The sequence below is a fragment of the Modicisalibacter luteus DSM 23508 genome (genome assembly GCF_000378505.1).
In the GTDB taxonomy this organism is placed as follows: domain Bacteria; phylum Pseudomonadota; class Gammaproteobacteria; order Pseudomonadales; family Halomonadaceae; genus Modicisalibacter; species Modicisalibacter luteus.
In genome coordinates this window covers 228,191-285,861 of record NZ_KB899993.1, presented here as the reverse complement: position 1 = coordinate 285,861, position 57,671 = coordinate 228,191, and the positions used below count along the sequence as shown (strand labels likewise).

Here is a 57,671-nt window from a genome sequence, read left to right as displayed (position 1 = left end):
TGTATACCGAGAGATCAGTCCCCTTCGGCAGGTACTGCCGTAGTAGGCCGTTGGTATTCTCGTTGGAGCCGCGCTGCCACGGGCTGTGCGGGTCTGCAAAATAGATCGCAGTGCCGGTCCGCTGGGTAATTTCGGCGTGCTTCACCATCTCTCTGCCCTGATCGTAGGTCATGGAGAGACGCAGGGAACGCGGTACCTCATTCAGCTTGTCGCTGAACCCGGTAGCAGCGGCCGTGGCGGTAGTGCCGTCCAGCTTCGCCAGGAGCACCAACCGGGTGGTGCGCTCCACCAGCGTGCCGACGGCGGATCGGTTGTTGGCGCCCATGATCAGTTCCCCCTCCCAGTGGCCGGGCATCAGGCGGTGCTCGATCTCGGGCGGTCGCAGGTGGATGCTGACCAGATCAGGAATCTGGCCGCGTCGATCCTTGCCACGGCTGCGGGGTCGGCGCTTGCCATTGCCCTGCCTCAGGCAAGCGATAAGCGCTTTCTTGAGGCTGCCGCGGGGCATCACATAGAGCGCATTGTAGATGGCCTCGTGAGAGGCCTGGCGCTGAGTATCGTCAGGAAACATGCCCTTCAGTGTGCGGGCTATTTGCTGAGGAGACCAGTACTTGCGCAGCAGATAGGCCAGCAGCTCGAATAGCCCCCCGTCGGGATGTAACCTGGGGCGCCGACGAGGCCGATGACGTGCCAGCCGTGCCCGATAGCCCGCCAGGCTGGCATCATAGCCTGTGGCGAAACTGACAGTATGACGAGCGAGTTCTCGCGACACCGTGCTCGGCGCACGGCCCTATGACTGGCGATGGCCCGGATCGAATGGGTGGCTCGCATCATCATGATGACAGCTCGGTCTTCAGCGGTGAGGTGGCGGTAGTGAGTCATGGCAACACGGTACCTGATGGGTCAGGTGTTGCACTTGGTCATTGAGACTGTCCTTTTTTGATCTCGACTATATGAAAAATTTTAAATCTCGCCATCCAGTTGCGGATCTCCCACTAAGCGACGAGCACCGGCACATAATCGGGATCTAATCCTCTAGCCTCTTGCAAAAGCATTCATCGCAGGTTGTAGCGTACGGGCCCGAGCGCAGGCTTAATAGTCGCCTTACAGAGACACACGATTGTGAGTTGCGAACGTTGCATTATGGGTTGAGCCCAAGGTTGAAGGTGGCTGTTGTTGATTGACTCCCCATTGTCTAGCTGGCGCAAAGAAAAAATAATAAGCGAATCAGTAGGATAGCCTGAATAACTTGCGTTCCGTCAAATTTATTAGAATATTAATCATTTCCGCTGCGTAAAGTGTTGCAACGAATCATAAATATGTCTCACAATAGGGACACAACGAAGCACGAGTGTCGTCTCTTGGAGACAGCTTCTTAAAACCAAATGGCCCGAGGCCATAGATTACGCAAATGCAGAGAATGACAACATGCTGACTGATAGCCTCCTGAATGACATTCAGGACATTAATTTCTCGTATTTATTGCTAGTACAGCGTCTCATTAATGAGGATCGCGTCACCGCCATGTTCCGGCTCAAGATCAGCGAGCCTATGGCTGACATGCTGGCTTCGCTTTCCGTCAAGCAGCTGGGCCAGCTATCCCGGACCAATCAGTTGCTGTGCCGCCTGTGCTTTGATGCTCCCGAGCAGCTCTTGAGACTGACCACTGATCCTCGTGAGCAGGGGCTGGGTCAGACGCATGCCGCGTTACTCATGGCCTCAGTACCGACTCGCTCTCACGTTCAGGCAGGGTAAGCCGACATGGCCGAAAAGAGTCTGGTCAGTGAAATGCAGCAGGTCCAGATGGCCATCGAGTTGATTGAACTCGGTGCTAGGCTGCAGGTTCTTGAGACCGAAACCGATTTGAGCCGCGCACGCCTTATCAAGCTGTATAAGGAAGTCCGCGGCATGTCGCCCCCCAAGGGCATGCTGCCGTTCTCCACCGACTGGTTTGTCACCTGGCAGCCGAACATTCATTCCTCGCTGTTCTTCAATATCTATGAACGGCTGGTGGAAGATCACGGGTGTAACCGCATGGGCGCATTCGTCAGGGCGTTTCGACTCTATCTGGAGCAGTTGGCGCTTGAAGGCGCCGAACCGGTGCTTGGATTGACGCGTGCCTGGACCTTGGTACGTTTCTTCGAAAGCGGCATGCTCGAGCTCAACAAATGTATCAGTTGTAGCGGCCAGTTTGTGGCCCATGCGCACACGCCATCACACGACTTTGTCTGTGGCATCTGTCAGCCCCCGTCGCGTGCCGGAAAGACCCGCAGGCGCCGTGAGGCACTCGAAGCTGGGCGCATTGCTGGGGATGAGGAAGTGATGCTAATGTTGCAGGCTCGCCAGGCCTAAAAGAAGCCCTTTCCTGAGAAAAGGCTTCTTTAAACCCAGGCACGGGACGATCACTAGTCTTTTCTGGCTATCAGTACCCTTCAGCTATTTGCGTACCTTGGGCCCTTTGCGGCCCGTTTTTTTTGCCTGCCATACAGGAATCGGTTTCGATATTATTCCTCTCGATCCATGGCGGACGGTCACCAACGACCGCCATAACACTGGCATTCAGGGCCTCGCGGGTAGCGCCTCAGCGCCCCGTTTCTTAAATTATTGTCTATGTAGCAGTGTATATTGGAGGCCAGCCGTCGATATCAATGCCATACGAAACTTGAGATATGTGAGATACACGTGAAGATTGAAGCTAGCTTTCATGTGTTGATGGAAACGGATATGTTTATAGTGATTGCTGACCTCGATGGCGGTGGTCGTTCGGTCACAAATGACGCCGATAATGTGGTTCGACGCGTGAGCCATATACTGGGAGGCATTGGCCGGCGCCGCCTCTATTATCGGGACTCGTATGGTCGGTACGATGAGCTAAGGGTAGTCAACGAGCAGTTCTCTCGTTTCGCAGCCTGTAGCGAGAAGCAACAGCACGCGATTGCGGGTTGGGTCTCGCATTCACAACGCTCCGTGTGCCACCTCTCCTAGCCATCCAAGCATATTCCTGATCACTAAATGACGTTTATAATGCTCTGGTATGCGTGCCTCAGCGTCACTGCTTTCATCATGTTCTGGTGGGACAAAGGGGCGGCCAGACGTGGCGAATACCGCACGGCGGAGCGCAAGCTATTTACGGTTTCTTTACTCGGGGGCTGGCCTGGGAGCTACCTTGGTCGGCATGTGTTTAGACACAAGACGCGCAAGGCTGGTTTTGGGCAAAAACTGGCGTTTATCACGGTCACTATCCTGGCCACCCTGATCGTCCTTACCCTTTACCTATCGCGATATTTTCCACCTTGATGTCACATCGGAACATCACAAGTTTTCGCGACATAATTTTTTCAAAAATCCTGAGAATAAGTGGCGGGATAGTCGTACTTTCCTATACTGTTATTACATACAGTTTGCTGGGTATACCCGATGGATCACCAGTACAAATTGCTACATGACATCGAGGACGCCTTTGACCAGGTGGTTGATGCGTCTCGTGAGCTTGTTGAGATCTACCGAGCCCATCCTGGCGATGCTTGGGCCATGGGCTCCCCACATCCTGATGTCGCCTGGCTGGCCTCTGCCCTGCTCGATTTCTGGTATGAGGACGGTCAGGACGGCAGGGCTACTCGCCCGTATGTGGGCCTTGTCGCCGGGCTAGAACCGGTCATGCAGGCTGTAAGCCGTGTGAATGCGGCAAAAGAGGTCTTTGCTGACCGGATCGCTGCTATCAAGAGTGAAGACCAGCGGATGATCGCTAACCTCAAGGCTTCACTGCCGCTCCGCCACCCTTATCTGCACAAGCATCTGAAGGGGTCGGGCCTGGCTCGGCTGCACCTGAAGCAATGCTGGCGGCATATCCCGACGGCCGAACAGAGTGTGCAGCGAACCCGCCTGGCCTGGCCGGTCCATCCGGCGTGTCAGCGTGAGCGAAGCTGAGCAGATGCTTGTCGGTCTTGGCGCTGATCAGCCGCATATCCAAATACAGCTACGAGCCTTGGCTGGCCTGCCCTCCAGCGAAAAGCTGGTCCAGGTACAGCTCCAGGCGCCGCTCATGCGGGCCAACCTCTTTTATGAGGAACCTTTGCCTGACGGCCGGGTACGTCGGGCCATGAACCTCGCACTGCCCCTGTTCATTCCCAGCAAAGACGGCAAGCTTCCTCATTACAATCAGCCACCGCCGTTTCCGCCCAAAGGACGTACCCGCAAAGTGCGCAGCGATGAGCGCCTCAAGCACGATCCCTTCCTGCCGTCGTTACGCATCTATCGCTACAAGACGATAGCAGCTTGAGCTTTGTCGATTGCATGGCTCGTGGCTGCTATTCCGATGCCTGCTCACGCTTTGCCTTTTAACGCGCCCGCTCGGTGAGCTCGTTATCCACCGCTACTTTGATTAGTGCCAAACCCTCCGGAAGCCCTCGGCACATCCAGCGCAGCACCTTACGCCTGTCCGCTGCCACTAAATTCTCTACCTTGCCGGGGGCCGACCTTAATCCAAGCTCTTCAAGCAGCGCGTTTGAAGGGGCTGACGAAAAGGCATCTCTACCCGAGCGCAATTTGCGCAAAATCCTGAAACTTAGCCTGTCCCTTCAATGATTTTCGAATCAGCTGTTGCACCGGCTCCGATCGTTCACGGTGATGGGAAGCCAAAGGCAAGGGAATCAGGCTGCAACCACGCATTGACTGGAGCCAATCAGCGTACTCCCTTGCAGGGGCCAAATTGCCAGAAGCCCAATCGTTGAGCATGCGGCAGAACGCATCCGATCCTGCCTTAGCTGCGGCCGGCTGGGTCACGGGCACCTGCAGACTGATCTTTCTCTTCGTCACCTCGAACCCGGCCGCTTCCGCCACTTGCTCAAGCTCCAGGGGAAGATGGTCTGACGAAACATAGGCACGCGTTGCAGCGTTCCCCGCAGACGCATCCTTAGTTGGAAAGCCTTGGGCATTATGAGTGCAATTCGTTAACACTTGGATTCATAGAATAACCGCAGCACTTTGGACCACACGACAGAGGCAGGAGGGCCAGCGCCGGTACCCTTCTCGGCTCACCAATGGGATAGAGTCCGCCCCACCCCGCCCCACCTACATCGGCGCTATTGCGCCACACTGACAGGTGACGGGGCGGTAGCCCTATCCGATGCTGAGGAGCGCTTCCCATGAACATTACCCGGGTCGGTGTCGATATCGCAAAATCTGTCTTCCATGTGTATGGCGTAGACTGCCATGACCAGCCTCAGTGGCGTGGTAAATACTCACGGGACAAGTGGTTGCATGCCATCGTCAAGCGAGTCCCGGCGGGTGCTGAAATCGGCATGGAAGCCTGTGCCACCTCCCACTACTGGGCGCGTGAACTTCAGGTCCGTGGCTATCAGGTCAAGCTGATGGCGGCTCAGTTCGTGAAGCCCTACTGTTCTGGTCAAGTCAGCGTGGATACGTGCTCAAGCCGCAGTTGCCAGCTCGACTTCCCTCGCCCTCTGGTAGCTGTAAGAGGCCGGAAGATAGATTAAGGCCTTCGCTTCACACAGCAGGAGGCAGCACAGGGACGGAGAGCAATAAAAATACGAGTTGGCTGGCCCAACCCCGCCGGGTGCTTCTTGCCCATGACATCCTGGTAGCCATCGTTGTTAATCTGTACGTGTCAAGGCCCAACAGCAGGGCCCTTGAAACGGGAGCAGCCACGACAATGCTGGCTGCGGTGAACAGACTCACAGGCCACGGCTCGAGCGGCCCAATAGTGTTTGCGCAAACACTTCTCTCAGCACAGCCATGCAAGCTCCCCTCTGGCCGGAAAGATACGGCCATTCCTTGAAGCTAGGAATGGCTGAAGCTGCTTTCAAGCTTGCATGGCTTTAAGGCTTTGGATTAGGAATCCCATAATCGATAGGATTAACAATACCTTCCAGCTTTCCTATTTGTGAGAAATCTGCAGAGGTTAAAATGGTATCGCTAGTCGTGTCGGGAAACGCGAGATTCTTGACAACATGTACCATGTTCGGCATGCCTTTGGCATCGATATCCACGATCCAGGCAAGAAAACCTTGTGAAAATTTCGCCAAGGTGCCAATGGGATATAATCCGTACAGTTGAATATATTCAACGAGCAACGTTTTGTCATATTGATCGGCGTGCTCGTTTACCCATCGATACGCATCGATCGGTGTTCTGGGTGCTGCTTCATTACGCGGGTTGGTCAGCTTATTCACGATTTTAATCAGCGACACTAACTTAGCGTTTTCGGAGAGCATTGCTGCCATTTTACCGGCTGGGTAGCCACTCCCATCCAGGCGTTCATTACTATTCAATAGGATATCCCTGCAGATGTCGCTGGGCTGCCAACCCAGCGATTCGAGCTTTTCCGCAAGAGCCTGAACGTGCCCTTTCAGTATCTCTTTCTGGTAGGGAGTCATATTAACTTTCAGTGACGGAACTTCTCTACTTAAGATCAGGGGTTTGCCCATGGTATGCAGCAGCGCCCCTGCAATAGCTTCGCGGGTCGTGTTGGAGTGAGGCGCCTCGAACATTAGGAAATCTGCCAAGGAGGCAGCTACCTGAACGGCATGCCGTACCCATTCAGACTCCCCCCTCAAGTAGGAAAGCGCATAAAGAAGTTGCTTTCGGTCTTTCCCTACGAGGAAAAGCAGGGTATCTGCACAATCATACAAGGTGTCCTGAGGGAAAATGCTCCTGTTTTTCATGAACATCAGCATTACCTGCAGCTGGTGAGCTACTTCCCTAACACCCCGCACCATTGGGGGCAGCTTAGATGCCTCCTCTCGCTCCGTTTTCTCGCGAATGAGTAGTTTTTTTTCTTTATCACCAGCAATGAACAGCTTTGACGTACCGTCCCCCAGTGTTCTTATTCCTGCACGACCAGCCGCTTCACGCTCGGATTCGGTGACGTAGTAGGACAAATCTTTCTCACTGTTTTCATCCATACCACTAAAATGGATGCCCACAGCCGCATGCCACGAATTTCCGAATGGGCGGATATGGCGTATTTCTCCCTTAGTAAAAAACTTTTCTCCGCTGGGAAAATTGACAGTTATCCCTGCTATGTCCTGCCCAACGGTTAGCACTGCACTGTCCTCGATAGAAATATCGACCATGCAGCCGCCTACCGAAAGATTGCGAAGCGTTCCCTTTAGCGTCAGTTCGTTTTCATAGACTTCGATATTGACACGGGCCTGCATGCCCAAGATAAATGGAACCCTAACACCGCCTCGACTTTCGTAAATGAACACCGAGTGGGGTAACTGACAATCTAGCTCATAAAGGTTCCTGTCCTTTCTCATGACCTGCGATTTCACTTTCTCAAAATTTAATATTTCTGTCTCATCACCCTCTTTTCTGATTTCGATATCAAAAGAAACCATTCCATCAGTGAGGTAGCTATAGATGTCTCGTTCGTCGGTAAAAACTTGTAGCAATAAGTTGCCAGTACCTACATCCACCCGCACAACTTGTGCCTCGATTGAGTAAGGCACCGCCTTTGAGTAGATAGTTACCTCATGCTCAGAGCCCAATACAGCTTGGATCATCTGCGCTGAATGATTTTCTTTTTCACTGAATGGCATGGCCGTCTCGCTTAAAACAAATACCACGTTGTTCGGCTCTGTCTTCATATATTCTTATTATGAAGGAAAGCCAGGCTCTTACGCTGGTTGCTGTCAATGCAATGTCACTGCAACCAGAGCTGATGTCAACTGCACTGTTTGGTGTCCCTGGTTGAAGGTTTAACGAATCTTCAGCCAAAGCGGGAGAATAGTTCTGGCATACTGGCAAGCGTGGGCCTCCGACGTGCCGACCAAAAAGGCCCTGCGTAAAGTGCCTAGCGTCTCGACGCCACGCCAAATAGTAATTGCCCGAACGCTGCGGCCCAGAAAGAGTCATCCAGCGTTAAGCAGGCCATCGCCTACTCTCATGGGCTCGGAGGCTCCGGTGGTGAGCGCGTTAATCTCTGCGCTAATGCGGCTAGTTGCCCCCGTCCTGCTTCCATGGTTAATGACTGATGCTTTTTACGTCAATCTGAGCAAACTCATCCCCTACCCATTGCTGCAGTTCAGCGAAAGGCATGGGGCGAGCAAATAGATAGCCCTGTCCTGTTTCAACCTCGAGGCTAACCAGGCATTGGCATTGCTCTTCGGTCTCGATGCCCTCGGCGACCAGCTTGAGATGAAAATTTTTGGCCAGCGACACGATGGTCTGGGTGACCGCTGCATCCGCACTTTCGGTGACGATATTGTCGATAAAGCACTTGTCGATCTTGAGCGTGGTAATGGGCAATCGATGAATGTAGCTCAGTGAGCAGTAGCCGGTACCGAAATCGTCAAGCGCAATGCCCACTCCCATGTTTCGCAGTGCTCGAAGTTTATCAATATTTTCCTGGTTCAGGTCTGCCAGGGCGGTTTCGGTGAGCTCGAGCTCAAGGGCCGCCGGGGAGATGCTGAAATGTGACAGGGTCTGCTCGACGGTCGTGACGAAATCATCCTGCTCCAGATGCTGGGCAGAAATGTTGACCGCCACCCGGGCTGGGCCGCCTTGGGTCTGCCAAGTCCGCATGGACTCGCAGGCTTTCGCGAGCACCCACCGGTCAATCAGGGTGATCAGGCCGTTGCCCTCGGCTATCGGAATAAACTTATTTGGCGGCACCAGGTCACCGCTCGGCAGGCGCCACCGAATTAGCGCCTCCACGCTGGTCAATGATCGGTCCTTCAAATTCACCTTTGGCTGGAACCACAGTTCGAACTGGTCCAGTGCGAGGGCTGCGTGTAGCCCTGCCTCGGTTCGTATCTGTGCCAGCGCCTGGCGCTGCACAGTAGGCGAATAAAATGTCGGATGCTGCATCCGTTCAGTGCGGGCCAGGGCCGCGCCCGCGCAGTCCAGCAAGGAAGCGGCGTTTGCGGCGTCGTCAGGGTAAACGGCAATGCCCACGGCGGGGGTGATATGCACGCGCTCCCCCCTGACATCGAGGGGGGTGGCTGTAAGCTGTTGAATGGTTTGAAACACCTCAAGTGCATCGCTGGTGGAGGCACCGGCACGCAGCATCAGTGCCCACTCGTCGACAGAGAGCCGCGCCAAGGAATAGTTGTCGCCCAGGAGGGCCTTGAGGCGCTCGCTACAAACGAGACCCGCCTCTTCCAATGCCCGATTGCCCAGGGATTTTAAAACCGGCGTTAGGGGAATGTGGATGGCCATGGCGTATACTTGCCGCCCCAGCACCGTCCCATCCTGGATGGCCTGGCTCAAGCGATCCAGGAATAGCGTCTTGTTGGGCAATCCTGATCCCTGATCATGACTGGTGAGATAGGCAAGTCGTGTGCTCTGGGTGAGTGCCTGGCGTCTCGCTCGTAGCAGCATGTCAACCCGCTGTGTCAGCTCACTCGGGTCGATCGGGGTGAGCAGGAACTCATCGATGAGCGAGTCACAGGCCTGCAATGCCCGGGAAAGGTCTTTGCGTGAGGCAATCAACATGGCTGGCAGGAAGACGGGTTGCGCATGGCTTCTCGCTTCAGCGAGTACCTGACGCCAGCGTACCGCGCCCGCTGGGTCTAGGATGGCAAGGTCGAACGAAGCCTCTGTTGGGCTGCCTTGCCCGATATCGTCTACAGCGCCAGTCTCGTCAGGGATGAGCACGTGATAACGCGGTTTCAAGTGTTCTATCAGCTGTTTGCGGTTGCCACTGGCCCCCACCAGCACCAGGATCCGCTCCCGATGAGCGACGGATGATACTGGGTTGCTGTCTTCCTCCGCTATGCCGCGCCAGAAGACCGCTTGATTGCTGCTGCTTGTTTTCATGGATGTCCGTTCCCGACTGACTGCATCGCTGGGGTCTCACCGGCCAGATCCGAAAGTAACCCCAGGAGCATGGGCTTTTTCACCGGCTTCTGTAGAAAACTGGCCGCACCGTAGCGTAGCGCCTGCCCTCCCTGGCGGGTTTCCTGCGCTGTGCAGAGCACGATAAAGCGCACCTCATGGCTATTCAGGGTCTGACACATCCGCCAGTCAGCCGGGCCAAAGCCTGAAATGTCCACGAGCGCGATGCGGTGGTCACCAGATTGAGACATCGCCGCCGTCAGGGCCTCATGGTTCGACGCACTGATCGCGGTATAACCGATCGCCTTCAGGGCATCTGCCATCACACGTGCATTGCCCGGCCGTTTCATCACCAGTAGGACGGTTGCCATCGTTCCCGCTCCGGTCAGCCAAGGTCTTGGGAAGGCATGCCCGACAGCACACTATGCAAGCCTTCTATCGGCTCATGAACGATCAGCCCACCTTCACCGATATCATAGGTGTGCAGGGCAGTATCAAAGCCGCTCAAGCGTTTTTTGAGCACCCCTAGGGCCTTTTTCATCTCCCCCGCCGATTCCATGTAGCGCAGAAAGAGCAGGTTGTCAGAAAGGTAACTGAAGCCCTTCTCGGTCGCCTGGAACTCCTGTCCGGTGACGGCCTGAGTTTCATTGACCAAGATGACGGTCACGCCCATTCTCGCCAGTGTCTTGGCGAACGTGTGCAGGCGTTCTTCGATTTCCTCACCGCCCAGCGTGAGTCCAAAACCGGCAACACTGTCGAGAATGACTAGCTCAACGCCCCGTTGAGTGACCTGCTGGAGAACCTCAGACGTGAATTCGTCGGCCAGATAGCGCATGGGCTCGACCGGCTCGATAGCCACGGTCCCCTCGCGTACCGCCTGGTGCAGCCCTAACCCCAGGCTCTGGGTGCGGCGCAGGAAAATGGTGGCGTCTTCCTCAAACAGGAACAGGGCGCTGGCCGCTCCTTTGCGTGCAGCGGCGGCCGCAAACTGAGCGGCCAATGTCGACTTGCCCACGCCGGCCGGCCCGGTGATCATCGAAATGGTTCCGGCTTCGAATCCCCCATGCAGAATGGCGTCGATGCTCAAAGAGCCGCTGCCCCAGAGCTTGTCTTCATCGTTGGGGGTCCGGGTTAGAGGAGGAACCAGCCTGGGGAAGACTTGCATCCCCGCCGTGCCAAGGCGCATGTGATGCCGTCCCTGGACGAACCCCGAGCCCCGGAACTTCGTCACTCGAACAATGGAGCCGGCCTGGCCGGTGTCGAAATTGAGCACGCCATCAGCCATGAACTGCAGATCATCGTCGGGCATGTCCTGGCTGCTCTCGGATGAGAAAAGAACGGTCGCCCCGCGTTGCGTGAGGAAGCGCAGAAAGGACATGACCTGCTTGCGGTACTGGTAGGCGTCTGCGGAGAGAAAGCGCAGCTGGGTCAAGGAGTCGACGAATACCCGTTTGGGGGCAAGCTCATTCACCGCTTGAACGATGGCGTCCACCAGCGGTTCCTGCTCGACATCCCCTGAGGAGAAAATATCGTAGCCCTGCTGATCGGTGAAAAAGTGCTCGTCGGGAATCAGGCTCAGGAAATTGACGTTCGTAACATCCAGCCCCACTGACGTGGCATTGGCTTCGATCTGTGCTTCCGGCTCCTGAAAACCAATAAACAGCACCGGCTCATCTTGATTGGCGGCAGTCAGGAAATGCAAGCCAAGCGTCGTTTTGCCTGACCCCGGGCCGCCGCGAACCAGGTAGCTTCGGTTCTCGATCAACCCTCCCCCAAGAATGTCATCGACGCCTCGGACGCCAGTCGATAACCGCTGCTCAAGACTGCTCTGTGCCATGCCTGCTCACTCTTTGTATAGCGTCTAATTACATTGTTATTAGAAATACCATATTTTCTTATTATTCGATATGGCTGGCCATATCTAAACATTCCATGCAGTAGTGGCAGGGCTGTATACTTGCGATAGAATTTCTATAGCATGACACTTCAATGTCAAATTTATGTCGATTCTTAGCATAGCTTTTGGTTATTGAAATAAAGGTTGCTTTAGCAAGATTTTATTTCATTAAACCTTGCGACTCATTTATAAGCTGCCCGCTTTGTGTCGAACTGTCCCCTGCTCGACACGCCGCAATCGGATGCCGGTCGGGAAAGCGCCAAGCTACCGAGGCAGACAGGTATGACTTGCAGAATAAATCAGGTGCGCTCGGTGCGCCGCTGTTACTGGTATTCGGGGGTATTCGGGGGACGAACATTCCTCGGTAAATCTGATTACTGCGCCACCATCGTTATTATAATGGTCTTCAAACGTTCGGGTTCCCGTGCGCACGAACCCAACGAAACGCTTAGCCCTTGCTGATTTGTTGTTTATTTCCAGATAAGGCAAGACGTTTAGGTGAAACTATCCTGCCTTTCGACTAGCAATTCGCAGGGCGAACCGACCATTGCCATGTATCTGATGGCACCGCCCCTCCTTGGCCTGCCAAGCCCGGCAGACGTGGCGCTTCATATACTCTTGTTTAACTTGAATAAGCACTGGAGAACTGAGCAATAACATCGACGAGCAGGTGTCGCTGGACCTGAGAGATGACCTGGCTCTGAAGAGCCTGCGCTTTGCCGATGCCCTCCTCGATGAGGCCAGCCAGGCCGACGATGGCGAAGATCCTGTCCTGAGGCTTGAGATGGATTTTACGCTGATGGCCATCGCCTTGGGTGCGTAATCGATATGCTGATCGAGGAGCTGGGTGGTGAGGTGCCGCAGCTGAGCGCCGTGGCATGAATATCGAAGCATCACGTTGACGATAACAATTACTGAATGAGCTAATGCTTCATAAGCTGATGTTTCTCTGCCCAGAGACGGTTTCTTTGTCACGAAATGGTCACGTTGCTCTTCGCCCACTCCTGTCTGGCTTATCTTCTAATGACTCCAGCCGATAATGCATAACAATAGGAGGCACATATGGAACGGGAATTCTTGGTAGTTGATGGTTTAAAGGTCACTCCAGAAACCGTACGTGATTGGCGTTATCGCATGGATGAAATGAAGTCACAGCTTGAGCAGCGAGATGGCTATGCGCTGATAGCGCTTATCAGCCAAATCAGGGACGCGGCAGGCGCCCCACCCTCGCTGCCTCCAGATGAGCTTCCTCAATTCATTGCGGAACTAAGAGAGAGCTGACGCTGCTACCGGAGTCTCGCCTATGGGGAAGGTGCTGGAATTCAGAAACAAGATATGGCGACACCGTTCCAGCGGAGGCCGTTTCAAAGTCATGGGCATCGCCGAAGGCGTAGGCACCCTGAACGGAGACAAGGTAGTCTTCTACCAAGCCGTTGATGCTAAGAACCAGCTAGTCGAAGGACAGCTTTATGCCCGTGCGTACAGCGAATGGCTGGACCTGATGAAACCCGAATAGCTCAGTACAGGATTTAGACCCCATAGCCGCCTTTGAGGCGGCTTATTCTAAGAATAATCATCATGGCCCGCAACTGCTCTTGGGAAGGAGCGGGCCAATACATCTTGCCTTGGCTATTGGACCTTAAGGCACCTGATGACGCCAATAGGCCCACGGCGACTCAAACTGCTAAGACTGACTCGGTTGCCAAGCTCAAGGCGCAATGGAAGCCCCTTAGCAACTAACCCAAAAGTATGAGAAATTGTGACTGCATATTTCTCATTGTAGTTATAGGCTGTACATACACATTCAGAAAAAACGCAGGGAAGGGAATCTCGATGCGTATAGTTTTGTTCGGTGCCTTGATCGCAGGAGCGGCAGTGTCATTCGTAGCGCTAAAGCAGGAAAACAGCGAGAATCCAAACGAGTCCGTGATGTCTCTTCAACAGCAGCTCAAGCAGGAATCCATGCAAGAGCGCGAGGGATGGGGCGGACCGAGCTAGTCGAATACCCCCTTCTGAGAACAAAAGCACTTCTTATGTAGCCGCCCTCGGGCGGCTTCGTCATATCTAGAGGTATCAGTGGCCAGGCAGCATGGCCGGCGTACAAATTGCGATACGTCGAAGCCCAAGCCACCTATGGCTACTAGTTCGCTATCGCTTAAGCACACGGCAACGCGCCAGGCACCTACAGCCATCGGCGTTAAACGCTAATGTGGAGCGCCGTGGGTGCTGCAACCAAGCTGGGTCCGTGAGGGTCCAGGCACCGGAAGTAAACCAGAACCAGACCATGCCGCCTGCGGGCGGTTTTCCTGCCTAACGAAAGGAGAGCGACATGGATATCTTGGAAGTGAACGACGTTCAGCGTACAGGGAGCGAACAGCTGGCTCGCTTCGATAGCGAAGGGCAGGCGCGACACATGGAGTCAGCGTTGAGCAAGATGTTTCCTGAACTGGAGATAGCAGCGTTGGTATCTACGCCTGAGCCAGAGCAAGCTGAAGCCCCCCTGCCCATTCGTGTCCGCGAGAAATCGGAATGGGATGCTGGCATGGTTCTAGAAGCATGGGTCAAAAACACGACAGGACGAAAACAGCCCCTGAGTGTTCGACTATCGCTGGCATCCGCTATCGAGGAGGTATGGGGCGGGACGTATGAGGTAAACGGTAGCGATTACATCATTACATCCGACAAGGCCATCGAGCCTGGCGAAGAGTGGGATCCCACGATCAAGATCTCGGGTAGTGATCATGGCTACCAATTCAAGGGCACAAACAATGGGCAGGGGCCGGCGCAGAAGGAGACAGAGCCCTTGCAGACAGAACTACTGCAATCAGAGCTAGCAGCAGAGCCGGCGGCAGCGCCTGCGAGCAATCCGAAAGCAGGGGACACTCCAGCCACGCTGGTGTATGCGCCGCACCTTGATCCAGGCAAAAACACCAAGCGCAACATCCTCGATAACTTCGGCGGTGTCTACGACGGCGGCTGGGGTTGGGAAAATATCGAGATCGTGGACGGTCCCGGCGGGCCCTTCCTGCGTACGCACATGGAAAAAGGCGCTTATGTCGGGGAGAAAGACGAGATGCGTGGAGCCGGTTTCGATACCCGCACGCTTTCGGCCACACATGCTGTCCTCACCTATGACCTGCGCTTCAAGCCAGGCTTCGACCCGGTAAAGGGCGGCAAACTGCCAGGGCTAATGGCAGGAGACTCTCCAAGTGGGCATAAGAAAGCTGACAATGGAATCACTGCTCGCATGATGTGGCGCCGTAATTCTCAGGGAGAATTATACCTCTACTACCCCGACATGAAGAAAAGCCACGGCGACTCGATTGGTCGTGGCAACTTTCACTTTGATACCTCCGGCGAATGGCACCAGATCAAGCAAGAAGTGAAGCTCAACCATATCGGCCAGAACAACGGTTTCATCAAAGTCTGGTACGACGGCGAGCTGGTGATAGAAGCAACCGACCTGCGCCTGCGCACGAAAGACAGCGTTCTTATCGAAGGCGTCATGCACACCATCTTCTTCGGCGGCGGCAACGACTCCTGGGCCGCGGCACGAGACGAGTGGGTTGATACCCGTAATTTCAGGATCGTCACGCCGTGAGCCGCAACAGCTAACCGGGCCGTCCAGGGAGCGGCTCTCTACCATGGTAATTTTAACAGCCAGCAGAAATTAACACGGCACGTCACGACACCGCCCTTGAGGCGGTTTCTTTTTTCTGGCCCTGCCGGCCCTGACGGTTTGCCCAAAGGAGGTCTTTATGGCAAGTGGCAAATTGATGGATATCGAACAGTGCCGGTGCCTCCGATTCTTCACCTACCGCAGCCTATAAACAAAGTCCACACGTCCAGACGAACGCATTCCAAGCCCATCCAGCTCATCTTTTTCCCAAGCAGGAAACGGCGCAGTCATTTCACGCTTAATTACAAGACTCAAACGTATAGAACCCCACCCCGTATTTCTTCCGGAATCGAGAACAACAAAATCTAATTTAATAACGTGATTAATATACCAATCATTTTTGAAGTAATTTCTCGCCATTTACGACACGACACATTTATTTTCGATATGTAGTCAAGCGCCTGACAACCTTGGTCATAATTACCTCTCGAAAGTAACGGAAAAAATACTGAGCGTAGCCAAAAGAAATACTCAGTTAAGTTTTGAACCTGCTATAGCACCAGCGCTAGAGATTCTCGGAAAACAATCTGACTTCTTGCTCTTCAGGGTCTGGACAGGCCGTGCCTCGCTACCTACTGTGGAAGTAGTAGATTATGGAAGGTCTACCTATCTGACATGGCATGATTGCCACAGGATAAAAGAAATGGAGTTCAAGGCGAGCACATCTGCCAGCAAAGCCCTCGTGAATGCAGTAGTGCATAATAAGGATAGCCTTATTCAGGATTACCATTGGTACCTGACGAGCGTGGCCATGGAGAACCGTGAGGCAGAAGCACGCCGCGTAGGAAGTGACTACATGGCACTCACGGTGATGCTCTATGCCCTGGCGCGTCACGAGCCGGTGGGCCGAGAGGTGCAGGATCGCTACCCGCATATCTTGAAGGATTATCTGAGTATTACCAAGCGGCTGGAAGACATGGGGAGACCATCAGAGGCCGAACGTTCTCGCCACGAGTTTCAAATGCTCTTGGCGCTTTTCGAAGACATGGCCTGGGTACCTGTCGACGAGCATCCTCAGGCAATATAGTACATGCGTCATCGGGCCAGGTTGATGTCATCCTCGACACGCGAAGTCATCGCAATTCCAGTAACAGGTATTCGGTTCATTAATCCTGCTTCCTTGAAATAATCAGGTCGGCACTCAAGTCCTTTATTTCTACTGGCGACGATCCCCTTGGTTTGCTCAGTCGACAGGCTAAACCGCCGATACTCTAAGAGGGCCTACGCTTGTCCTTTGCGAGACTGGCACTGCCTGAAAGGCAGTACACCAGCCCGGATAACAAGAAGGCTCGGTACTACATAATGCGGAGTACCGATATCAGCGCGCGGCATATCCACCATCCACGGGCAGGATCGCACCGGTCACAAATTGTGCCCCCGGTGACGCCAGGAACAGCGCCGGCCCGACCAGATCTTCCGGCGTTCCCCAGCGTCCCATCGGGGTCCGGTCCACGAGTTCGGCAGAACGCGCGGGATCCTGGGTCAGCGTCGAGGTCAGGTCGGTGGCGATCCAGCCCGGCGCCAGTGCGTTGACGCGAATCCCCACTGGCGCCCAGGCGATGGCCAGCGAGCGCGTCAACTGGGCCACGCCACCCTTGGAGGCGGAGTAGGCCGGCACAAAGCCGCTGCCGAAGAACGACAACATGGAAGCGGTATTGATGATACAGCCTTCGGCCGCTTTCAATGCTTCATGTGCCGCCTGACAACAACGCTGGGTCCCGTTGAGGTTGATGTCCACCACGTCGGCAAAGCCCTCTGGGGTGAACTCCTGCCCACCGCGACGGATCACACCCGCGCAGTTAACGAGCACATCGATTTTCGAAAACTGCGAAAAGAATCGAGAGACAGCCTGCTCATCACGAACATCGAGTTGGTGCTTCCCGGCCTCGAAATCCAGCGCCATGGAATCAGGCGCCTCGATGCCCGTGACATGCACATCGGCCGCCTGTGAGGCAAAGGCCTCGGCGATGGCTTGGCCGATGCCCGTGCTTCCCCCTACGACAATAACGGTTCTCATCCTTACCTCTGTCAGCCGCTCTGAGATGGCGTGGCCTTGCGCGACGCGCGACGCATGGACCACAACGTGGAAACGATGATGGCGACCCATACCAGCAAGGCAAGACTACCCAGAGTTGCGGCAATGGGGCGTTCGAACAGCATCAACAGGTCGCCGTTGGCCTTGATCATCGAGCGCAGGAAATTACCTTCGACAATGGGACCGAGGATGACAGCTAGAATCATCGGTCCGATGGGAAAGTCGTTCTCTGCCATGACGTACGCCAGCAGCCCCAGCCCCAGCATGAGCCAGATATCCAGCATGCTGTTATTGGCTGCATAGGCCCCGACGATGCAGAACAATAAAATCAGGGGATAGAGCACCCCGGACGGCACGGAGAGGATATGCCGCGCACCGCGCACGGCCACCAACCCCAGGGGCAATAACAGCAGATTGGCGAGCAGGAAAACGATAAAAATAGCGTTGACCAGTGCAGCATCGGTGGTGAACACATCGGGGCCGGGCGTTACGCCCTTCATCATCAGTACCCCGATGATGATGGCGGTGATGGTATCGCCGGGAATGCCGAACACCAGCGCCGGAATATAGGCCCCCGACAACGCAGCATTATTGGCAGAACTCGCCGAGACCAGCCCCTCCGGGTGTCCCGTGCCGAACTTTTCGGGTGTGCGCGATAGCCTGCGAGCCAGTGCGTAACTGATCCAGGACGCGATATCTGCCCCGGCGCCGGGAAGCGCTCCGATCAGCGTACCGAGTATCCCGCTGCGGGCCATGCCGCCCTTGTACTTCCAGAGCATGCCGCCGACGCCCTCGAAGGGCTTCTTCACTGGGGGCGGCGTAGGTAAGGAAATCCTACCGATTTCGGGCATGCGGCGCAGCAGTTCGGCCACCGCGAACAACCCGATCAGTACCGGGAGGATCGAGATGCCACTGAGCAGTTCGGGAATGCCGAAAATGAAACGCATCTGGCCCGACACCGAACTCATCCCAACCATCGAGACCAGCAGCCCCAGCAGCATGGAAATGGCGCCTTTTAGCGGGTCCGATCCCGACACCAGAACGGCGCACGACAGGCCGAGCAGAGCCAGCCAGAAGTATTCGTCACTAGTAAACTGAATCGCGAACTCAGCCACCAAGGGAGCGAAGAAAGCCAGAATCGCCACACCTATCACGCCACCGATCACCGAGCAGGCCAGGTTGACGCCCAACGCCTGGCCGATCCGGCCCTGGCGCCCCATGAGGTAGGCTTCATCCGTGTAGGCTGCGGAGGCTGGCGTGCCGGGAATGCGCAGCAAGGCTCCCGGTATGTCTCCCGCCACAATGGCCATCGCGGTTGCCGAGACGATCGCACCAATGGCGGGCAGCGGGTCCATGAAAAAGGTGACCGGAACCAACAGAGCCGTGGCCATGGTTGCCGTCAGGCCAGGTATAGCGCCGATGAACAGGCCGAACATGGAGGCCCCGACGATGACGGCCAGCACCTGCCAGTCGAGTACAAGTCCCAGCGCTTCCTGCAATGCCTCCATCAGTAGATCACCTCTTCCAGGATGCCCAACGACAAAGGGACCAGTAGCAATTCAGCGAAGGTCAACCAGATCAGCAAGGTAGCCACGAACGCGACGATCAACGCCAGCCGCCAGCGCCCTCCGGTCAGCCAGCCGATCAATGCCGTCAGCATCACCAGTGACACGATGGGAAATCCTAGTATGGGGGTCAGCAACACGTAGCCGACCACCGCCCCTACGACAGCGGCCACGCAGATCATGGCATGCTTCAGGGCGACGTCGCCTTGCCAGGCGAACATGGCACCGCGACGCTGCCAGCCGCGCAGCGAAAGCACCCCGCCCAACGCGATCAGCAGAGCGCCGATCAGGGTGGGAAAGGTTCCCGCCCCGTAATCCTGACGCGGGAGCGAGGGAAAATCCCGGGAGGCCCATACGGTGATGGCGCCAAGTAGCGCCATCAGGAGTCCGAGGATCAGATCGTTGATACGCATGATTGCGCCTGCTTATTGAGCCAACCCAAGCTTGTCGATGATCTCCTTGTTATTCTTGTCTGCCTCGGCCATGAACTGCCTGAATTCCTCCGGACCGCGCCATTCGATGCCGAAGCCGCGCTGCGTCATGAACGTCTGGAATTCTTCTGACTCATAGACCTTCTGGGTTGCCTCGGCCAGCGTCGTGACGACATCTTCCGGCAGCCCTTCGGGGCCGGCCAAGCCGCGCCAGGTTCCTGCCGCCCACGGCTCACCGGTTTGCTCTTCGGCTGTAGGAATATCTGGGAAAGCGTCTAGTCGTTCATCTGCAAAGACTGCCAGCGTGTCGACACGCCCCGCCTGACGCATGGACTCGGACTCGGGCAGCGACGAGAACACGAAATCCACTCCACCGGCGGCCAGCTCCTGCAGACCCGGAGCCGCCCCCTCGCTAGGCACCAGTGCGACGGAGTTGGGGTCGATACCCTGCTGGTTGAGGAAACCGGCGAAGGCCAGGTGATACGCCGCCCCCGGGGCCGAGCCGGACACGGTGTACTGGTCGGGATTCGCCTTGATATCGGCCAGTGCCGCATCGAGGTTGTCCCAGCCCGAGTCGGCGCTGACATTGAAAGCGGCAGCATCCAGGTTGACCAAGGCAACCGGAGTCAGGTCCTCGTAGGAGATCGGTGACGTGCCAATGTGCCGGTAGGTGGTGATCTCTGCCGTCGGCAAGCCCAGCGTATACCCATCCGGCTTGGCCATGGTCATTGCCGTGTGGCCGACGACCCCTGCCCCACCAGTGCGGTTGACGACATTGACCTGCTGCCCCAGCTCCTTTTCCAGTCCGCTGGCGAGCTGACGTGCAACAGCATCGGTCCCGCCACCGGCAGACCACGGCACGATCAATTGAATCGGCTTTTCTGGATAGTCAGCCTGTGCAGCGCCTGCCGACAGGGCGAAGGCCAGCAGGCCGGTAGTCAGGGCGAGCGATGTTTTGGGGAAAGTCATGGCATGTTCCTTATTGCTTGTTTTTAGAGAGTTGTTTTTAGAGTTAGGCAGGCGGATGTGCTCAGACAATTAGCGGATGAACTGGTCGACGTAATCCCGGCCCAGGCCACAGGCCTCGTAGTGCTTGCGGCACATATCGACCTTGGTAAAAACGTCCTCGAAGCCCAGATGCTTGCCCCAAGGATCGACGTAATACATCACGCCATTGACTTGAAAAAGCGTGATCATTTCTTCGACATCCTCGTCCACAACCAAGGTATGGGTTTCACCGGGAGGCTCGTAGACATAGCTTCCTTCAGTAGCAACCCAATCGTGTTCGAGGTAACGCCATTGCCCCTTGAGCACGACACCATGGACCGGATTGGGATGGCGGTGGCGGCTCAACACACCGGACTTGCGAACGCGTAGCAGATTGACCCAGTACCCTTGCGACACGTTCAAGCACAATGGGCGGAAATGCACATTCTCCGCCTGGGGAACCCAGACACGCTCATCCTCAGGGATGGCATGTGGCACGACGATTTCCAGCGCCACCTCAGCCGGCTGAGGATATTGGTACGGCATGCGCTTGTGTTCTTCCTGGATATCGGCCATCTCCCCTCCGTCCACAATGTGGACATATAGTTCATAATATGGACAATAAAAAGCTAAGTCACGGCTTGGCCTACGTCAATGGCAGGCCGGAGGCGCTGTATTAGACATTCGTCGCGGAGGTGGGATGAGCGAGAAGGCAGAATCCGATACCCAGCGCCCCCAGGTGCAAGGCGCTGCGGCCGTCACCAAAGGCTTACGTTTGCTTCAGGTCATTCCTGAGCTGGGCCAGGATGCTCACGCACGGCATATTCAGCAGCGGCTAGGTATGCCCCGCCCTACCGTCTATCGACTGCTTAACACGTTGGAGAAAGAAGGCTTTATCGAGCGCAATCCGCTGGGAGGCGAATACGTCCTCGGGCGACAACTTATTCATCTTGCACAGCAGTCACTCACTCGCAGCAATCTGCGCGAGCGTGTACGCGGCCTGATGTATCTCATCAGTAAGGACACCGGTGAAACCGTTCACTTGGGCGTGCCGTATGGCTGCCATATGACATTCATCGACAAGGTCGAGTCGGCGGAAGCCGTGCGCATGGCTTCCTACATCGGCATGCCAGTGCCCATGCACTCGACCTCGGTGGGCAAGGCCTACCTGGCGGCGCTGGACGAGGAGAGCCGTGAGCAATACCTTGTCCAGCTTCAGCTCGAGGCCATAACGGAACGGACACTGACGGACCGGGGCGCCCTGCGTAACGAATTGCTTCGAACCCGCCAGCGAGGCTATGCCATCGACGATGAAGAGAACGAGGCGGGAATCATCTGTTTCGGCCATGCGGTACATGGCGTGGACGGGCGAGTCGCTGGCGCCATCAGTGTCAGTGTGCCCTGCTACCGCTTAAAGGAGGATACTGCTTCCCATATCGTGCAAAGCATTGCAGCGCACCTCAAGGCACTGAAATAACGTCGGCTGTTCCTCCAGGCCAAGTCCCCATAGTGGTGCTTTCCATCTCCATAGCGGCGTACTCCATATACCTCTTCCGTATACGTTAATGGGACCTGGCGAAGGCAAAAAATTGCGAGCTTACTCATCTGGCCCGAAGTTGAAAGGACGATAAAACCCAACCTGGTGCGATGAAGCTAATCGTCTTGTGCGTAAACGGTTCTGTACTAATGTGTAAATAGAACGTTATCGAAGTTATGGCAGGCTGTTCAGGAGGAACGATGAGCGAATCGCAACGTACAGTGGATGTGGCCCGGTTTCGTATGGGAATTGCACCGACCCGCCGTCGAGAGCCAACTATGGGTTTTGAACATGCGGCCAACGCCCGGGTAACAACCAACCTGGCCGGCAGTAGCAGCTTGAGGAAAGCTCTTCTTCGGCTATGGAGGAATGGTCACTGATACGACTGCCATGTATTTACATGACGCCTTTTTCTCAGCGGCCGGAACGTTAACTCCCTGAGCCGCTTATCACTCCCCGCTTTCTCAGGCCAGCAAGTGTCTCTTCATCGAGTCCAAGCAGCTGGCTAAGCACCTCTTCACTGTGCTCACCCAAGGCAGGTGGCGGTGTATCAGCCGCTAGGCGCTGACCGTCAATGCGAATCGGATTGCCGACGAGATCGACCTGGCCAGTCTTGGGATGCGGTAAAGGCAGGCGCATGCCTCGATGGCGCACCTGCGGATCATCAAACACTTTGTCGAGGGTATTGATCGGCCCACAGGGCACGCCGGCCGTCTCAAGCTCGGCTAACCAATTATCCGTGGAGCGCATCGCCAACAGCTGGCTGATGTCCGGAATCAGCACGTCCCGATACGCCACCCTGGCACTGTTCGTGGCAAATCGTGGATCGTCAGCCCATTCTTCACACCCCAGCACCTGACAAAAACGCCGAAACTGGCCGTCGTTGCCCACCGTCACGATGAGATGGCCATCAGCACTCGGGAAGACCTGGTAGGGCACGATATTGGGATGAGCATTGCCAAGACGGCGAGGCACCTCGCCACTGGTTAGGTAGTTGAGGGCCTGGTTGGCCAGCACACCCACCTGAACATCCAGTAGAGCCATGTCGATATGCCCCCCCTCGCCCGTCCGCTTGCGCTCCCAGAGTGCAGCCAGTATGGCATTGGCGGCATACATACCAGTAAAGATGTCGGTCAACGCCACGCCCGCCTTCATCGGCTCGCCACCAGGGGCTCCGTCGGGCTGACCGGTCAAACTCATCAATCCGCCCATGCCCTGGATAATAAAGTCATAACCAGCACGGTGAGCGTAAGGCCCATCCTGACCGAAGCCGGTAATCGAGCAATAGATCAGATCAGGCTTGATAACCTTCAGGCTGGCATAGTCCAGCCCGTAAGACTTGAGACCACCGGCCTTGAAGTTTTCGATAAGCACATCGCACTGGCTCACCAGATCTCGGATAAGCTGCTGGCCTTCTAGCGAGGCGATATTCACGCCAACGGAGCGCTTGCCCCGGTTAGCGCTGAGGAAATAAGCGGATTCACGGGTGCCAGCCAGCCATGGCGGCCCCCAGGCGCGTGTATCATCACCGCTGTCGGGCCGCTCGACCTTGATCACTTCCGCTCCCATGTCGGCGAGTTGCTGGCCACACCAAGGACCAGCCAACACCCGGGACATGTCCAACACTCTTATTCCCTCCAGCGGCTTTCGCATCGCCACCTTCCTTCTGTTGGCTGGTCTAGCAGAACGCTTGGATGCCGGTCTGTGCCCGCCCAAGAATCAATGCATGAATATCATGGGTCCCTTCGTAGGTGTTCACCGTTTCCAGGTTCACCATATGGCGGATCACGCCGTACTCATCGGAAATGCCATTTCCGCCATGCATATCTCGGGCATGGCGGGCAATGTCCAGCGCCTTGCCGGTATTGTTGCGCTTGATTAAAGAGATCATTTCCGGGGTACCCTGCTTCATGTCCAGCAGCCGTCCAACTTGCAGGCAAGCTTGCAAGCCCAGGGTGATCTCGGTCTGCATGTTAGCGAGCTTGAGCTGAACAATCTGGTTGGCAGCCAGGGGGCGACCAAACTGCTTGCGTTCCAGCGTATATTGGCGAGCGGCATGCCAGCAAAATTCGGCAGCCCCCATGGATCCCCAGGCTATGCCATAGCGGGCCTTGTTAAGGCAGCCAAATGGACCGCCAAGCCCACTGGCCCCGGGCAACAACGCATCGTCCGGCACAAAGGCATCGTCAAGAACGATCTCGCCGGTGATCGAAGCGCGCAGCGACACCTTGCCGTGGATAGTCGGGGTGCTGAACCCTTCAGTATCACGCTCGACGATAAAGCCCTTGATCTTGTCGTCATGCGCATCGGACTTTGCCCAGACAATCGCCAGGTCAGCGATGGGACTGTTGGTGATCCACATCTTCTGCCCCGACAGGCGATAGCCGCCTTCTACCTTTCGGGCGCGGCTCCGCATGCCGCCCGGGTCTGAACCGAAGTCTGGCTCGGTGAGCCCGAAGCACCCTACCAGCTCCCCCGTGGCCAAGCGAGGCAAGTAGCGCTGTTTCTGTTCCTCACTGCCATAGGCCTCTATTGGATGCATCACCAGAGAAGACTGTACGCTCATGGCTGAGCGGTATCCCGAATCGACTCGCTCCACTTCGCGCGCAATCAGCCCATAGGCGACATGGCCCACACCGGCACCGCCATAGGTTTCGGCCGTTGTCGCTCCTAGCAGGCCCAGCTCACCCATCTCATGCAGGATGTCACGATCAAATCGCTCCTCCCGGAAGGCGCTCAGCACCCGAGGCTGAAGCTTCTCCTGGCTATACACATGCGCTGCCTCCTGTATCTGACGCTCCTCATCGGTCAGTTGCTGGGCTAGCAGAAGGGGATCATCCCACTGAAACGAACTCATAACGCTCTCCTGGTTAAAGGCACCTGCCGATCCGGTTAGTGTCAGTTACGATGATCAACATAACCGCCCCCAGAACATTTTGTCGACATAAATAGATAATATCGACATTTTTAGCCTCGAGGACATAGCCTTTCCTCGGCGCCCGGAAGGGATAACAAAATAGGGCTGTCTAGAAGATGCTAGTGCGTGCGAACAGCATAACAACGCCAGGGAGCGACGATTTCACAAAGGGCTTTCGAGGTGGTCTGCGCAAGCATTACATTTTTTTACCAAAAACTTCCTTGAACCTCTAGCAGCCGCCCATATTTTGTGATTTGCCGAAAGGCAGAACCCTTCGAGACGGGATGCCGCCAAGCGGATCTCGTAGCTGAAGGTATGACTTCGCTAGACACTAGGGAGGACATATCCATGAACACTGCATTCTCTCTGGAACCGCTCTTCCGTCATTCAATCGGCTTTGATCGCTTTAACGATCTGTTCGAGCGTGCATTCGAAGGCACCACTACGTCCAGCTTCCCTCCGTACAATGTCGAGAAGCATGGCGACAACGAGTACCGAATTGTTTTGGCGGTTGCCGGCTTCACCGAAAAAGACTTGAGTATCAAGCTCGAGGGAGGTGTTCTGACGGTATCTGGTTCCAAGGCCGATGAGAAAGGCGCGGATAATGTCTCTTACATGCACCAAGGCATTGCGCAGCGTTCCTTCAAGCTGACTTACCGGCTCGAGGACCATATTGAGGTCCAGGGGGCTCGTCTTGAAAACGGCTTGTTGGTCATCGATTTGTTGCGCGAAATTCCTGAAGCAGAGAAACCGCGCGAAATCGAGATCAACGCAATCGGCCAAGATCAGTCCCGAGTGCGACAACTCGAGTCCAAGCAGGCAGAGCGAGTCGAGGAGCCGGCTCAGATGAGGACCTCTGCATAACGCCAAGTTCGGTCTGTCAGCCCCGCTTCGGCGGGGCTTCTTTTTCGATTTCACCGAGAGTACGGCGTTTATAATGCTGCCCTTGGCCTCTAACGCCACTTATCTCCACGAAAAATTTTCGCTGGGAGATAATTACATTTCACGTTTCTTATCTGATAGTTGTTGTGGCTGGAAATGGAAAAACAGAATCTCTACCGTCGGTGGTCGTTACTTGCTCCTTTCTCCAACCCACTTTTCAGCGTCATCGCTTATCCCGGACCAGTCGCTACTGAAGCGACAAACCATCAATGAATCATGCCCGCCAATACAAGGATATAGCTGATTCCGGACATCTTCAGCGTTTGAGCTGGTTCTCAGCAGGCAGTGGTTGTCCATGGCCCAACAATGATCGTAGGATTCAAGAATATCGTAGAACCCTTCGTAAGCTGAGTTCATGTGAAGTTCATAGCATACAAGTAGTATATGCATATATCCCCTGCGTAAGTGTATGTATGCACGCCCACCGTAACCATGAGTTTGTTAGGGGTCAAACTAGTGTGATGCTCACCTACCGGATTCCCCTTGACGCAAACGTCCACGACAACGCTGTTGCACCCTGCCTCATGTAAGCGAAATGCTCGCGCGTAATTTAGTCTATGCGTACGCGTCAGCGACTGGGCTGCGTAGTATCCGAGGGGAGACATCTGCTTGATGCTCCTACTCGTGCCTAGGGCAAGTGCCAGTGGCTTTAGGTCTGTAAACGTAACGCTTTGTGTATTATCGTGTACGAGAGGCAGTGAAGCCTAAGCAACGACAAGGAGAGCAACCATGTCCATGACGCAGCGAGTCCTTCGCTCTGTCCGCGTACGTTTGGGATCATCCGACCCCTTCCCTGCTAGCCCCGCCGAGCTCGAGTCGGAATATGAAGCTCCGGTCAGCCTTCAACAAGTTGAGCAGGCTCGCCGTGCAGCTGAATACCAGGCTCGTCGCGAGGGGGTGAAGGCTCCCTTGCTTCAAGTATGGAAGGTGTAAGAACTAGTATGCGAAGCCCTGCCATACTGGTAGGGCTTCTTCGAATTACAGGGTGAGTTAATTCACTCATTGCCTTGACCATCGGAACAAGGCAGCAGAATGCCTATGCCCCGCCTTGATGAATATCATTGTCTACCCTAGCTTTGGCCAATGCAGGCTGTCCTAGTGCCGCTCGAAAGATAGCAACGGCCCATCCCTATAGCGGCCAAGCAAGCCATAAACAAGACGGCCCAGGGGAGTCCAAGGCCTTTATCAGTGCAGTGTAGTCGGCCACGCAAATGAGGCAGGCCAAGCGAATGCGCCTGACAATGCTAGAGTGCCTGAGAGGCCCCTATTCCTAAGGCACTGAAGGGAGAGAATGCCATGAGTGATTTCGACCGACTGATCAAAAATCTGGCCCGAGCTGGCGAGCTGGCATCTCGTGCGCGGCAAGGGGATGAAAAGGTAATCGATGAGCTCATCGACTCATTGCGCGCCTATACCGGCGAAAGCCCCAATACCTACGAAAGTGAAGCTTCTTCAAAGGGCCCTAATCGGTCCGAGGAAGCCCAACCTCATCCTGCCGGTATCGACAAAACTATCACAGAGTACCAAGCCACCAAGGACGCCATGGCCGCGATCATCAATAAGCACATGCGGGCAGCTTTCGAAGAAATCCGGACCGAATACGGCACAACCCCCACCGACGTGACGCTTTGCATCGATCAGCACCAGGCAGAAGAGACTAAGTATCCGAGCGGGGATTATGCGGGAAGCCGAGTACGGTTAGGAGGAGAGTAGGCAACTGCAGCACATTCAATCTTATCGCTCTTGGCGGATGCCACCAGCCGAGGCTGCCCTAGCCTTCCTCTTGTCTAGCGAAGCTCCCCACTCCCGTCACTAGCTAGGCTCATTCAAGAGTAACCGGCATCAGAGAAAAGCCCGTTTACTGGCGCGGCAAAAATGCAAAGCCGTCTCATGGCGGCTTCTTTCGCCATGGCAAATGAGCGATATAAAAAAACCCGGCCAAATGACCGGGTTCTGGATTACTTTGCACTCATTCACGGCTAATAGGTTTACCAGTCTCGTCCATGCGGTAGGGCTTCGCTATCAGTCTGAGAGCTAGCATTCGGCATATCCCCATTGCCTACGTTTGTTGCGTGCTTCGTCTGCTCCTGAATCCGCTGCCGTGCTTCGTTCATCGCATAGCTATCACCTGTATAGACATTGACCTTATAGGCAGGCTCGTTGGCACGGTCGCGCTGAGCATCGTTGCCGATCTCAGTATTCAGCGGCTGATGCAGACGCTCATAGGCTTTCTCCAAGGTTGCGCTATTTGCGCTGGCAACCATAGGAAACGCAACAACCATTGAAACCGCTGCAAGTGCTTTGGCAGAAAAGAATTTTTTCATCTCGACTCTCCTTTGGATGCCGTTGGCTTACCGTGTTTATTAGCAAGCTAACGTTGTGCGCACAGTATGAGCCGAGCCCTGCACTTGTCAAAATTGAGTTAGACTAAAGTCGTAATGAACTTTGCCTATGCTTCATTACGGCTGGCGGCGCCTGCTGATTCCTGACCGTTGCAGAGCGCAATACATCCATACACGATAGGCTTTGATGCACTCGTGAACGCTGGCCTACGCTCTTGAACACATAAACGATCAAGGAGGACATGCCATGCCATATAGCTATCTCAACGCCAGCGAAGGCGACACGACGAGCCGCGTCGACACTCAAGTGAACCATTCCGAAGGATTTGTGGTGTACGACACGGACACCAACAAGGAACATGGGGTGTATGCCACCGAAGAGGAAGCCCAGCAAGTTTGCGCTGAGCTCAATAAAAACAGCTAATATCTCTATACTTTAACGTAGATCAAGCACTCTACTTTTTGTAACATATTAGTTTTTGCTATCCTCCGAAAGGCTTACTAAAGTTACTGATACGGTAAGCAGCGGCCAAGGATTGGTCGCCAGTTCAGGGAAGAGCGCGGTCAGGAAGACCGAGGCTTGGGAAAGAAGGCAACGATGATGGCAGGACGCCACTTTATGCCAAGGATCCCATAAACGGCTTGCCTTTTTCGCAGAGTAAGATTTCTGCTTCAGCCCGGCTCTCTATGTGAGGCCGGGCTTAGTTTATGAATTAACGACAAGGGTCGTTCGGCTACTCTAGCCAGGCAATCACTTCATCAGCTTCAATGAGTGTCAATGTCTGGGTATGAAACGCTCCTGTATCGATGTATAGGACGTTCCCCAAGCGGGTGGGTTGCTCAACGATAGAATGCCCGACGACAACGGCGTCGATGCCCAAGACTCTTGTTTGATCCTGACGTTTTATTCGTGAGCGCCCCCAAACCAAATCGTGCTTGTCGCTTGTTTCCGCTCGCTCAATCGATGTCCAGTCACGCGGGGGTTCAGCATGGACGATACCGATACGGGAGCCACTGGCTTCGATTTCCCGCGCATAGGGTAAGTTCTCCAACGCTTTCTCCAGGCACTGCCTGATATCGGTTATGTCATAGCGACTCGCCCAGTCGCCGCCATTCATCATCCAGAGCCGCCAATGCTCGCCCCCTTCAGTGAGGGCCTGGTACGCGAGCATTTCGTGGTTTCCGCGTACCCCAAAAAACCAAGGCTCAAAGGCAAGGGAGAGGCAGGCTAGGCTGTCAGGACCACGATCGACCAAATCACCGACACAGAACAGACGGTCTTTGTCCTGATCGAAGCCAACCCGGCTTAACATGGTTTGCAATAACGCATACTGGCCGTGAAGATCGCCAACAAGATAATCATGCCCCCGCTTGTTGGCGCCATGCGTCTGGATCATTCGGCCCCCAATCACGTCTAGAAGGTTTACCTACCTTCAGCGTATGCCTGAGACGGCCTGTAGCCAAACAAGAGCACAAAAAGAACTCTCTACGTCGTCGCTTATCCCGATCGAAGTTGAGGCCTAGTACATAGAATCTGGTTATGCACACCATCATAGAAGAAGCGATCAAGATATTGCTTGCCCGTTGACAACTGAAGAAGAGTTTGTATACGTAACATTTTATTACGCTATATGTAACTAACCTCTTCTATAAACACGCCACATCAGAGCATAGCTACTTTCACACCAGAGAGTACGGCATGGGAACGTAATAGGCCCCTGCTTCTTCTCCCACATACGCTCTAGACATGGCAGGCTCGGCTAACGCCTGATAGTCGCTATGTTTACACAGAGGACACGCAGGTAAAGGATGCTCTGTCTTGACGCATACCACGGCTTGGCAAAATCGACATTCGAAAAGACGTCTTTTCTGGTTGGAGTTGTCATTATTATTATACGTTCCTTGTATCATTTCACCCCCCTCGTATAGCCAGCTCGGCTTGGCTTGGCTTGGCCATTAACCAAGCTAGCACGTCTTTAGTCTCACCAAGTTAGATTTTTGATGATTCAAACACCACCTGCCAACCAAGAATCTCACATTTTTTTATGCCAAGACTTAACCCTACGACCAGAAATCTCTCTATTAGTCTTAGCACTTATTTAAAATTACATCAAATAGCAAAAAATATAGAATACTCACATTAGCTCATGAGAAAAAACAGTCAACATTGAATACGCAGAAGCTGAAGGAGCCACTCACCTTTTATCAAGGAATATGTTTTTCCTTAATCCTATTTCCACTTATTAAGTGTTTGCCGTTGTAGCAGCCTTTCCTCGGTTCCTTATGAGCCTATTCCCCATACAGCCTGGTCCCGGAAAAGCCTGTTTCTCATCAATCAAGGCAACGCTTGGACCGAGCACTGAATACAGACCCTAAGCGGTGTCCTGCACACACTAATAGCTCCTTGATGTTAAGGAAACATGTCTGCCTTAGCTGTTAGGCGCAATTAACGGGGCCAAACCGCTACTGGCTTGGCCAATTAGGGCGCTAACATGTTGCAGTGAAGAAAATCAGATGTTTCCAGCCACTCGGCATCCGGGTAATAGATGAAAAGATACTGACCACCCTTGAGAGTATCGATCAACGGAGAAGCAATATCTGTACGTACCGCCGGGCAACCATGGCTGCGCCCTAGGCGTCCGGTCTGGGCAATGAACGCCTCATCAACATAATCGGCGCCATGAATGACAACTGCACGCTCGAACGCGTTGTCGTTAATGCCCGGCTCCAGTCCTTCAAGGCGTAATGAGTAGCCGTTTCTTCCGTGGTAACTATTAAGTGTTCGGAACAGCCCCAGGCTCGATTGCCAACTGTCGAAAAAATTAGAAAAGGCTGTTGCATGCGCATTACCCGAGCCCCGGCCATGCGCAACAAGCTCCTTGAATACCAACGTTTGATCGGCGAGGTCGAAGACCCATAAACGAGGCTGGTTGGAAGGCAGGGAATAATCGATGACTGCCAGCTTATCGGCATCCGGTTCGGCACAGGAGATGGCGCGTGCAGCCAAGCGTAGCACTTGGCGATCCGCGTCGGGAGCCAACCGGAACAGTGTCTGCTCCAGTGTTTGCGGTATGGGCGTTGTGGTGGCGCCTACTCTGTACAGAAACTCCCCGGCCCGGGACTCTAGTGTTGTTGCCAATAGAACGAGAACCAGCATAGTGGCCGCAAGCCAAGGGAGGCGTAGCATGAATATAATCCTTTTCAAGTGTAATCGCTTGTAATAGCTTGTTTGAGAAAAGCAGGCATGGCGGAAGTAGCCAAGGTAACCATATCCTTATGCTGAAAGCATGCCATTCTAAGTCCTGGCTTTGATGTATCGGTAGGACTTAAAAGTTGCCCGTATGGTCTTTGACGTATTAAAAAGTTCATAACCTAAAATATTTGTAATATTTTGTTACTCTACGCTACGCTAAGTTGAACGGGCACAAGTTAATTCCAAGTCTGGCACGGAGCTTTCACGGTACAAGGAGGCGCAGCAAGGAAGAACGCGCAGGAGCGCAAAGAATCAAGGAAGCAAGAGGCGGGACGCCTCGGGGTAATGCAGGACGCACCGGCAGGATGCCGCATGGTAAGGAGCCCGCCGCAGGAAGCGATTCAACGATGCCAGGACGCATGATAGGACATAAGGGCCCCGGCCAAGGACTGGCGGGGCCTTTTCATTATGCCTCGATCACCCATCACTCCCTGTTGGGTAGCCAACAGCGCTCCTCTGAGGAATAGTTCAGTTCCAGCCGCTGCCCCTCGCCGAATGGGTAAATTTCGTCACGGAACATGATCCGTTCCGGACCTGCCCAGCCTTCCGGTGCCGTCAGGGTCAGTCGCTCTTCCCCCAGGTCGAGTTTTAGCCAATCCCCCCGGTAACACAGCTGCAAGCGCAAGCCACTCAACGCTTCTGGTAGGCAGGGGTTGAGCCGCAGCATACCGTCACGGACTTCCAGCCCGGTGTGGCCACGCTGGATCAAGTCGACACTTCCGGCCATAGCGCCAAGATGGATTCCTTCTTGCGTCGTGCCGTGCTGGCTATCCTCGATATCGCTCTGCAATACTTGCAGGAACGAATCCCAGGCCTGTCGACGATCCGAGCGGGCCAGCACCCAAGAGGTCACAACACGGCTAAGGGTCGAGCCGTGCGAGGTGCGCTGCTGGTAATAATCGATAGTGCGCGGAATCAGCTCGCCAGAAAACGGATAACCAAGCTGGGCAAAGATGTCCCCCAACTCCTCGGCAGAGAACAGATAGAACAGCATCAGTACATCGGCCTGCTTTGAAGCCTTGTAGCGATTGACGGTATCCCCTTCCGCCTCGAGTAGCCGATCCAGACGGTGGATATCGCCATAGCGCTCACGATAGCCTGCCCAATCGAACTCCTCTAGATGCTCATAGCCCTCGAACTGGCTGGGAATGCCATTCCCATGAAACGGCACGAACAGTTTTTGCCTAATAGTCAGCCAGTCGCTGACTTCATGATTCGAGAGTCCCAACGCAACACCTAGCTCACGCCGACGCCGCTCACCGATCAGATCATAGACGTTAACCGCACGCCCCAGCACCCAGGCCGCCATGACATTGGTGTAGGTATTGTTATCGAGTCCCGGCGCCTCCGCATCAGGGTAACGGTCATGGAACTCGTCAGGTCCCATCACACCCCGTATGTCGTAACGCTTGCGCTGCGCATTCCAGCTCGCGGCACTCGCCCAGAACCGGGCGATTTCGAAGAGCATCTCGGCACCGTAATAGGCCAGAAACTCGCGGTCCTCGGTAACCTCGTAATAACGCCACACGTTATAGGCCACAGCGGCATTGACGTGACGCTGCAAGGCACTGTTGTCGGCTATCCAATGCCCCGACCTGGGGTTGAGATGGACCTGCTGGCTCTCTTCGCGCCCATCGCTCCCGCTTTGCCAAGGGTACATGGCTCCTCGGTAACCAGCTTCTCGTGCCGAGTGGCGAGCCTCGTTCAAGCGTCGATAACGGTAGTGAAGCAGCGCACGGGTTATTTCGGGAATTCGATAATTCAGGAATGGAAAGATGAACAGCTCATCCCAGAAAATATGTCCTCGATAGGCCTCACCGTGAAGCCCCCGGGCCGGCACGCCGACATCCAGATCGGCGCTGTGCGGCGAGACCGTCTGCAGCAGATGGAAAATATGCAGACGCAGGATCATCTGGGCCCGTCCGCCTCCATCGAGCTCAACATCACAGCGTTGCCAGAGTTGCGACCAGACCCGTCGATGACTTTCATATAGCTCAGCGAATGTTCCGGCCCGGGCCACTGACTGGCTGGCGGCGTGTCCGGGTTCGGAAATCGCGCGGTCTCGTGAGGTATGCAGCGCCACGACCTTTTCTATTGCGGCCTCCTTTCCCGCCTCGAGATCAAGCACTGTTTCTTGGGCAATATAGCCGGACTCCTCGATGATTTGTCGCTCGCCCTCGACATCCTGCCCGGCCACTCGAATCTGCGTCCGCGCTGCCTGAGCGATATGCAATCTGGATTGACGGGTCTCGACCTGTAGACGAATCGTGTCATCGCTTGGCGAATCCGAGGAAAGCGGCACTAGATGGGTGCTGGCCAATTGTCGGTACCGCTCGACACCAGCATTGATGACCCGGCCGTCCAGGGCCGAGCAGATGCTGACACGTCCCGACCAGTTCTCAGGTCGAATGCGCCATTCGATGGCGCCCAAATGAGGATGCACCATATGCACGAGACGCTGTGTCACCAACGTGGTCTCACGCCCTTGATGGTCGCGAAAAAAGAGCTGCCGCTTGAGCACACCGGTCTCGATATCCAGATGCTGGTGAAAGTCGAGCAGTTCCACTGCCATGGGATTGAACCAGTCGCCGCCCTCTGGGCGAAACGTCAGGCATAGCCAATTGGGCAGGTTGACCAGGTCCTCGTTTTCAATCACCCGACCGGCAATCTCTGTCGACAGGCGGTCGTAGCCTCCCGCCAGGTAAGTCCCGGGATAATGGATCTCGCTCGCGTCCGCCTCACACGCGGCGCCTCGGGTTGCAAAGTATCCGTTGCCCAGCGTGCACAACGCCTCACGCACCCCTTCCTGAGAAGGCTCAAAGCCGTGATAGTCGAGAGTCCAATCGCTCATGGCCTGTCTTCCAGCATGTCGGCGAGTCGGCTGAGAAAGTGCCCGACGGCATCCGTGTCCTCCAAACGATAGCTGGCAGCCGTGGCCTGCGAAGCATCGCCGACGAAAAGCCCGAGTCCGCCCCGCTCACGCAGCGCCGCAAAGGCATCCTCGTCGGTTTCGTCATCGCCGATGTAGATCGGGACCACCTTCTCTTTTGCTAGCCCTAGAGCCTCAAGCAGCCAAACAACGGCCTTGCCCTTGTCCCAGGGGAGTTGGGGACGCAATTCGAAGACTTTCTTACCGCCAGTGCGCCGAAGTTGCGGATGCTCGCCCGCCACGGTCTCGACGGCGGCTTCAACGCGCTCAACGTCACTCTCGGCGACTAGCCGGTAATGAGTAGCGATGGCGAAACGCTTGCGTTCGATGAGCACACCCGGCACGTCGACCAGGCGAGCCCGTAGTTGCTCCTCGGCCGCGTCGAGGGCAGGCAGAAATTCCGCGGCGCGTTCGTGCTGCATCTGCAGGCCGTCGGGCCCGGCAATGTCAAAGCCATGGCTGCCTGCGTAAACGAGGTTGTCGATCCCCACCAGTCCGGCCACATTGACCCGGTCACGCCCACTGACAATGGCCACGGTGCAACACTTAGCCAACCGCTCAAGCGTGCGCCGCACTGGCGCGTCGAGCACGGCCAGCTCCGGCCTGTCGACGATCGGCGTCAGCGTACCGTCATAATCCAGAAAAACTGCCGGACGCTCAGGCCCCATCGCCCCGACAAGCTGATCGAAAGCCTCCAGGGCATCGGGCAGCGAGTTCTCCTGCACTACATCGGCAGGCATGAGCTCGGCCAAGTCATCGACGACGACATCAGCGCCATGAGCCAATAGCTCGTCGCGTTGTCGAGCACGATCAATGCCGATTACCAGCCCGAAGTCCGCCTTGTAGGCAGCCTCGACACCGGACAGGGCATCTTCCACTGCAAAGGCCTCTCCCGGCGGGACCGACAGTAGACTGGCTGCATGCCGGAATATGTCGGGGTGTGGCTTGCCATGCAGCCCTGTACGCTCCGCCTCGATGCCGTCGATTACCGCATCGAACAGATGGGCCAGCCCAGTCCTGACGAGAATGTCCTGCGCGTTCTTGCTTGACGATATCAGGGCGGTTTTCAGGCCGGCCTTGCGGATCGACTCGATGAAGGCCACCGACGAGGCAAAGACGTCAACCCCCTCCGTCGCCAAAAACTGCTCGAAAAACCGCTGTTTGCGGTTGGCTAGCCCACAGATGGTCTCTTCATCGGGGGCGTCCTCGGGCGAGCCGAACGGCAGTTGAATGCTGCGTGACTCCAGAAAGCTCCTGATCCCTTCATTGCGTGGCTTGCCGTCGACATGGCGGCGATAGTCTCCCTGGGGATCGAACGCCCACAAGGGTACGCCGTCGCGCTCGGCACGCTCGGCCAGGTAACCGTCGAAGAGCTTTCGCCAAGCCTGGCAGTGAACGCGTGCCGTATCGGTCACTACCCCATCCAGGTCGAATACGCTGGCCCGGTAGCGGGTTAACGTTACGTCCCGTGGCGAATGCGCTGGTTGTTGCATTGCGAGTCCCTATGGCAGTCAGTGCATTACTTCATGCCGATAGTGTAGCTGGAGGGCTCGGTTCAGTGCGTTTATGCCAATCGCAAACGCTGACAGCTTGCACTAGCATTCGGGCAAGGTAATACACCACAACGAAGGGACTCGAACATATGGGATATGCGCTTAGTCTGGCAGTTGGTATCGTACTGCTCACCCTGGGGGGAGAAGCACTGATTCGGGGCGCCATCGCCGCCTCGCGCCGTGTCGGGGTTTCCCCCTTACTGACAGGCCTGGTCATCGTGGGGTTTGGCACGTCGGCACCGGAACTCGTGGTGTCCATCGATGCCGCCATGAATGACCAACCTGACATTGCTGTGGGCAACATCGTCGGCAGCAATATCGGTAATGTGCTTCTTATCCTTGGGCTGTGCGCGTTGATCTCGCCAATGACTGTGCAGCCTCTGGCCTTGCGTCGCGATGGGCTCGTCGTGGTCGTTGCCAGTGCTCTCTTTATTGTTCTTACGCTGAGTGGAGCCCTGGGTAGAAGCGATGCATTCATATTGCTGGCTGGCCTCGTTGCTTACTTGATATGGGCCTATCGCAGCGAGAGTCAGCAACACATTCCAGCTGCTGACATGCATACCGCAGAAGCGGAGGAAGTGACTGCTCTTCCTCAAAGCTGGCTCACTATTGGCCTGGCCATCCTGGGCGGGCTTGCCTTGCTGATTGGCGGTTCCAGGCTGTTACTCTACGGTGCCATTGGTATCGCCGAATCCATGGGTGTGCCTGAAGCCGTGATCGGCTTGACTCTGGTAGCGGTGGGCACGTCCCTACCCGAGATGGCGGTATCGGTGATTGCCGCCCTGCGCCGTCATGCCGATGTCGCCGTGGGAAATATCCTTGGAAGCAACATTTTCAATGTGCTCGGCATTCTCGGTGTCTCGGCCATCCTTCAACCTTTGCCGGTCGCAGGCCGCATCCTGGTTTTCGACCAGTGGGTCATGCTGGGTTCCGCGGTAGTACTACTGGCGTTTCTTTATACCGGCTTGCGCCTGTCACGTGTCGAAGGAGCCATTTTGCTTGGCAGCTATGGAGTGTATGTCTGGCTGAGTTTCATGACGTTTTAAGACTATCCGAAGGTTACCAATTGGAGCATGCCGTTGCCATGGCGATACCCTGCCATGTCCGAGAGCGTGATAGGGTGTTGCCATTAAATGGCATAGATCAGCGCAGGGAGCCAGTATGCTTAGAAACGCAATGGAAATCAGGCAAGTCGGCACGAAGGGCCATGCAACGCCCCGTTATGAACTCTTCGATAGCGATACTGGTGTGAGTCTGGGGATTTACGACACTTACGACCGGGCGGATGCAGAGCGTGTCCATATGCAGGACTCGGACTGGAGCGCCTATAAAGGTGGAACTGACGCTGACCCAGGCCCAGACTAATAATCAGGTAAAGCGGAGCGAAAAAAGCCGGCCCCGGGGATTCAAGGGGCCGGCGACACAAGGGGTATTCGAACGAAATAATCAGGAAGCATCGAACTGCTTCAGCATAGGAAAAAGAGTGGATTTGTACAGGAATCAGCCGCGTTTTACCGACTAGGCGATCCCACCAAGGATAGCCGCAAGATCAATACGCCCTTCCTGGGGACGCAGATCGAGCAACGCTTCGAGGTCACTCAGATGCTGACGCATCCTGTCACAGGCTTGTTGTGGCGCCCCTGACCCCAGCAAGTCCAGAAGTTCGGCATGATCGTGATCCAGATAACAGGCTTCCATGCCTGGACGCTTGTATAGCGCGATGACAATGGATGTGCGCAGGATCAGATCGGCCAACATGCTGCCCAGCACTCGGTTAGGTGACTGATCCGCCAGATAACGATGCACTGCTAGGGAGCACTTCACGCGCCGGGCTTCTTCGCCCTGTTGATGCGCGTCGTGCTCCTCCTCAATGATTTGTCGTAACTCGGTATATTGAGCGGAAGATAGCTGGCCCGCCAGCAAGGCGGCCACCTCGCCTTCCACCAAGCGCCGCGCGGCGAAAATCTCTTTCGTCTCCTCGATACCGGGCGAGGCAATGCGAGCCACCTGATTAGGCTGTTGCACAACGATGTGATCTGCGACCAGCCGGGTCAATGCCTTGCGTACTACCGAGCGACTGACACCGAATATGTCTCCCAGTGTTGCCTCAGGCAGGCGCGTTCCCGGCGGAAGGCGTTGAGACAGCACGGCGTCGCGTATCATGTCGACGATATATTGGTCACCGACACGCTTGCCAGCGTGAATATCGTCGATCACCGTATCCTGCCATGACTTCGGCATAGTCGTGCTCCATCGCTCGGTCACGCATACCTTCGCATGTTGCCACGCCGAGCGCTACTCGTATCCAAAGTACGAGAACATTGTATTCAAAGTTAGTTCGAACCTCATGTTCGGATACCGCATCCCTTGAGAATGACGCGACACAGGAAGTCGGTGATATTGCGATAGTCCTCGGTATCCATTGCTTCGCGACCAGTAATACCCAGTACCTGAGCTTCAAAATCGGCGTAGTGCTGGGTGGAAGACCAAATCAGGAAAATCAGCCAGACTGGATCGACCGGGTCCATCCGCCCCCTTTCCGCCCACTGCTCAAACACCTTTGCCCTCGCCTGGACCCATTCGCGTAATTCCCCGCGCAGGTAGTCCTGCAGAAATGGCGCTCCCTGCAATACCTCCGCCGCGAACAGGCGAGACCCTTGGGGATGAATGCGGGTGAGCTCCATCTTGCTGCGGATAAAGGCTTCGATGACCTCGGCGGGATCGTCATCGACGCTGATATCGTCCAGCATCGCGTTCCATCGCTCCATCATGCGCTCAAGAAGCGTGACGTAGAGCTGACGCTTGCTACCCACATAATAGAGCACGTTCGACTTTGGCAAACCTGCTGCTTCGGCAATTGCCTGCACGCTTGCACCACGGTAACCATGGCAAGCAAAAACCTGTTCGGCTGCGTCGAGAATCGCCCTTTCGTTGCGCAATCGCGTTCGTGTCGTTTCCGGCGCAGTGATCGTCGTCATCGAAGCTTTCCCCTGCCAAAGCAGCAAGCTTGCCCTAGCTTGGCGAGGGACTCAACGCCAGCATTCTCGCGCCCCGACCCGACAGGAATTTCCTGCGCCGCCTGCTTGCGCACCTGTGGGCTATCGGCCACGCTAGAATAATTGACCATTTGGTCAAGTGACATGCAGACTCCTCTCGATAGGTCCACTGATAATAACGAGCGAGCGAACTCCGTGATGATCGATTTTTATCTAAACGGGCAACGGCAGCAGTGTGCCGACATCAGCCCGGACACCAGCGCCCTGGAACTGCTACGTGTCTACCTTGGCAAGACCGGAACCAAGGAAGGCTGTGCTTCAGGTGACTGCGGCGCATGCACGGTCGCTGTCGGGGAGCCGGATGGCAGTGGCGGCTTGGCCTACCATAATGCCAATGCCTGCATCATGCCCGCGCATCAGCTGAGCGGGTGTCATGTCGTCACTGTCGAAGGGTTGGCCCGCGGCGATGCGCTGCATCCGGTTCAGGCCGCCATGGTCGATTGTCACGGTAGTCAATGCGGTTTCTGTACCCCCGGTATCATCATGTCGCTATTCACGCTACACGAGGGCCAGCGGCACCAGCCGGCACCACTGACACAAGAGCGCCTGGAGTCGGCACTGGGGGGCAACTTGTGCCGCTGCACCGGATATCGTCCGATTCGCGACGCCGCCCTGCGCATGGGCGACTACCCGGATACACACCCCACCTGGGCAGACGATCCGGACCTGCCTCGCAACGTCGAGACGCTATCTACCGATGCTACCCGTATGTCCCAGAGCGCTCCCGAGGCAGCCACTGGTTATACCGCGCCACGGGATTTGGCCGCATTGCGCGAAGTGCGTCGACAGCAGCCTGATGCCCGCCTGGTAGCTGGCGGCACCGATCTATGGCTGGAAGTGACCCAGCAGCTCAAGTCACTCGACGAGGTCGTCGATATCCGCGAAGTCACTGAACTCAACGGGATCGAGGAAACCCCTCATGGCTGGTGGGTGGGCGCCGCAGTGACCTTCCGCAGACTGGAGCCGCTATTTACCGAGCACTATCCCGCGTTCGCGCATCTCATGCACCGCTTCGCCTCATCGCAGATCCGCAACCGGGCCACCATGGGTGGCAATGTGGCCAATGCCTCACCCATCGGCGATACCCCGCCGGTACTGCTGGCGCTGGGGGCCCGCCTGGCCCTCGATGGCCCCGAGGGAGAGCGGGAAATTCCCATTGATGCATTCTTCCTCGATTACAAGCAGACGGCCCTGAAGGCGGGTGAGTTCATCCGTGCCATCTTCCTGCCACATCTCGCTGACCGTCAGCTCAAGGTCTGGAAGCTCTCCAAACGTCGCGAAGACGACATTTCCGCCGTACTGGCGGCCTTCTCCTGGCGGCTGGACAACGGCGTCATGAAAGACGTACGACTCGCTTATGGCGGTATGGCAGCCATTCCTCGCCGGGCGCTCCAGGCCGAAGCAGCGCTGGAAGGACAATCACCGAGCCGCGCCGCATTCGAGGCCGCCCGCGCGGCATTGCGCCACGAGTTCCAGCCCCTCGACGATGTCAGAGGCTCCAGCGAATATCGCCTTGTGGCGGCAGCCAACCTGCTCGAGCGCCTTCGCCTGATGCTGGAAAAAGAGACGAGCCACGACAACAATACAACGGAGATCTGCCTCGATGCGTACGCTCACTGAACTTTCCCGTGACTCCGCCCATGCACGCCAGGAGCAGATCGGCCAAAACAAGGGTGATGGACCGCTGGCCCGCGATACCGAGAGCGGTACGAGCCAAGGCAGCGCCGGACACTCCGCGGCCCATGAAAGTGCCATCAAGCATGTCACCGGGCGTGCCGCGTATATCGATGACCTGCCGGCGCCGGCCGATGCTCTACATGTGGCGATCGGCTTCTCGCCCGTGGCGCACGGCCGCCTGACTCGGCTCGATCTGGACAAGGTCAGGCATGCGCCGGGAGTCATCGACGTCATCACCATCGTCGACGTTCCGGGGCATACCGATATCGGCCCGGTATTTCCCGGCGACCCGATCTTCGTCGATGACGAGATCAGTTATCTCGGCCAATCCGTGTTTGCGGTCGCCGCGACCAGCTATAAGGCTGCCCGGCTGGCCGTGCGCCTGGCCGTGGTGGAGATCGATGAACAGCCCATCCAACTCGATCCAATCGCTGCCGCCGAGGCCGGCGACGTCGTGCGTCCGACCCACGTCCAGCAGAGCGGCGACTGGCAGCAGGCGCTCGACAGCGCCCCCCACGTGCTGGAGCGTGAGCAGTTCGTCGGCGGCCAGGAGCATTTCTACCTCGAAGGTCAGGCGTGCCTGGTTACGCCCACCGAAGACGAGGGCGTGACCGTCTTTACGTCGAATCAGCACCCCAGCGAGACACAGAAGCTGGTTGCCGAGGTAATAAACGTGCCCTTTCATGCCGTCACGGTAGAAACCCGACGCATGGGCGGCGGCTTCGGCGGCAAGGAAACCCAAGCCTCGTCCTGGGCCTGTATCGCGGCCTTGTTCGCCCGTCGTACCGGTCGAGCGATTCGTCTGCGCCTGCCGCGCGCCGAGGATACCCGTGCGACAGGCAAGCGCCACCCGTTCCACAATCGCTACCGGCTGGGCTTCGATAATCAAGGGGTATTGATCGGAGGGGACATTACGATAATCGGTGACTGTGGCTACTCCCCGGACCTGTCCGAGGCAATCGTCGACCGCGCCATGTTCCACGCCGACAACGCCTATTCGCTGGGTGATGCACGCGTCACCGGCCACCGCGCCCGTACCAACACCGCCTCAAATACTGCCTTCCGTGGCTTCGGTGGCCCTCAGGGCATGATGATCATAGAAGCGGCGATGGATGACATCGCACGGCACATCGGTGAAGACCCGCTGACAGTGCGCAAGCGCAACCTCTACCGTGCCGGCCGGGACGTTACTCATTACGGACAGAGCGTGGATCAGCACTCGCTGATCCTCGAAATCATCGAGCGACTGGAAGCCAGCAGCGACTACTGGAAGCGGCGCAAGGCGATCATCGAGTTCAACGCCCGCAGCCCGATCGTCAAGAAGGGTCTGGCACTGACGCCAGTAAAGTTCGGTATCTCCTTCACGGCAAAGCACCTCAACCAGGCCGGTGCCCTACTGCACGTCTATACCGACGGCAGCGTGATGATCAATCACGGCGGTACCGAGATGGGTCAGGGCCTGCATACCAAGGTCTGTCAGGTCGTGGCGCGCGAGTTGGGGCTGGATCTGGCACAGGTGCGAATCACCGCGACACGCACTGACAAGGTACCCAACACCTCGCCGACTGCCGCGTCCAGCGGGGCCGACCTGAATGGCATGGCCGCACGCGATGCTGCCAGCCAGATTCGTGAACGGCTGTTCGACTTCGCCGCCGAGCACTATGCCATCGATCGTGAAGGCATGATGATGGAGAACGGCGATCTGGTTGCCTTCAACCGCCGCATTCCGTGGGGAGAGCTGGTTCAGGCCGCCTATTTGTCACGGATTTCACTGTCGGCCAAAGGTTTCTACTCCACGCCATTGATCCATTACGACCGCAACACCGGCAAGGGCCGACCCTTTTATTACTTCGCGCATGGCGCCGCCGCCGCCGAGGTCGAAGTCGATACCCTATCCGGCGAGTATCGCCTGACGCGTGTCGATATCCTGCACGACGTGGGCGATTCGCTGAACCCGGCCATCGACATGGGCCAGGTCGAAGGCGGCTTCATCCAGGGCATGGGTTGGCTGACCACCGAGGAACTCAAGTGGAATGCCCAGGGCCGCCTGCTCTCTGATGGTCCCGCCACCTACAAGATCCCCGCGTTCGGCGACCTGCCGCCGGAATTCAACGTGGAGCTGCTGCAGGGGCACCCCAACTCGCAAGCCAGCATCTACCGCTCCAAGGCCGTGGGTGAGCCGCCCTTCATGCTGGGCATTTCTGTGTGGTCGGCGCTTTGCGATGCCCTGGCCAGCCTTGTCGACTATCGGCAGGCGCCGCGCCTGGATACACCAGCCACACCGGAGCGGGTACTGATGGCCGCCGAGGCCCTTCGCCAGTCCCCTGCCTTCGCCCCGTCAGTGGAGACGAGCGATGACCTGGCATGACGCCCTGCATCGTCTGCAGAATGCGGGTGCGCCTCACGCCCTGGCTACCGTAGTCGGGGCATCAGGCTCTACGCCGCGCGAGCCGGGTGCCAAAATGGTCATCACTGCAGACGAGGTCCATGACACCTTGGGCGGCGGCACTTTCGAGTTTCAGGTGATTGATGCCGCCCTTCAGGCACTTTTGGCACATGATGCCACTACACGCCTTGAGGCATTTCCACTCGGAGGCCGTTCCGGGCAGTGCTGTGGCGGGTACGTTAACGTACTGATCGAAGTGTTTGCCGGTGCTGAAATGACGGTGGCCGTATTCGGCGCCGGTCATGTGGGACAGGCACTGGTGAAGCTGATGGCACCGCTACCGTGGCGCGTGCTTTGGCACGATAGCCGGCCAGATGCGTTTGCGAGTGGAGCCGACACACAGGCGCGGCTGGAATGTCGTGATAGCTCGGATAGTGGCGCCAGCGTCGCCGCGCTGCCCTCCGGTACTCATGCGCTGATCATGACGCATGACCATGCCGAAGACCGGGTACTAATGGATGCGCTGCTGAAGCGCGGCGATTGCGCGTCGATCGGCCTGATCGGTTCCCACAGCAAGTGGGCCAGTTTCAAGCGCCGCCTGCGTGAAGCAGGACACACCCAGGCGTCACTGGCTCAGGTGCGCTGCCCTATCGGTGTTGCCGGCGCCAAGGGCAAGCTGCCTTACGAGATCGCGCTGGCAGTAACCACCGAATTGCTGACCCTGAAACCCTCGGCTGAACGCCTCGACCAACGTGGTATCGAACCCCAGGTACTGCGCAAGGTATTCGATGCCGACCGCACCCCGAATTCAAGGCTGGGAGAACGCTGATGACCGATTCCCGAGTACTGCGCGGCCCGCTGCTCAGTTTCATGAATGACCCGGGAGAGGACGATACACCGCAACCCGGCAGCGTGCTCCACCTCGAGGATGGCGCGCTGTGGATCGAGAACGGGCGTATTCACGCCATTGCCGAATATCTAGAACTCGAATCCGAATTGCCCGACGGCATCGAAGTGGTGGACTACCGCGACAAGCTGATGATGCCGGGCTTTATCGATAGCCACGTGCATTATGTTCAACTCGAGATCATGGCCTCCTATGGGCGCCAACTGCTCGACTGGCTGAACGAATATACCTTCCCCGAAGAATGCCGTTTCGCCGAGCGCGCCCATGCCGAAGCCATCGCAGAGGCGTTCCTCGACGAGACGCTACGCGTAGGCACCACAACCGCCCAGGTCTTCTGCACTTCGCACCCAACCTCTGTTGATACCTTCTTTGCCGCAGCCCATCGTCGTGGCTTACGCATGCTGGCGGGCAAAGTGCTGATGGATCGCCACGCGCCGGACGCGCTGGTTGATGACACGTATGGGGGCATTCGCGACACCGAGCGCCTGATCGGCGACTGGCACGGCAAGGGCCGACTTGGCTACACATTGACGCCACGCTTCGCACCCACCTCCACCCGTGAACAGCTCGATGCCACTGGTGGCCTGCTACGCAACGCGCCCGACCTGCACCTACAGACGCACCTTTCTGAAAACCTCGGCGAAATCGATTGGGTTGCAGAACTCTTCCCCGAAGCCAGCGATTATCTCAATGTTTACGAACGCTACGGCCTGGTCGGGCCGAAGAGTACCTTTGCCCACGGTATTCACCTGACTCAGGACGCGCGCAATCGCCTGGCCCAGGCCGGGTCCAACATCGCTTTCTGCCCAACGTCCAACCTGTTCCTGGGGAGCGGTCTGTTCGATCGGCTGGCCTGTCGCGAAGCCGGCCTCAACGTGACCCTGGCCAGCGACATTGGCGGCGGCACCGACCTATCCGGCTTCGGCACCCTGAAAGCGGCCTATCAAGTCGGCCAGTTGCTTAACCAGCCACTGACGCCTTGGCAGGGGTTCTATCGGTTGACCCTTGGCAACGCCCGCGCGCTGCATCTGGAGTCTCATATCGGAAGCCTGCGCAAAGATGCCGAGGCAGACATCGTCGTGCTCGACCCCAAGGCGACCCCGCTGCTGGAACGGCGCACGGCGCGCACGACCAGTCTGAGTGAGCTGCTGTTTGCGCTGATGATTCTGGGGGATGACCGTGCCGTACACGCGACCTGGGCCAATGGCCAGCTTGTGCACCAACGTAGTGAAGCCGTGAGCTGAATCGCTGGATAAGGCATCGTGGCGGCGTCATTAACCTGATGTCTCCAAGCGCTTTTTGAAACGAGCAAGGCGGTACAGCCCGAGGCATGTATCGGTGAAGTGTCCAGCCCTGGAGCGTCCCCAGAATAAGCCGTACACACCAGAACACGACAGCCTGCATTGCGTGGGCTGTCGTCTGCTTTCCGGCAAAGTGATCGGCCCAGACTGGCACCGCCAGGCCCTGGACGATGCTGCATTCCCATGCGGGATCAAGCCGATGTCGGAAACTCGTCGAGCCTGGCCAGAAGCACCTGGCGACGCCCTTCTTCCATGAAGGCAACCTCGATGGCGTTGCGCGCCAACGAGACGAATGTCGGCCTGTCCCACCCGAAGGCCTGTTCGCAGACCAGATAATTGTCCAGTACTCCACCACCGAAATACGCCGGATCGTCGGAGTTGAGGGTAATCTTGAGTCCCGCCTCCAGCAATGTGGGCAACGGGTGATCCTGGATCCGCTCGACGACCTTGAGCCGAACATTAGACAGCGGACAGACAGTCAGCGGGATTTGGGCATCACGCAACCGAGCGACGAGATCGGAATCTTCCAGGCAGCGGACCCCATGGTCGATGCGACACACGTCGAGTAGATTCAGTGCCTCACGTATATACGACGCCGGTCCCTCTTCGCCGGCATGGGCGACACGCGGCAATCCCAGCGATTTGGCCCGGGCGAACACCTCGGCAAACTTGGACGGCGGATTGCCTGATTCGGCGCTATCCAGGCCCACGGCGTCGATCAGCTCTAGGTAGGGTTCTGCCTGCTCGAGTACGGCCAAGGCATCCTCAGCGGGCTGATCGCGCAGGAAGCTCATGATCAGTGCCGTGGACAGCCCCCACTCCCGCTCGGCGTGGCGCATGGCCCGAGTCAGCCCTTCCATCTGCACATCAAAGCCAATGCCACGTGACAGATGCGCCTGCGGATCGAAGGACAGCTCTACATGCACGACTCCCTCGGCTTGGGCGCGCCGAAAGTAATCGATAGCCAGATCATGAAAGTCATCCGCCGTGCGTAGCACCGCCATGCCCTGATAGTAGAGATTCAGAAAGGACTGCAAATCATTGAAATCGTAAGCGGCGCGCACCTCATCCACCGAGGCGTAGGGCAATGAAATGCCATTTCGCTCGGCCAGGGCAAACATCAGTTCCGGCTCCAGCGAACCTTCGATATGCAGATGCAGTTCGACCTTGGGCAGGTCCTTCAGCCAGTCCTTCATCGCGACACTCCTCATCGGGTTTGAACCATCTTGCCGCGACTTGACCGGTTGCGCAAAGGCTAAACCAGCCGCCCCTCACGTAGGCGGATTGTCCTATCGACTTGCGACAGGACCGAGTCATCGTGTGCCAGATAAATCACGGTACGCCCGGCCAACCAAGGATCGAGACGTTCAGCGATACGTGATGCGGTCGCTGCATCCAGTCCGGAAAATGGCTCGTCGAGAATCACAAGACCCGGATCGCTCAGCAGCACCCGAGCCAAGGCCACGCGTCGGGCCTGGCCACCGGAAAGCTGACGCCCTGACTCACCGACCCACGTGTCCAGGCCCTGTGGCAGCTCACGTGCCCAGGCTGCCAGATCGACGATACCCAACACGTCCCATAACCGCGCGTCGTCGGCCTGGGCATCGCCCAACCTCAGGTTGGCTGCCAGCGTGTCGTGAAAAAGCTCGGCTTGCTGGGTCAGGTAACCGATACGCGAGCGTAGATCGGCCAATGTCACCTGGCCTACGTCCTTACCACCAATGACGACCTGGCCCTGCTCAGGTTCGATCAGCCGAGCGGCCAGCCTGGCGACACTCGATTTGCCGGCCCCGGACGCACCCAGCAACGCGACACGTTCACCGGCCTGAATGCTCAACGACACATGATCGAGTGCCGGGGTCACGCTACGCACCTCGGTAGGCAATCCCGAGCCGGAGTAGTCCAGCGAGATATCAACCAAGTCGAGGGAGAGCGCCCCCGTCGGCAAGGTATCAGCGGATTGCGGATCGGTAATCGCACCCTGTAGCGAGGCAATCCCATTGAGTCGTTCGGCTGCGGCCAAGGTACTGCCGAAATGCGTGAACCCACCAGGCAAGCTTGCCAGTGCTTCGTTCATGGCGAGAACAGCCAAGGGCATCATGACCATGACTGGGCCTCTTATCTCGCCAGCGCTGAACGCTCTGGCCCCCAGCCACAGCGCCAACACCGCACTCAGCGTAACGCCCATGCCTACCAAGGCGTTGCCCAGCGCCTGGTAGCGCCCCAATCGCCGTTGATCCTCGTACAAGGCTTGCTCTTCATCGGCCAATCTACGGCGATGCGAAGCCAGCGTGTCATAGCAGCGCAACTCGGCCAGGCCTTGCATCTGTTCGACACTCCGCATGCGTAGGCGATCAAGAGTCGCTATCCTGCGTCGACTGGCCGCCAGGCCGAGACGGGCCTGCCCTACTACCAGCCACAGCCATAGCCCAAGCAAGGGAATGGTTACCACGATGCCGATACCAGGCGCGAATAGCCCAAGCAGGACACCGATTCCGGCGATCGCCAGCAATGCCACCAGCGGCGGCGCCAGCAACCGTAGGTAGAGACTATCCAGGGCATCGATGTCCGCCGTCAGGCGATTGAGCCATTCGGAGGCGCGCAACTGGCCCATCACTCGCTCATCAAGGCGGGTCATGGCGGTGAACATGCCCGCACGCAAATCGGCAAGCAGGCGTAATACCGTATCGTGGTTATAGGTTCGCTCGACATAGCGAACCACGCTTCGCCCGACGGCAAAGAAACGGATGCCGGCTCCGGGACGGTAGATATCGAGCGTACTCTGGATGCCTGCAGCGAGCATCACGCCGGTGATCGCCGTCGCCGTGATGAACCAGCCGGACAATGCCAGCAGGCCAATCGCAGCGATGACTGTCAGCAGCATCAACAAGCTCCCCAGCCACAACCGGCGTTGCCGCCGGCCAAGGACCTTCATCCAGGGACGAAAGGTAGCAATCAGCGTTGCGTCATTGCTCGATTTCATTGCGTCCTCGTCGTTGGGGATCGATCACCCGGCCCTCGTGCAGCCTGATCACCCGGTCTGCCATCTCGAATAGTGCCGGATGGTGTGTAGCCACGATCAAGGTCCTGCCTTCATCGATCAGGTGCCGTAGCGACTCGACGACCTGCGCCTCGGTGTCAGCATCCAGGCTGACGGTCGGCTCATCGAGCAGCACAAGCGGCGCCTGCGAGAGAAAAACGCGCGCCAGCGCCAGACGCTGGCCCTGGCCACCTGAAAGGCCCAGCCCACGCTCTCCCAGGGGAGTCTCAAGCCCGTCAGGCAGCGTGTCGATCAACGCTTCCAGCCCAGCCTGACGGACGGCGTGACGCAGCCGTTCATCGTCCGCGTCGGGCGCGGCCAAGCGTAGATTCTCGGCCAAGCTGCCCTTGACCAGCCAAGGCCGTTGATCCATCCAGGCGATGGGTGACGCGGGTGACACCTCGCTACGCCCCTCGTCGGGGGTAACCAATCCGGCCAGTAGATGCAGCAAGGTTGACTTGCCAGTTCCCGAAGGCCCTACCACGGCCAGGCACTCACCCGGTTCCACGACGAGATCCAGCGGTCCGAGTACTCGGCCGCGCTCGGGATAGCTCACGACAGCGCCCTCGAGACGGATACGAGATCCCCTCACCTTTTCTGTGGCGGTAGCTTCAGACGAAGAAGGTTTCGCGGGAAGCGGACGCTTGAGTAGCTTCACCAGTCCGTCTGCGGCTCCCAATGCTGCAGCCCGGTCGTGATAATGCTGAGACAGGGTGCGTAACGGCTGGAAGAATTCCGGGGCCATCAGCAGAATGAACAAGCCACTAAATAGTGTCAGCTCATCGGCAGGCCCAAAGGAGATGTAGCCCAGCAGTCCGAACCCGATATAGATAGCGACGACAGCAATCGCCACCGACGCGAAGAACTCGAGTACGGCCGATGAGAGAAAAGCGATACGCAGCGTACGCATGCTGCGCTGCCGATAATCGTCCGCCGCCGTGAATACCTCATCGACGCTTCGCTCGGTATGGTTGAAAAGTTGCAGGGTCGTTATGCCACGCACCCGATCGAGAAAATGGCCGGCCAGACGGGTCACGGCCAGAAACTGCTCGCGGTTGAGGCGCTCGGCACCCATGCCCACCAAGGCCATGAACAAGGGAATCAAGGGAGCCGACAGGAGCAGAAACAGCGCCGCCAACCAGTCGAGCCACAGCACAACGAACAATATGAGCAATGGTAACAAGACCGCCAGGCGAAGCTGGGGCAGAAAGCGTGCAAAATAGCCATCCAACGCCTCAACCTGCTCGACCAATTGGCCGCCAAGTCCCGCGCTGTGCTGATCGCTGAGTCGCTGGGGCCCTAACGCTGCCAGGTGATCCAGCAGCTCGGCGCGGATGCGCGAACGCACCCGCAGCCCCGCCTCGACACCGGCGCTTTCCTGGCCCCACTGCGCCATGGCACGCAATATGATGACTAAAACCAGCCCCATGAAAGGCAACAATAGCTCGTCGACCAGGACACCGTTCATGGTCAGGCGGCTAACGATCCATGCAAGCAGGCCCATTTGCACTATGGTCAGGCACCCCGCGACCAGCCCCAGCCCAACTCCCTGCATCAATAGAGTACGTACGTGTGTCGCCTGATGGCGCAGCCAGCCTCGTGGGGTTAAATCGGACTCCACCATAAGCGGTCAGTGATACCCCTCACCCGGCCGTACCTTGCCTCGGAATACCCAATACGCCCAAGCGGTGTAGGCAAGGATGATAGGAATAACGAACAACGTCCCGATCAACAGGAACAACTGCGAACTCGGCGAAGCAGCGGCATCCCACAAGGTATGGTTGGGCGGAACGACGTATGGCCAGCGGCTGACCAGCAGGCCCAGATAGGTAAAGATGAACATGCTCAAGGTGGCCAAGAAAGGCAACCTGTCGCGCCGCTTTCTAACCGCCCAGAACAGCAATGCTGCGCTGAACATCGCCATAGCCGGCAATATCCAGATCACGTGAATGTTGCTGAACCAGCGGTTCCAGACATTGGGATCGACGTACGGCGTCCACAAGCTGACGATGGCGAACACCAACAGCACGATGGCAAGCAGCTTTGGCACTAGACGGTAGGCCCACTCCTGGATTGCGCCCTCGGTCTTCATGATGATCCAGGTCGCCCCCAGCAGTGCCAACCCCGCCATCATGCCCAGGCCGGTCATGACGGTAAACGGTGTCAGCCAGTCAAACGGGCCGCCGGCAAAGGTCCGGCTTTCGGTTTCAAAGCCAAGGATGTACGCGCCTACCACCGCACCCTGAGCGAAAGCCGCCACCGCGGAGCCGCCAGTAAAAGCCAGATTCCACCATTTGCGCGACCGATGGGACTTGAAACGGAGTTCGAACGCCACGCCTCGAAAAATCAGCGCAGCGACCATCAGAAATATCCCGATATAGAGCGCTGGCAAAACGATGGTATAAACCAGCGGGAACGCCCCCAACAGAGTCGTGCCCGCCAGAACCAACCAGGTTTCGTTACCATCCCAGATAGGCGCGCCGGTATTCATCATGACGTCGCGGGCTTCCTCGTCGGGAGCCAACGGGAAGAGCATGCCCATGCCCAGCACGAAACCGTCCAACAGCACGTACATGATGATGCTGAAGGCGAGGATGACAGCCCAGATGGTAGATAAAACGTAAGTATCCATAACGACTATCCCCTCCTTGGTGCAACATCGTCATTGTCGAACGACACATGCGAGGCCGACATGGGTCGCATGGCCCGATGGCTTTCATCGGTACTGGTCTCGCCCTCCTGAATTCCCTTGCGAATTACCCGGGTAAGGTAATAGAGCCCAGCCCAGAAGATGATGGCGTAGACCGCGATATAGCCCAGCAGCGTAAACAGTACCATGCCGGTACTCAGCGACGGCGTGACCCCCTCGGAATGAGTCATCATTCCATACACCATCCAAGGCGCCCGCCCGGTTTCAGTCGTGATCCAGCCGGCAAGCAAGGCTATGAACGGAGTCACGCTCATCAGTCTCAGCCCCTGCAGGAACCACCGGCTGGTATAGACTTTCCCGCCGCGGCGCAATACCAGCCCGACTACAGCAAACACAATCATCAACACCCCCAGCCCCACCATGATGCGGAAACCGAAGAAGGTGAACCACACAGGAGGCTGCTTGTCCCGGGCTACCTCATTCAATCCGGGCAGCTCAGCGTTGGGATCGTGGGCCAGGATCAGGCTACCCAATTTTGGAATACCAATCTCGAAGTGGTTTGTCTGGTTTTCCTGGTCGGGAATCGCAAAAAGCAGTAATGGTACGGATTCCTCGGTTTCCCAGATGGCCTCTATCGCCGAGATCTTGGCCGGCTGATGCTCCAGTGTATTCAGGCCATGAAAGTCACCGATTACCGCCTGAGCCGGCGCTGCGAACAGCAACAGCCACAAGGTCATCGACAATGCTTTCTTGTTGGCCTCTACATCATGTCTGCGCAGCAAGAACCAGGCACTGACCCCCGCCACAACAAAGCCGCCCGCCAGGAAGGACGCCATAAGAAAGTGTGTCAGCCGATAAGGGAAAGACGGGTTAAAGATCGCATCGAACCAGGACGTGATATGAAACACGCCATCGCGGAACTCGAAGCCATCGGGTGTATGCATCCAGCTATTGCCAGCAAGGATCCAGAACGACGATATCAGCGTACCCAGAGCGACCATGATGGCAGCGAACAAATGCACCCCAGGTGAGACGCGATCACGGCCAAACAACAGCACACCCAGAAAACCAGCTTCCAGGAAGAAAGCCGTCAGCACTTCGTAGCTGAGCATGGGGCCGAAAAAGTTAGCCGTGGCCTGAGAAAAGTTGCTCCAGTTCGTGCCGAACTGAAAAGCCATGACGATGCCCGACACCACGCCCATGCCAAAGACAACGGCAAACACCTTGGTCCAGAAGATCGACAACCTTTCCCAAGCTGGATTGCCCGTCGTGACAAAAAGCCCCTGAAGCAGGGCCACAAACGAAGCCATGCCGATTGAAAACGCGGGAAATATCGCGTGAAAAGAGACAACGAAAGCGAACTGCAATCGCGATAGAAGTATCGGATCAAGTTCCATGGCTTCTCCTTGACATTAGTCGTGGTTCAGAGGCAGCCGTTGATGCGTTTTCGGGGTATTCCCGGTTGTTGTCACTCGGGCCAGCCGGCCGTCGCGCATTCGTAAACGACACACAGAGGATAGTCATTCATACAGCTTGTGCAGCGAAACAAACTGTATCCAGACGTAGAGCTATCTTGCTAATGCCATGCTACGCATTTGACAGCGCTGCCTGAAGCGAAGCTCCCCGCCTTAGGTGTGTCTCGTTGACGCAGTTGAGGGATTTCACCGCGTGGTCGTTTGTCGCAGCCACTCGCAACCGTTGGCTCAAACCGTCTGGCCAATGACTGCCGAGCCGATTAGATAGGCGTTGTAGCCAAGGTAGGCCACCAGCAGTAACGTGGCTTCGGGACGGGAGACACGCCCCGGGCCACCCCGGCCAAGGCAAAAAAGAGCCATGGCCAACGTCAGTACTGCCATGACGGGCCAGTCTCGGTAGAGGGCTTCCGATACGCTATCGATCGGCGAAATGATGCCGGCCAGTCCGACCACAGCGAGGGTGTTATAAAGATTGGACCCCACCACGTTGCCGAGCACTATGTCGTGTTCTTGCTTGCGTACGGCACTGATCGACGAAGCCAACTCAGGTAGCGAGGTCCCGATAGCGACAACGGTCAGCCCGATAATCAAGTCACTGACCCCCATTGCCTCGGCCACACTCACCGCCCCCCAGACCAGCAGCCGAGAACTGGCAATGAGCACCACCAGCCCGGCCACGGTCCAGAACAGGCCCTGCCTTAGCGACAGCTTCTGCACTGCCACCTGGTTCTCATCCGGCGTGGTGGCCTGGTTTACAGCTCGCTGGCGTGCGCGCAGGATGCTAAGGATAATGACCGATAACAGCAGGAACAGCAGCAATGCCGCGTCAATTCGCGAGATTGTGCCATCGATTAACAAGGCACCGGAAAGCAGGGTGACGGCTCCCAGAAACGGCAATTCCAGGCGAAGCAGCTGACGAGGCACCGCCAACGGGCTCAGCAACGCCACTACCCCTAGTATCAAGCCAATGTTGGCGATGTTCGAGCCATAGGCGTTGCCCAGGGCCAAGCCGGGGCTGCCCTGAATGGCAGCCAGGGCCGATACCACCATTTCCGGTGCAGAGGTACCGAAGCCGATAATCAGCAAGCCAACCAGAAGTGGCGGCATTCCAAGATGAAATGCGGTCGCCGCCGCGCCGTCAATGAAGCGATCAGCGCTCCAGGCCAGCAAAACGAGCCCGACAATGATCGCCACTAGAGGAAGCCACACGTCCCTGTCTCCTCCTGTTGGATGAGCATGCCGGTGTCAGAATCCCTTTCGACACCGGCATGTCATATGTGAATCACGCTGAGATAACGGTATAAACAAGATAACCGGTGTACCCAAGGTATGTGGCAAGCAAAGCGGCCGCCTCAAGACGGTTGATCCGCCCCTGACCTCGCCAGCCAATACCGAAGATGACTACGGCCAAAGTCAGCGCGGCCATGACAGGCCAGTCGCGGGCCAGGGCCTCGGAAACGGAGTGAATCGGCGCAATTACCCCAGCCAGACCTACGACACCCAAGGTGTTGAACAGATTGGAGCCGACCACGTTGCCCAAGACCAGGTCATGTTCGTTCTTGCGCACGGCACTGATTGACGAGGCCAGCTCAGGCAGGGAAGTTCCCACGGCGACGACAGTCAGGCCAATGATGAGATCACTGACACCAAACGTCTGGGCAATATAGACGGCACCCCACACCAGCATCCGTGAGCTGGCGATCAGCAGGACAAGCCCGACCAAGGTCCAGACTATTCCAGCCTTCAGGCTCATGGTGTTTTCCGAAATGTCCTGCTCGGTATTCACGCCAAGGGCATCGCCATTTCCCTGACGGGCACGCCAGATACTGAAGCCCATGACAATAAAAAGCAGGACGATCAGGATCGTGGCATCAAGCCGGGAAATACTTCCATCCCACAGAAACCAGGCCGAGATCAACGTGACCAAGCCAAGCAGGGGCAACTCTTGTTTCAACACCTGAGAATGAACCGCAAGCGGGCTCATCAAGGCAACCAAGCCGAGAATCAACCCGATGTTGGTAATGTTCGAGCCATAGGCATTGCCCAATGCCAGGCCGGGATTGCCTTGGCCGGCAGCCAGGGCAGATACCATCAATTCAGGCGCTGAAGTGCCGAAGCCGATGACCAGCATCCCGATGAGCAGGGTCGGCACCCCCAGGTGATTTGCGGTAGCGGCAGCGCCATCCACAAAGCGATCTGCACTCCAGACCAATATGATCAATCCTACGACGATGGCGGCAATGGCCATTAACACGGTATTTCTCCCTTCCCGATGAGTGTGCCCATAGCGAAGCATGACCGCTTACGGACAACAAGGTGGATGCGCTACGCAGGTAAAGCATGGTCGGCACGATGCACAAGTGCAACGACACTGGTTCGTACCACGCAACCAGTAAGGTTACACTGTTCATACGTCAAGGAACGATTTTTATCGTCAGGTGTCGGCAGGAAGCTAGCTCGTGGACCTACGTTCTACATCAATGACTTCGGAGCCTTTCGCTCAAGACATGCGTCCGGAAAGCCCAACGCCCCGGCAAACACGGCGGCGCTTGCGCGTCTGTCACGAGTGCGACTGGCTGGTAGCCTTGCCGCCACTGCGCGCCAGGCAAAAAGCCGATTGTCCCCGTTGTGGCCACACCCTGGCGACACGCCACCATCAACCTGCCGAGCGTTGCCTGGCGCTGGGCATCGCGGCGCTGATAGCCTTGGTCCTCTCCGTCTCGTTCGACTTCGTCAGCTTTGAAGTCAGCGGGGTCAGCAATCGTATCGAGCTTCCTCAGACGGCAGCCACCCTGATCGACTTTGATCAATCCCTCGTTGCCATCACCGTGGCGCTGACGATTATGGTGTTGCCGGCTGTCTATCTGGCGGGAGTCATCTGGCTGCATGCCGGCCTGATGTATCGCATACCGCTGCCTGCCAGCCGTTACATCGCCCGTGCCCTGGCCCATCTACACCCCTGGATGATGGCCGACGTATTCATCATCGGTGCTCTGGTCAGCCTTATTAAGATCGCCGGGTTGGCAAGTGTCACCCTGGGCATCTCGTTCTGGGCCTTCTGTTGTTTCGCCGTCCTGTTACTGGCCACAACCCAATCCATCGACAGCGACTGGATGTGGTTCTCTCTGGCTGGCGAACCGCTGGCTCCGGAAGGCAGCCGGGCCGGTTCCGTCGCTGCACCTCAGGGGCTCAGTGGCTGCCCGACCTGCGGCCTGGTCAATCGCCTCGACGAACGTAGGCACGGCCGTTGTCGTCGCTGCGGTGAACGCCTGCATGCACGGCTGCCGCATAGCCTGCAACGTACCTGGGCACTGCTGTTCGCTTCTGCGGTGGCATATGTTCCAGCCAATATCTTTCCGATCATGACCACCACCTACCTTGGCAGCAGCGATCCGCAGACGATCATTGGTGGTGTGGTGGAGCTCTGGCAGGCAGGCTCGATTCCGGTGGCGCTGGTCATCTTCATCGCTAGCGTGCTGGTCCCGGTCGGCAAGCTGATCGCGCTGGCCTGGCTGTGCATCGCGGCCCGCCGCAGCTCGGGCTACCACCCCGTCACGCGCACTCGGCTCTACCGCCTGACGGAATTCATTGGCCGCTGGTCCATGGTCGATATTTTCGTGGTGGCGATTCTGGTGGCCCTGATCCGCGCCGACGCGCTGATGACCATAACACCGGGGCCTGCCGCCCTGGCCTTTGCCAGTGTCGTGGTACTGACCATGCTGGCTGCCATCACTTTCGATCCACGCTTGTTGTGGGAATCCTCCCCGCTCGAAACGTCTGACAAGGAAGCTCGTCATGCCTGAAGCGCATCGCGCTGAACGTCACCGTCAATCCCGCCTGTCGCCCATATGGATCGTACCGCTGGTCGCCGTGATCATCGGGTTGTGGCTGGTCTACGACAACTATGCCAAGCGGGGGCCCGAAATCACGCTGGAGATGCCTAATGCGGAAGGCATCGAGGCAGGCAAGACGCTGATCAAGACACGCAATGTCGAGGTTGGCCGTGTTACCGGGGTGCGCTTGTCGGATGACCTCACCCATACCGTAGTGACGGCACGCATGGCGGAGGATACCGACCGGTTACTTAACGAAGGCACCAGGTTCTGGGTCGTCAAGCCGCGTATCGGGCGAGAAGGCATCAGCGGCCTGGGCACCGTGCTGTCGGGTGCATACATCCAATTGCAGCCTGGCAACAACGAGCTGCCTCAATATCATTTCGAAGTCCTCGAACAACCCCCGGTTGCCCCCCCCAATGCCGAAGGGATTCGCATCAACCTCGTCAGTGAAATGGGCAGCTCGCTCAACGTCGGCGACCCGGTCACCTACCAGGGCTTTACCGTAGGCCGGGTGGAAAATACCGAGTTCGATCCCAACAAGCGCGAGATGCGCCACCGTTTGTTCATCGAAGCGCCATATGATGTGCTGGTAACCGAAAGTACGCGCTTCTGGACAGCAGCCGCGATCAGCCTGAACCTGGATTCCGAAGGGTTCCGGGCCAACGTCGAGTCGCTCGAGACGCTGGTCGGCGGTGGTGTAACGTTCGGCGTACCCTCGGATATCCCCATGGGTCCTGTGGCATCGCCGGACACGACCTATCGACTCTATTCAGACGAGGAAAGCGCCCTCCAGGGCACCTTCAATCGCTATCTGGAATACGTACTCTTGATCGACGATACGGTGCGCGGCCTGTCACGCGGCTCGCCTGTAGAATACCGAGGCGTACGTGTCGGTACGGTAGTCAGTGTCCCGTGGCATTTCAGTGCGCCACAGCCTGACACGCGGCAGCGTTTTGCCATCCCTGTGCTGGTCCGCATCGAACCCCAGCGTCTTGGCAGTAACGACGATGCCCCCGATATCGATCTGGACGCGTGGCGCGAGCGAATCAGTCGCATGTTCGACCACGGCCTGAGAGCCTCGCTTAAAACCGGTAACCTGCTTACCGGAGCGATGTTCGTAGATCTCAACTTCCAAGAGGACGCCGATGAGTATCAGCGCGAGACCTTTGACGGCGTGACCGTGTTCCCCACTACAGCCGGCGGATTCGCGCAGATCGAACAACAGGTCTCCAACCTGCTCGAGAAGCTTAACAAACTGGAGATCGAGCCTATCCTGACAGGGCTGGACCAGAACCTGCAGTCCTCGCAGTCAGTCCTTGCCGAGGTTCGCAATACGGCAGAATCCTTGCAGGCGCTGCTGGATGATCCGAAGACCGGGGATCTGCTGGAAAATATCAACGCGTCGCTGCGCGAACTGCGTCAGACGCTTCAGGGGCTCTCCCCCGAATCGGATGCGTATCGCGAGTTGACGGAAA

At 56.9% G+C, this 57,671-nt stretch carries 50 protein-coding genes and 2 pseudogenes (2 of these 52 running past the window's edge); 24 read left to right on the top strand and 28 right to left on the bottom strand.

The window, feature by feature from the left end; translation table 11 throughout:
- Positions 1-882: pseudogene (locus tag F568_RS22590) on the bottom strand (IS30 family transposase); it reaches 134 nt to the left of the window's first position.
- A 546-nt stretch (positions 883-1,428) separates the two neighbouring features.
- Here F568_RS22590 and flhD point away from each other — a divergent pair.
- The 5 genes from flhD (at position 1,429) to F568_RS26225 (ending at position 4,279) form a co-directional block, all read left to right on the top strand.
- Positions 1,429-1,755, top strand: coding sequence for a flagellar transcriptional regulator FlhD (gene flhD / locus F568_RS0109690; RefSeq protein ID WP_019018524.1), 327 nt, complete (start codon positions 1,429-1,431; stop codon positions 1,753-1,755).
- A gap of 6 nt (positions 1,756-1,761) precedes the next feature.
- Positions 1,762-2,352 (top strand): flagellar transcriptional regulator FlhC, encoded by a 591-nt coding sequence (gene flhC, locus F568_RS0109685; protein WP_019018523.1) that lies wholly within the window; start codon positions 1,762-1,764, stop codon positions 2,350-2,352.
- Between the two features lie 660 nt (positions 2,353-3,012).
- Positions 3,013-3,297 carry a DUF1294 domain-containing protein gene (locus F568_RS26330; protein ID WP_026300452.1) on the top strand — a complete coding sequence of 95 codons (285 nt, stop codon included), beginning with the start codon at positions 3,013-3,015 and terminating at the stop codon, positions 3,295-3,297.
- A 120-nt stretch (positions 3,298-3,417) separates the two neighbouring features.
- A complete protein-coding gene (locus F568_RS26230) occupies positions 3,418-3,927 on the top strand; it encodes a hypothetical protein (protein ID WP_308428064.1) in 510 nt (169 codons plus the stop codon).
- Positions 3,914-4,279, top strand: coding sequence for a hypothetical protein (locus F568_RS26225; protein WP_308428063.1), 366 nt, complete (start codon positions 3,914-3,916; stop codon positions 4,277-4,279). The genes F568_RS26230 and F568_RS26225 overlap by 14 nt, the downstream gene beginning before the upstream one ends.
- A gap of 251 nt (positions 4,280-4,530) precedes the next feature.
- On the opposite strand, the gene F568_RS0109665 is transcribed toward F568_RS26225, so the two are convergent.
- A complete protein-coding gene (locus F568_RS0109665; RefSeq protein ID WP_019018520.1) occupies positions 4,531-4,839 on the bottom strand; it encodes a hypothetical protein in 309 nt (102 codons plus the stop codon).
- A gap of 449 nt (positions 4,840-5,288) precedes the next feature.
- Here F568_RS0109665 and F568_RS26325 point away from each other — a divergent pair.
- Positions 5,289-5,396 (top strand): annotated as a pseudogene (locus F568_RS26325) (IS110 family transposase); the annotation flags it as partial.
- Positions 5,397-5,837: 441 nt separating this feature from the next.
- Here F568_RS26325 and F568_RS0109655 read toward each other — a convergent pair.
- The 4 genes from F568_RS0109655 to F568_RS0109640 all read right to left on the bottom strand — a co-directional run bounded on the left by F568_RS0109655 (position 5,838) and on the right by F568_RS0109640 (position 11,638).
- Complete coding sequence (locus F568_RS0109655) at positions 5,838-7,562, bottom strand: PilZ domain-containing protein (protein WP_026300451.1); 1,725 nt, start codon at positions 7,560-7,562, stop codon at positions 5,838-5,840.
- A gap of 424 nt (positions 7,563-7,986) precedes the next feature.
- A complete protein-coding gene (locus tag F568_RS22575; RefSeq protein ID WP_019018517.1) occupies positions 7,987-9,783 on the bottom strand; it encodes a putative bifunctional diguanylate cyclase/phosphodiesterase in 1,797 nt (598 codons plus the stop codon).
- On the bottom strand, positions 9,780-10,172 hold the full coding sequence (locus tag F568_RS22570) for a response regulator (RefSeq protein ID WP_019018516.1): 393 nt from the start codon (positions 10,170-10,172) through the stop codon (positions 9,780-9,782). The genes F568_RS22575 and F568_RS22570 overlap by 4 nt, the downstream gene beginning before the upstream one ends.
- Positions 10,173-10,186: 14 nt before the next feature.
- Positions 10,187-11,638: an ATPase domain-containing protein gene (locus tag F568_RS0109640; protein WP_019018515.1), complete on the bottom strand. Its 1,452-nt coding sequence runs from the start codon at positions 11,636-11,638 to the stop codon at positions 10,187-10,189.
- A 730-nt stretch (positions 11,639-12,368) separates the two neighbouring features.
- Between F568_RS0109640 and F568_RS25690 the strand changes: the two genes are divergently transcribed.
- The 6 genes from F568_RS25690 (at position 12,369) to F568_RS0109605 (ending at position 16,404) form a co-directional block, all read left to right on the top strand.
- Entirely contained in the window at positions 12,369-12,521 is a 153-nt protein-coding gene (locus tag F568_RS25690) for a recombination-associated protein RdgC (protein WP_019018514.1), read from the top strand.
- A 239-nt stretch (positions 12,522-12,760) separates the two neighbouring features.
- Positions 12,761-12,979 carry a hypothetical protein gene (locus tag F568_RS0109630; protein ID WP_019018513.1) on the top strand — a complete coding sequence of 73 codons (219 nt, stop codon included), beginning with the start codon at positions 12,761-12,763 and terminating at the stop codon, positions 12,977-12,979.
- Positions 12,980-13,001: 22 nt separating this feature from the next.
- Positions 13,002-13,214, top strand: coding sequence for a hypothetical protein (locus F568_RS0109625; protein ID WP_019018512.1), 213 nt, complete (start codon positions 13,002-13,004; stop codon positions 13,212-13,214).
- A gap of 317 nt (positions 13,215-13,531) precedes the next feature.
- Positions 13,532-13,696, top strand: coding sequence for a hypothetical protein (locus tag F568_RS24915; protein ID WP_019018510.1), 165 nt, complete (start codon positions 13,532-13,534; stop codon positions 13,694-13,696).
- 436 nt (positions 13,697-14,132) lie between these two features.
- Positions 14,133-15,299, top strand: coding sequence for a polysaccharide lyase (locus tag F568_RS23880; RefSeq protein ID WP_340139747.1), 1,167 nt, complete (start codon positions 14,133-14,135; stop codon positions 15,297-15,299).
- Positions 15,300-16,128: 829 nt separating this feature from the next.
- A complete protein-coding gene (locus F568_RS0109605) occupies positions 16,129-16,404 on the top strand; it encodes a hypothetical protein (RefSeq protein ID WP_156817390.1) in 276 nt (91 codons plus the stop codon).
- Positions 16,405-16,695: 291 nt separating this feature from the next.
- On the opposite strand, the gene F568_RS0109600 is transcribed toward F568_RS0109605, so the two are convergent.
- The 5 genes from F568_RS0109600 to F568_RS0109580 all read right to left on the bottom strand — a co-directional run bounded on the left by F568_RS0109600 (position 16,696) and on the right by F568_RS0109580 (position 20,971).
- Positions 16,696-17,394: an SDR family NAD(P)-dependent oxidoreductase gene (locus F568_RS0109600; RefSeq protein WP_019018507.1), complete on the bottom strand. Its 699-nt coding sequence runs from the start codon at positions 17,392-17,394 to the stop codon at positions 16,696-16,698.
- 11 nt (positions 17,395-17,405) lie between these two features.
- The gene (locus F568_RS0109595) at positions 17,406-18,920 is read right to left on the bottom strand and encodes a tripartite tricarboxylate transporter permease (protein ID WP_019018506.1); all 1,515 of its coding nucleotides are present in this window, start codon (positions 18,918-18,920) and stop codon (positions 17,406-17,408) included.
- Positions 18,920-19,390: a tripartite tricarboxylate transporter TctB family protein gene (locus tag F568_RS0109590; RefSeq protein ID WP_019018505.1), complete on the bottom strand. Its 471-nt coding sequence runs from the start codon at positions 19,388-19,390 to the stop codon at positions 18,920-18,922. Before F568_RS0109590 ends, F568_RS0109595 begins: the two co-directional genes overlap by 1 nt.
- 12 nt (positions 19,391-19,402) lie before the next feature.
- On the bottom strand, positions 19,403-20,377 hold the full coding sequence (locus tag F568_RS0109585) for a Bug family tripartite tricarboxylate transporter substrate binding protein (protein WP_019018504.1): 975 nt from the start codon (positions 20,375-20,377) through the stop codon (positions 19,403-19,405).
- A 69-nt stretch (positions 20,378-20,446) separates the two neighbouring features.
- Positions 20,447-20,971: a 2,4'-dihydroxyacetophenone dioxygenase family protein gene (locus tag F568_RS0109580; protein WP_019018503.1), complete on the bottom strand. Its 525-nt coding sequence runs from the start codon at positions 20,969-20,971 to the stop codon at positions 20,447-20,449.
- Between the two features lie 124 nt (positions 20,972-21,095).
- Between F568_RS0109580 and F568_RS22560 the strand changes: the two genes are divergently transcribed.
- The gene (locus tag F568_RS22560) at positions 21,096-21,872 is read left to right on the top strand and encodes an IclR family transcriptional regulator (RefSeq protein ID WP_019018502.1); all 777 of its coding nucleotides are present in this window, start codon (positions 21,096-21,098) and stop codon (positions 21,870-21,872) included.
- A 489-nt stretch (positions 21,873-22,361) separates the two neighbouring features.
- Here the strand turns inward: F568_RS22560 and F568_RS0109570 are convergent, their stop codons facing one another.
- Both F568_RS0109570 and F568_RS0109565 read right to left on the bottom strand, forming a co-directional pair.
- Positions 22,362-23,585: a CaiB/BaiF CoA transferase family protein gene (locus tag F568_RS0109570; RefSeq protein ID WP_019018501.1), complete on the bottom strand. Its 1,224-nt coding sequence runs from the start codon at positions 23,583-23,585 to the stop codon at positions 22,362-22,364.
- A gap of 25 nt (positions 23,586-23,610) precedes the next feature.
- Positions 23,611-24,789 (bottom strand): acyl-CoA dehydrogenase, encoded by a 1,179-nt coding sequence (locus F568_RS0109565; protein ID WP_019018500.1) that lies wholly within the window; start codon positions 24,787-24,789, stop codon positions 23,611-23,613.
- 408 nt (positions 24,790-25,197) lie between these two features.
- Here F568_RS0109565 and F568_RS0109560 point away from each other — a divergent pair, with 408 nt between their 5' ends.
- The gene (locus F568_RS0109560; protein ID WP_019018499.1) at positions 25,198-25,713 is read left to right on the top strand and encodes an Hsp20 family protein; all 516 of its coding nucleotides are present in this window, start codon (positions 25,198-25,200) and stop codon (positions 25,711-25,713) included.
- Between the two features lie 1,374 nt (positions 25,714-27,087).
- On the top strand, positions 27,088-27,504 hold the full coding sequence (locus tag F568_RS0109550; protein ID WP_019018497.1) for a hypothetical protein: 417 nt from the start codon (positions 27,088-27,090) through the stop codon (positions 27,502-27,504).
- Between the two features lie 275 nt (positions 27,505-27,779).
- Here the strand turns inward: F568_RS0109550 and F568_RS0109545 are convergent, their stop codons facing one another.
- Positions 27,780-28,115: a hypothetical protein gene (locus F568_RS0109545; protein WP_019018496.1), complete on the bottom strand. Its 336-nt coding sequence runs from the start codon at positions 28,113-28,115 to the stop codon at positions 27,780-27,782.
- Between the two features lie 265 nt (positions 28,116-28,380).
- Between F568_RS0109545 and F568_RS24910 the strand changes: the two genes are divergently transcribed.
- Positions 28,381-28,557: a hypothetical protein gene (locus tag F568_RS24910; RefSeq protein ID WP_019018495.1), complete on the top strand. Its 177-nt coding sequence runs from the start codon at positions 28,381-28,383 to the stop codon at positions 28,555-28,557.
- A gap of 310 nt (positions 28,558-28,867) precedes the next feature.
- Here F568_RS24910 and F568_RS0109535 read toward each other — a convergent pair whose 3' ends face one another.
- From F568_RS0109535 to otsB, 4 genes are all read right to left on the bottom strand, one after another.
- Positions 28,868-29,530, bottom strand: coding sequence for a metallophosphoesterase (locus tag F568_RS0109535; protein WP_019018494.1), 663 nt, complete (start codon positions 29,528-29,530; stop codon positions 28,868-28,870).
- A gap of 1,082 nt (positions 29,531-30,612) precedes the next feature.
- Positions 30,613-31,320: a murein L,D-transpeptidase catalytic domain family protein gene (locus F568_RS0109530; protein WP_019018493.1), complete on the bottom strand. Its 708-nt coding sequence runs from the start codon at positions 31,318-31,320 to the stop codon at positions 30,613-30,615.
- Between the two features lie 490 nt (positions 31,321-31,810).
- Positions 31,811-34,237, bottom strand: coding sequence for a glycoside hydrolase family 65 protein (locus F568_RS24905; protein WP_019018492.1), 2,427 nt, complete (start codon positions 34,235-34,237; stop codon positions 31,811-31,813).
- Positions 34,234-35,808, bottom strand: a complete 1,575-nt coding sequence (gene otsB / locus F568_RS24900) for a trehalose-phosphatase (RefSeq protein WP_019018491.1) — start codon at positions 35,806-35,808, stop codon at positions 34,234-34,236. Before otsB ends, F568_RS24905 begins: the two co-directional genes overlap by 4 nt.
- Positions 35,809-35,957: 149 nt before the next feature.
- Between otsB and F568_RS0109515 the strand changes: the two genes are divergently transcribed.
- Both F568_RS0109515 and F568_RS25260 read left to right on the top strand, forming a co-directional pair.
- Positions 35,958-36,914 carry a calcium/sodium antiporter gene (locus F568_RS0109515; RefSeq protein ID WP_019018490.1) on the top strand — a complete coding sequence of 319 codons (957 nt, stop codon included), beginning with the start codon at positions 35,958-35,960 and terminating at the stop codon, positions 36,912-36,914.
- Between the two features lie 115 nt (positions 36,915-37,029).
- A complete protein-coding gene (locus F568_RS25260; RefSeq protein WP_019018489.1) occupies positions 37,030-37,233 on the top strand; it encodes a hypothetical protein in 204 nt (67 codons plus the stop codon).
- A gap of 153 nt (positions 37,234-37,386) precedes the next feature.
- Here the strand turns inward: F568_RS25260 and F568_RS0109505 are convergent, their stop codons facing one another.
- From F568_RS0109505 to F568_RS24895, 3 genes are all read right to left on the bottom strand, one after another.
- Positions 37,387-38,109: a GntR family transcriptional regulator gene (locus tag F568_RS0109505; RefSeq protein WP_019018488.1), complete on the bottom strand. Its 723-nt coding sequence runs from the start codon at positions 38,107-38,109 to the stop codon at positions 37,387-37,389.
- A gap of 104 nt (positions 38,110-38,213) precedes the next feature.
- Entirely contained in the window at positions 38,214-38,846 is a 633-nt protein-coding gene (locus F568_RS0109500) for a TetR/AcrR family transcriptional regulator (protein WP_019018487.1), read from the bottom strand.
- Positions 38,843-39,010 (bottom strand): hypothetical protein, encoded by a 168-nt coding sequence (locus tag F568_RS24895; protein WP_019018486.1) that lies wholly within the window; start codon positions 39,008-39,010, stop codon positions 38,843-38,845. Before F568_RS24895 ends, F568_RS0109500 begins: the two co-directional genes overlap by 4 nt.
- Positions 39,011-39,062: 52 nt before the next feature.
- On the opposite strand from F568_RS24895, the gene xdhA reads away from it, so the two are divergent.
- Genes xdhA through guaD form a run of 4 tightly spaced genes read left to right on the top strand, consistent with a single transcriptional unit; the run spans position 39,063 to position 45,138 of the window.
- Complete coding sequence (xdhA, locus tag F568_RS0109490; protein WP_019018485.1) at positions 39,063-40,544, top strand: xanthine dehydrogenase small subunit; 1,482 nt, start codon at positions 39,063-39,065, stop codon at positions 40,542-40,544.
- The gene (gene xdhB, locus F568_RS0109485) at positions 40,528-42,969 is read left to right on the top strand and encodes a xanthine dehydrogenase molybdopterin binding subunit (RefSeq protein ID WP_019018484.1); all 2,442 of its coding nucleotides are present in this window, start codon (positions 40,528-40,530) and stop codon (positions 42,967-42,969) included. The genes xdhA and xdhB overlap by 17 nt, the downstream gene beginning before the upstream one ends.
- Positions 42,956-43,816 (top strand): xanthine dehydrogenase accessory protein XdhC, encoded by an 861-nt coding sequence (gene xdhC, locus F568_RS0109480; RefSeq protein ID WP_019018483.1) that lies wholly within the window; start codon positions 42,956-42,958, stop codon positions 43,814-43,816. The genes xdhB and xdhC overlap by 14 nt, the downstream gene beginning before the upstream one ends.
- On the top strand, positions 43,816-45,138 hold the full coding sequence (guaD, locus tag F568_RS0109475; protein WP_019018482.1) for a guanine deaminase: 1,323 nt from the start codon (positions 43,816-43,818) through the stop codon (positions 45,136-45,138). Before xdhC ends, guaD begins: the two co-directional genes overlap by 1 nt.
- Positions 45,139-45,386: 248 nt before the next feature.
- Here guaD and F568_RS0109470 read toward each other — a convergent pair whose 3' ends face one another.
- The 7 genes from F568_RS0109470 to F568_RS0109440 form a co-directional block, all read right to left on the bottom strand.
- Positions 45,387-46,391: an adenosine deaminase gene (locus F568_RS0109470; RefSeq protein WP_019018481.1), complete on the bottom strand. Its 1,005-nt coding sequence runs from the start codon at positions 46,389-46,391 to the stop codon at positions 45,387-45,389.
- Positions 46,392-46,450: 59 nt separating this feature from the next.
- The gene (gene cydC / locus F568_RS0109465; protein ID WP_019018480.1) at positions 46,451-48,178 is read right to left on the bottom strand and encodes a thiol reductant ABC exporter subunit CydC; all 1,728 of its coding nucleotides are present in this window, start codon (positions 48,176-48,178) and stop codon (positions 46,451-46,453) included.
- Positions 48,162-49,859: a thiol reductant ABC exporter subunit CydD gene (cydD, locus tag F568_RS0109460; protein ID WP_019018479.1), complete on the bottom strand. Its 1,698-nt coding sequence runs from the start codon at positions 49,857-49,859 to the stop codon at positions 48,162-48,164. The genes cydC and cydD overlap by 17 nt, the downstream gene beginning before the upstream one ends.
- 6 nt (positions 49,860-49,865) lie before the next feature.
- Complete coding sequence (gene cydB, locus F568_RS0109455; RefSeq protein ID WP_019018478.1) at positions 49,866-50,867, bottom strand: cytochrome d ubiquinol oxidase subunit II; 1,002 nt, start codon at positions 50,865-50,867, stop codon at positions 49,866-49,868.
- A gap of 5 nt (positions 50,868-50,872) precedes the next feature.
- Complete coding sequence (locus F568_RS0109450; protein WP_019018477.1) at positions 50,873-52,282, bottom strand: cytochrome ubiquinol oxidase subunit I; 1,410 nt, start codon at positions 52,280-52,282, stop codon at positions 50,873-50,875.
- A gap of 306 nt (positions 52,283-52,588) precedes the next feature.
- Positions 52,589-53,569 carry a calcium/sodium antiporter gene (locus F568_RS0109445; protein ID WP_026300448.1) on the bottom strand — a complete coding sequence of 327 codons (981 nt, stop codon included), beginning with the start codon at positions 53,567-53,569 and terminating at the stop codon, positions 52,589-52,591.
- A 73-nt stretch (positions 53,570-53,642) separates the two neighbouring features.
- Complete coding sequence (locus F568_RS0109440; RefSeq protein ID WP_026300447.1) at positions 53,643-54,614, bottom strand: calcium/sodium antiporter; 972 nt, start codon at positions 54,612-54,614, stop codon at positions 53,643-53,645.
- Between the two features lie 226 nt (positions 54,615-54,840).
- On the opposite strand from F568_RS0109440, the gene F568_RS0109435 reads away from it, so the two are divergent.
- Positions 54,841-56,163: a paraquat-inducible protein A gene (locus F568_RS0109435; protein ID WP_019018474.1), complete on the top strand. Its 1,323-nt coding sequence runs from the start codon at positions 54,841-54,843 to the stop codon at positions 56,161-56,163.
- A protein-coding gene (gene pqiB / locus F568_RS0109430; RefSeq protein ID WP_019018473.1) for an intermembrane transport protein PqiB crosses the window boundary here: on the top strand, positions 56,156-57,671 show its 5' portion. Its footprint extends 131 nt past the window's final position; only the first 1,516 of its 1,647 coding nucleotides appear in the window; it begins with the start codon at positions 56,156-56,158; the stop codon falls past the right edge of the window. Before F568_RS0109435 ends, pqiB begins: the two co-directional genes overlap by 8 nt.

Coding starts and splice junctions, on each gene's coding strand:
- flhD (WP_019018524.1), top strand. CDS start 1,429: ATGCTGACTGATAGCCTCCTGAATGACATTCAGGACATTAATTTCTCG.
- flhC (WP_019018523.1), top strand. CDS start 1,762: ATGGCCGAAAAGAGTCTGGTCAGTGAAATGCAGCAGGTCCAGATGGCC.
- F568_RS26330 (WP_026300452.1), top strand. CDS start 3,013: ATGACGTTTATAATGCTCTGGTATGCGTGCCTCAGCGTCACTGCTTTC.
- F568_RS26230 (WP_308428064.1), top strand. CDS start 3,418: ATGGATCACCAGTACAAATTGCTACATGACATCGAGGACGCCTTTGAC.
- F568_RS0109655 (WP_026300451.1), bottom strand. CDS start 7,562: ATGCCATTCAGTGAAAAAGAAAATCATTCAGCGCAGATGATCCAAGCT.
- F568_RS22575 (WP_019018517.1), bottom strand. CDS start 9,783: ATGAAAACAAGCAGCAGCAATCAAGCGGTCTTCTGGCGCGGCATAGCG.
- F568_RS22570 (WP_019018516.1), bottom strand. CDS start 10,172: ATGGCAACCGTCCTACTGGTGATGAAACGGCCGGGCAATGCACGTGTG.
- F568_RS0109640 (WP_019018515.1), bottom strand. CDS start 11,638: ATGGCACAGAGCAGTCTTGAGCAGCGGTTATCGACTGGCGTCCGAGGC.
- F568_RS0109630 (WP_019018513.1), top strand. CDS start 12,761: ATGGAACGGGAATTCTTGGTAGTTGATGGTTTAAAGGTCACTCCAGAA.
- F568_RS0109625 (WP_019018512.1), top strand. CDS start 13,002: ATGGGGAAGGTGCTGGAATTCAGAAACAAGATATGGCGACACCGTTCC.
- F568_RS24915 (WP_019018510.1), top strand. CDS start 13,532: ATGCGTATAGTTTTGTTCGGTGCCTTGATCGCAGGAGCGGCAGTGTCA.
- F568_RS23880 (WP_340139747.1), top strand. CDS start 14,133: ATGTTTCCTGAACTGGAGATAGCAGCGTTGGTATCTACGCCTGAGCCA.
- F568_RS0109605 (WP_156817390.1), top strand. CDS start 16,129: ATGGAGAACCGTGAGGCAGAAGCACGCCGCGTAGGAAGTGACTACATG.
- F568_RS0109600 (WP_019018507.1), bottom strand. CDS start 17,394: ATGAGAACCGTTATTGTCGTAGGGGGAAGCACGGGCATCGGCCAAGCC.
- F568_RS0109595 (WP_019018506.1), bottom strand. CDS start 18,920: ATGGAGGCATTGCAGGAAGCGCTGGGACTTGTACTCGACTGGCAGGTG.
- F568_RS0109590 (WP_019018505.1), bottom strand. CDS start 19,390: ATGCGTATCAACGATCTGATCCTCGGACTCCTGATGGCGCTACTTGGC.
- F568_RS0109585 (WP_019018504.1), bottom strand. CDS start 20,377: ATGACTTTCCCCAAAACATCGCTCGCCCTGACTACCGGCCTGCTGGCC.
- F568_RS0109580 (WP_019018503.1), bottom strand. CDS start 20,971: ATGGCCGATATCCAGGAAGAACACAAGCGCATGCCGTACCAATATCCT.
- F568_RS22560 (WP_019018502.1), top strand. CDS start 21,096: ATGAGCGAGAAGGCAGAATCCGATACCCAGCGCCCCCAGGTGCAAGGC.
- F568_RS0109570 (WP_019018501.1), bottom strand. CDS start 23,585: ATGCGAAAGCCGCTGGAGGGAATAAGAGTGTTGGACATGTCCCGGGTG.
- F568_RS0109565 (WP_019018500.1), bottom strand. CDS start 24,789: ATGAGTTCGTTTCAGTGGGATGATCCCCTTCTGCTAGCCCAGCAACTG.
- F568_RS0109560 (WP_019018499.1), top strand. CDS start 25,198: ATGAACACTGCATTCTCTCTGGAACCGCTCTTCCGTCATTCAATCGGC.
- F568_RS0109550 (WP_019018497.1), top strand. CDS start 27,088: ATGAGTGATTTCGACCGACTGATCAAAAATCTGGCCCGAGCTGGCGAG.
- F568_RS0109545 (WP_019018496.1), bottom strand. CDS start 28,115: ATGAAAAAATTCTTTTCTGCCAAAGCACTTGCAGCGGTTTCAATGGTT.
- F568_RS24910 (WP_019018495.1), top strand. CDS start 28,381: ATGCCATATAGCTATCTCAACGCCAGCGAAGGCGACACGACGAGCCGC.
- F568_RS0109535 (WP_019018494.1), bottom strand. CDS start 29,530: ATGATCCAGACGCATGGCGCCAACAAGCGGGGGCATGATTATCTTGTT.
- F568_RS0109530 (WP_019018493.1), bottom strand. CDS start 31,320: ATGCTACGCCTCCCTTGGCTTGCGGCCACTATGCTGGTTCTCGTTCTA.
- F568_RS24905 (WP_019018492.1), bottom strand. CDS start 34,237: ATGAGCGATTGGACTCTCGACTATCACGGCTTTGAGCCTTCTCAGGAA.
- otsB (WP_019018491.1), bottom strand. CDS start 35,808: ATGCAACAACCAGCGCATTCGCCACGGGACGTAACGTTAACCCGCTAC.
- F568_RS0109515 (WP_019018490.1), top strand. CDS start 35,958: ATGGGATATGCGCTTAGTCTGGCAGTTGGTATCGTACTGCTCACCCTG.
- F568_RS25260 (WP_019018489.1), top strand. CDS start 37,030: ATGCTTAGAAACGCAATGGAAATCAGGCAAGTCGGCACGAAGGGCCAT.
- F568_RS0109505 (WP_019018488.1), bottom strand. CDS start 38,109: ATGCCGAAGTCATGGCAGGATACGGTGATCGACGATATTCACGCTGGC.
- F568_RS0109500 (WP_019018487.1), bottom strand. CDS start 38,846: ATGACGACGATCACTGCGCCGGAAACGACACGAACGCGATTGCGCAAC.
- F568_RS24895 (WP_019018486.1), bottom strand. CDS start 39,010: ATGTCACTTGACCAAATGGTCAATTATTCTAGCGTGGCCGATAGCCCA.
- xdhA (WP_019018485.1), top strand. CDS start 39,063: ATGATCGATTTTTATCTAAACGGGCAACGGCAGCAGTGTGCCGACATC.
- xdhB (WP_019018484.1), top strand. CDS start 40,528: ATGCGTACGCTCACTGAACTTTCCCGTGACTCCGCCCATGCACGCCAG.
- xdhC (WP_019018483.1), top strand. CDS start 42,956: ATGACCTGGCATGACGCCCTGCATCGTCTGCAGAATGCGGGTGCGCCT.
- guaD (WP_019018482.1), top strand. CDS start 43,816: ATGACCGATTCCCGAGTACTGCGCGGCCCGCTGCTCAGTTTCATGAAT.
- F568_RS0109470 (WP_019018481.1), bottom strand. CDS start 46,391: ATGAAGGACTGGCTGAAGGACCTGCCCAAGGTCGAACTGCATCTGCAT.
- cydC (WP_019018480.1), bottom strand. CDS start 48,178: ATGAAATCGAGCAATGACGCAACGCTGATTGCTACCTTTCGTCCCTGG.
- cydD (WP_019018479.1), bottom strand. CDS start 49,859: ATGGTGGAGTCCGATTTAACCCCACGAGGCTGGCTGCGCCATCAGGCG.
- cydB (WP_019018478.1), bottom strand. CDS start 50,867: ATGGATACTTACGTTTTATCTACCATCTGGGCTGTCATCCTCGCCTTC.
- F568_RS0109450 (WP_019018477.1), bottom strand. CDS start 52,282: ATGGAACTTGATCCGATACTTCTATCGCGATTGCAGTTCGCTTTCGTT.
- F568_RS0109435 (WP_019018474.1), top strand. CDS start 54,841: ATGACTTCGGAGCCTTTCGCTCAAGACATGCGTCCGGAAAGCCCAACG.